A 56,621-nucleotide genomic window follows, 5' to 3' on the forward strand; every position below is an offset into this window, starting at 1 on the left:
CAAGAAGATGGCATCTGTTTTTAATAAACTTGGTTAATTGTTACTGGTAAAAAATAGAATTTACGGTAAGTGTGTTTGAGTTACCCAAAAAACTTAAAAAAGTATTTGACATTGTACGCTATACAATAAAAAGGAGTTTTCTGCCAAAAGAAAACTCTTTTTTTGATAGTGGGCTTAATGGTCATTTTTGGTGACATTTATACAAAAATGACCTCTTCGGTCGCACGATAGTCCCTTGGTGACAGGCCGACGTATTTTTTAAAAGTGCCGCTGAAGTAGTTTGGAGTATTGTATCCTAATTCTTCGGCAATGGCTTCGACGGTGTGGTCGGTGTGGCGCAGAAGCCAGACCGCACGCTGCATGCGGACAAAGGTGACATACTCGACGAAATTCCGCCCGGTTTCTTGTTTGAAAATCCGGCTGAAATAGGGAACGCTGAGATTGATTTGATTGGCAACCTGCTTGATGGATAGATCCTCCGTACAAAACCGGGAAATATACTCGGTGCACTTTTGAATTTGCATGTCCTTCGTGATTTCCTCGAAGTAGCGAAGCTTCAGCCTTTCATATGGAGACGTCCGCCGCGCCTTGCATGCTTCCTTGTAGGAATGGTGCAGAAGCAGCGGTTCGCGGTAAACGGAACCGACACCAATATAAAGCTGGATCCCGTACTGATTTCCGAGTGACTCAATGGTCTCAAGAATCCGGGCCTCTCCCTCTTTCCAATGCTTCATTGAGCCATATTCGGGCTGCACCTGGAGCAGCATGAGCAAATGTTTTCGGTAGGATAGGAACGTTAGCTGGTGCCCTTCCAATTGCTTTTTAAAAGATTCCTGGATGACAACCGGTGCCTGCCAGCCTTCCTCCCTCCGCTTAGCCGGACAGCGGACGAATCCCTGTATGAACAGGACAACATTTGGAACAGCCTCGCCCGGAAGGAAGAAACGCGATTGCAGCAGCTCCTCCTCCGTCTTCACATCCCCTGATAAAAGCCTGCGCAAAAAAGACTCCTTAAACGGCAGGGAATTGCCTCCCACACCCGAATCGACAACGATAGAATGGAATAATTCGTCGCTTTCTGTGAATCTGTTGATTTCTGTTTCAATTTCATCGATTGCCCGCTTCAATGTGCGTAAAAAGACGCGCTGCTTCACTGATTTTACAAGAAGGTATGTCAGCTTGAATTCGATTGCCAGCGGCGAGGTGTGCAGCAAGGACGCATCGAGCAGCGGAATGATCCGGCAGTCTTTATTCCGTTTGCGGAACCGGTGGATTTTTACCCAATCATGCCATTTGTTCACTTCAATAATGGCGATATGTATATCATTCTCGTTATCTACCAGCTTGCAACTCTCCTTGCATTCTTCATGGATCCAGCTCCCAAGCTTCTGGTATTCCCGCTCATCTTCAACGGAAAGCAAGATGCGATACAAAGCCTCCACCCCCTTTCAAACATTCATCTAAATGTATAAAAATAAAAATTATCTTAAATATTTGTATATTTCTGATAATTTATTGTAAGGCATTGGACAATTCTCTGTCGTAAAATCAATTTAATCATATCACGGCTTGCCTAAAGGAGGGAAATGATTACCAGCGGCAGGCAAAATATTTTCAAGGGGGAGTCATATTTGGCAGGGGAGTATCGGGAGTATAATTATGTAGCGGCTGATACAATTGATGTTAGCGAACTCGAGCCGCTTGATCCGGAAACAAAGAAAATCATGAAAAGTGAATTCAGTACTGGCATTAAACTTACGCTCTTTTATTATGTTTTCATCCTGTCCATTCCTATTTTGAACTGGTATGCCGGGGAGTTCATGTTCTCGCGCATGTGGGGCGGCATGACTTACAGCTGGTTCCTGACCTCGATCGTCGCAATGGCGATGGCGTTTATCATTGCATTTATCCATACAAATTTATATGAAAAGCGTCTGAAGCACCATCAAGCACAACAATCCGCCTCTCCAACTGACGGAAGGAGGATTGGCTGATGTCCGCTTTCCTTGAACCAAAATTCCTGTTGACCATGATTTTGATGTGTACCATTGTCTACATTACCTACTTGACCAAAAGAAATGCGACGGCTTCCGACTACTTCGTCGGCGGGCGCAGCTTCGGCTGGTTCACCAACGGCTCGGCGATTGGCGGCGACTATTTGAGCGCAGCCACCTTCCTTGGAATTGCAGGGCTCACCTATCAGTTGGGCTACGATGGCGCATATTATGCATTCTGCTTCTCCATCGGCCTGACATTGCTCGCGATTTTCGTCGCTGGACCGCTTCGCCGCTTCGGTGCCTATACCGTCGCTGATTTTCTTGCCTATCGCTTCCACAGCCGCAGGGCCCGTCTTGCAGCCGTGGCTGTCGTCCTGGCGATTTCTGGCTTTTATGCAGCGCCGCAGCTGCTTGGTGCCGCGCAGATCCTGAGCATGTTTTTCGGCACTAGCTATGAATTCGGAATCATTTTTACCTGCTCCGTGATGATTTTCTATGTTGGAATCGGCGGCATGAAGGGAACTACCCTCAACCAGGCGCTTGAATTATGGATCCGTCTTGGCGCATTCCTCCTTATGGTGGGCGCGGCCATCTGGGGCGGACTGCACTATCAGGATATCCTGGCATCAATCAATGAGTTCAAAGGAACCATCACAGGAACTGCAGGCTTCACGACTGATGGAAAGGATATTCCGTTCGACGGTTCTGTCTGGACAGGAACAGGCAACTACTTCCCGTCCTTCTGGCAAACCATCTCGATGACAATCGGACTTTCACTTGGAACGATCGGCCTTCCGCACATCCTGTTGCGCTTCTATACAAACCCAAGCGCGAAAGCAGCGCGCCGTTCCGCTCTAATGGCCATCGGGATCGCAAGCGTCTTCTTCCTGTTCGCTGTTTACCTTGGAGTAGTTGGACGCTCGATCTTCCTGGCTGGCGACGCTGACCCGGCTGTCATGAAAGATTTGATTGCCGGCGGAAACAATATGGTGGTTCCTTCGACTGCACAGGCCCTTGGCGGCGAATGGCTGCTCGGCCTTGTCATCGCCGGTGCATTCGCAGCTGTCTTCTCGAATCTTTCCGGACTGTTCATCGCCAGCTCCGGTGCCCTGGCCCATGATTTGTACGCAACCTTCTTCCGTAAAAACATTACTGAAAAAGAGCGCGTCATCGCTGGTAAGGTTTCAATCATTGTCCTTGGTGTATTGTACGGAGTTCTTGGCCTGATGGTAAAAGAAGCCTCCATCGGCCACCTGGTCGCTCTCGCCTTCACGGTAGCGGCAAGTACGTTCACACCAATCTTCATCCTTGGCATCTGGTGGAGGGGAATGACGGAAAAAGGAGCAATTGCCGGCCTTGTCATCGGCCTCGTCGCATCCATGTACATGATTTTCTTCAAGACCACCCTGCCGGAACTGCTTCAATTCAACGTACCGGGAATCATCACCGTCCCAATCGGATTCCTGTCCGTCTACATTGTCTCGAAGCTCGATCGCAAAGTACCATCAGATGTTAATGAATTTATGAAGCAAGTGCATTCTAAAGAATCTGAGGCAGCATAAATTATTTTGAGGACCCCGGGAAATTTCCCAGGGTCCTTTCTTTTTTTTATCCTAAGGTGAATATTTTTAAAAGGAATGATTTGCATCACTACTTCGTGTTTGGATAAATGTTATTTTTACGATATGAAACATGATTAACTGCATCCTATACACACTCTGGGAGGAGCTTGAACATGAGTGAAATGATAAATAACCGTGAGTTGAAAGCAATGGATCCTGAAAAACGCAAGGTGATGTTAAAGCAGCTTTTCAAAGATTTGCATGATGGTAAAAATGTGAATGAAGTCAAAGCCCATTTTGATGCTTTTATCGGAAAAATAACGATCGATGAAATTGCCGGACTCGAGCACGTTGATCTCGCTGAAGGTGATTTGTCAGTGGCAGAGATGCAGCGGATCTATTCCGCTCATTCCGAGATGTTTAAAGGGGCGATTGAACAGACCTACTCGATGAACGGGCCGGAGCATCAGCCAGGACATCCGGTTCATACCTTCGAGATGGAAAACCGTGAGATTGAGCAGCTTTTGCAAAATAGACTTCGAGTTCATCTTGAACAATTTGCCATAGAAGACAGCACCGAGAATATCCATCTCCTACTTGAGGATTGCAGCCTTCTCTACGACATCGACAAGCATTACAGCCGCAAGGAAAACCTGATCTTTCCCTACCTGGAAAAGTACGGGATCTACGGGCCGACGACGAATATGTGGAGGATCGACGACTTCATCCGTGACGGAATCAAGCTGGCAAAGCAAAAACTGGCAAGTTATGATGGCGATAAAAACGCCGTCATCGAAGAAGTCCAGTTTGTTTTCAAAGAAGTAAACGAAATGATTTACAGAGAAGAAAACATCCTCTTCCCAATGGCTTTGCAAAACTTTACGGAGGATGAATGGGTAAAAACCGCCCGCGAAAGCGATGAGATCGGCTATTGCCTGACCGCCCCCGAAGAAGAATGGAAACCTGCCAGGAAACACATCGACACAGACGCCATTTCTGAAGGCTATATTAAAATGGAAACGGGAATCCTTTCCCTGAAGCAGCTCGAATTGCTGCTGAACCATCTGCCAGTCGATATCACCTTCATCGACCAGGATGATGTTGTCCGTTATTTTTCACATGGAAAAGAACGAATCTTCGCACGCACCAAAGCAGTCATCGGCCGGACCGTCCAGAACTGCCACCCGCCAAGAAGCGTCCATGTCGTCGAAGACCTGTTGCGCGACTTCAAATCAGGCAAAAAGGACACCGAAGACTTCTGGATCAAGGTCCGCGACAAATTCGTCTACATCCGCTACTTCGCCGTGCGCGACGAGGACAACCAATACATCGGCACCCTCGAGTTCACGCAGAACATCGATCCGATCCAGGCGATTGTAGGAGAGAAACGGATTTTGTCTTAAGAACAAAAAGCGCAAGCGCCTCGTTCAGCCCCGACAAGCGCTGGAGGGCTGACCAGTGAACTCGTTCTTTGACTTCATTGGGCAGACCGAAGCGACTCGAGGGGCTAGGCGCTGGAGCTGGATTAAGATATCCACACTAGTCATCCACACCTAATAGATTTTATAATTTCCTATACCACAAGAAAAGGAGGCCCTTTTTAAAAGGACCTCCTTTCCCTTATACTCCCTCTTCCAGGCTTACCTTCGGATCCTTTTTCATCAAAGGAACCAGAACCATAATGCCAACAAAGAGCAGAATTGCTGCAGTTTCATAAATATACACAATAGAAAGATGCGTTTTCAGCCATCCTGCGGCTGACATGGTGATGACCATCGCCCCCATGAAGACTGGGTTTAGGATACCATTCACGCGCCCAATGAAGGATTCTTCCGTGTTCTGTAAAATCATCGTATTGATTCCGATGTGTATGCATGGCATAAATAATCCGGAGAAAAATTGCGCCGTCAAGGTCAGCCAGAATACGGTTGATAATCCCATTCCGATAAACCCGATTGCACTGGCAGCCATCCCGATCGCCAGCAGCACCTGCGGCTGGACCTTTCTCGAAATCGCAACTGTGATGCCTCCGCCCAGAATCATTCCTACTCCAAACGCGGCCATTAGCCACTGCAGCTCTTCCTTAGGCAATCCGAGCCTTTCTGTAATCAGGAATACGCCAAGCGGCTGCGTCAATCCGATGGCGAGACCTGCTGCCGCGAAACATCCGCCCAGCAATGACAGCGCCCTGCTGTTCAATACATACCGGAATCCTGCCTTCATCTCTTCCATCAGAGTCGTTTTTGGTTTTTCAGCGGTTGCTTCCTTGTCTGCAGGCAGCATCAGCAAGACCGCTGCGGAGCAAATGAAAGCAACTCCCATCACACCGACAGATGCGAGAATCCCGAAACGCTGATAGACAAAGGTCCCAAGAACAGGCCCAAGAATCATAAAGAGCGCAAAGACGGTCTGGTACATCGACATCCCCATCTGGACAAGCTCCATCGGTACATGCTGCTTGAACAGCTTCATTCCTGACGGCTGTGAAAATTGCGATAGGATGGAAGAAACCAATGTCGCGAAGAAAATCATTTTCCAACTGCCAAAAAACAACGTCAGCAGCACCGCAAAAACGGATACTGCACTTAACAGATCACACCAGATCATCGTCCTCTTCGGCCGCCAGCGATCCGCAAACGTTCCTCCTATGAACGAAAACAAGAAAATCGGCGCAAATTCAGCAACCGATATCAAAGAAACCGCAATCGGATTTTCGTTCGTCTTCTCAATTACATACAACAGGATCGAATAATTCCGGACCCAGATCCCGATCTGCAAAAACAGCACCGACAGCAAAATCGTCCGGATTACCTGATTTTTAAACAATGCACCCATGCCCACTTTTTGGTCATGCGTCATTTCCGACATAAAAAAGCCCCCTATTCCAAACTGGATAGAGAGGCACTTCAACCGCAAAAAGAACACAGAACATGCCACAGCATATCCATATTTACCATTGAGTTCTCAGAAGGGCAGGCCTAATCCTATCCAGAAAAATTGATGTATTCCAATTCATTCTCAAACAGGATTAGTTCATCATCGCCCCAAGTCACCCTTCCATAAAATAGTATTACCATACTACCCGAAAACAAAATCTAAATCAATACGGTAGGAAGCATGGGAGCGGATTTCAAGAGCGGGTTTTTATCATGAACGGCTTTTTATCATAAAAGAGAAGGTATTCCCATTAAAAGACAGAATAAAAGAAAGGAAGATACTTATTTCAGGAGGTTATCAAAATGGTCGCAACTCAAGCAATTTTAGCATGGACATTCATCTCTGAATGCCCGATCCCAAACGATGTCGATGGACTTTTAGTGGAAGGCGAAAAAGCAGTCGCCGCCTATAAAACCATCCGCGACAGCGCAATTTTCACCAACAAGCGATTAATCGTCAGGGACGCCCAGGGCCTTACCGGCAAAAAGGTCGAAATCTACTCCCTGCCATACTCTTCCATCAACATGTGGTCCACCGAAAACGCCGGCAGCCTGTTTGATGTGAACGCCGAAGTGGAACTATGGACAAGGGCAGGACATATCAAAGTCAACCTGAAAAAAGGCGTCGACATCCGCAAGTTCGATAAGCTGATTGCCGAGGCACTTCTATAACATGTGAAAGCATTCCTGGTTCGTGAACAGGGATGCTTTTATTTTTGCTGGAATGACCTTCCCCTGGTATTCCGCGGGACGTTTCGCTAGAGGGGTTCTATCGGACACTTTTTCCTTCTACTTCTCCAGGTTTGTCCGTTACAGCCCTTCTATCGGACACTTTTTCCTTCTTCTTCTCCCGATTTGTCCGATACAGCCCTTCTATCGGACACTGTCCAGTGATGCCCCTCCCGGTTTGTCCGATAGCAATCGATCATTCTGCTCAATTCTATAAAAATATCATCGCACCCTGTCCTTTTCCCTTCCCCGCCTGTATATAAAAGGTGAAAGGAGGTGAGGCAGATGGCAATGGCAATGTTGAAGGATTCGAATATGAGGCTTGTGTTCGAGGCTGGTCTTAATGAAAAGGGCGAACCGATCTTCAAGAGCAAAACGTACCGCTATGTGAAAAAGGATGCGACTCCTGATCAGGTTAAGCAAGCGGCTGTGGCTCTTGGCGCCCTGAGCGCAAACTTGTTAAGCTCTGTGGAGCGTAACGACAGCTTCGATATCATCTAATCTGGCATTCTATCAATCTAATAGGAGGTGAAACACATGGCTAAAACTCTTGAATTGCAATTCGCTACCGACCTTGGCAAAATCGCCAAGCTGACTGTTGATAACCCTACAGAGCCAGTCGATCCAGCGGCAGTAAAGCTGGCAATGGAGCAGATCATCGCTTCCAATGCGTTCGTGCCAACGAATGGCACCCTTGTCGCTGTTGACAGTGCACGTATCGTCGAACGCAACGTAACCGACTATGAACTGATCTAATAAAGCTTGAGCCGGTCTGCTAAATGAGACCAGCTCTTGGTATAACTACTCAAGAAAGGAGGAATCGCAAATGGAGCAGCTGATTCCGTTCATCAGCGATGTGGGTTTTCCGATCGTCGTGACACTGTACTTGCTTCACCGGATTGAAGCCAAGTTGGATACCGTCGTCCACTCGATCCAAAGCCTGCCCGCGAGAATGCAGGAAAGGCCAGACCCTGAAACGATTTATCCAGCCAAAGTCACTCAGGACCCAATACGCGAGATAAATTAGGGTGCATATCTTAATAATAAGGCTCTTTTCTCAAACTTTGTTGCTATTGTCTACAACATAGAATTGAATTACCTAAGATAATTCACACAATTAACCCTTATGCTGAGAAAAGAGCTTGCAAACTTAGTACCGACATACAAAATGGCTATTATCACGTTAAAATTGGCTTTAGGATTTTAACAACACTCTTTACGAAAACAGCCAATAATGAAAATGAAATGGCGTGCAAACTGACAACAGTTTTGGCACGCCATTTTTGTGCTTTTATTTTACTTGTTTTATTGATCAAAAGATAAAAACAGATAGCCTGCCGCCGTCCACATCACCAAGGCTGAAATCTTATTCAGAATCAGCAGGATTTTTCCGGACTTATCAATTTTTCCAGTGATCCTCCCAATATAGGAAATGGCAAAAAACCAAATCCATGATACCAAGATCGTTGTAAGCGCAAAGATTATCTTTTCTTCTCCCTGATATCTGATGGAGCTTGTGCCGATTACCCCAACAGTGTCCATGATTGCATGTGGGTTCAGGAGCGAAACAGAAGCTGCAAAGACTATTTGTTTCTTTATAGAAAATCCCTTTGACATCGAACCTTTTTCATTATTTGGCTCGCTGTTCCAGGTGGTCCATCCCATATAGACTAAAAATACAATCCCTCCACCGATTAAGATCACTTTAAACCAAAACGAACCCAGAATCAGCAAGGAGACTCCCAGGACAGATACCGAAATTAACAGGGTATCACATAAAGAAGCTGTGATGACAGCTGGCAGTACCCTCCGATACCTAGTCTGTAACGCCCCTTGATTAAAGATAAAAACATTTTGGACACCAAGCGGCAGGATCAATCCAAGTGCAAGTATAAATCCATGAATAAATGCTTCTAACATCAAAAGCTCTCCCATTTATTGCATTATTTTTACTAGTCTTATTTTAGTTTGAAATCGTTTCTATGTCTCCAACCAATGAAGTGGAATCCAGGCCAACCAAGTTCAATTCAATTAAGGAATCCCTTTTTATCGAACGACCTGAATACCAGCCTGTCATATATATGATGGTTAAAATCCTAATTATTCCCCTTTGAAAAACAAAAGCTGGCACAATAGGAAAATGGCGTGGACAATACCCACGCCATTTTCTATGTCCGCTCAAACCGAACGAATTCTTTTAGGATTTCTTTAATCAAACGTTTGATTAATAATCAGAAAAAGCTATTTTACCGGTATCCAGATCTCTGTATAGTAATCGGGATCAGCCGAATTACCTGCTGTATACACCTCCAGATCAGGGGTGCCTGCATGCTGGTAGCCGCTCGATGGAAACCATTCTGTGAAGATTTGCTTCCATACATTTTGGATAGCATCTGGCATCGGGCCGTGGACTTCGAAGATCGCCCACTTGGACGCAGGAATCTCCATTTTCAAATAGCCATCGGGTGTTTCACCTTGATAAGCAGCCCCAACCCAGTAATCCATCTGCTTCTCGTGAACCTTGCCCTGGTCCACGCAGACACCAAGAATACCTTTTACTGGCCCGTTGTTTTTACATAACAAGAAATCACTTGTTCCATCCTGGTTCGCTTTGTCCCACATCTTCGGAATCCCAGCGAGATTTTCCCCATTTTCATAAGAGAATCCCTCTTTGATCCCAATCACTTCAAAACCTTCTTGTTCCACCACTCTATATTGCATTGGTTCCGCTCCCTTCAAACTCACCTGGATTCCCAGGCGGCTATATGATTTCAGCTTTCCGGTATACTTTCGCGCTTCACTTGGCGAAATGCCATGCTGCCTGCGGAATGCCTTCGTAAAAGCTTCGGGAGTGTCGTAGCCATATTTCAGCGCAAGGTCGATAATTTTTGCATCGCTGCTGCATAGTTCACCAGCTGCCAGCGTCAAACGCCTGCGCCTGATATACTCTCCAACAGAAATATCCGTCAGAATGGCAAATGTCCTCTGAAAATGAAACGGAGATGAACTCGCCTGTTTCGCAATCTCATCCACCGTTAGATCATCGAGCAGATGCTCCTCCATATAATCAATCGCCCTCTGCAAAGCTTCAATCCACGCCATACCACTCACTCCCTTAAAAACATCCTATCAAGATTCCATTCTGGATTCCGGTCATTTTCTGCTCATATTTGTCAGTTCTATAAAAATTCTTCAATTCCCTTTTTTCAAAAAAAAAATGATCTTTATTCATCTTTACATCGTTAGCTTAGCAAACTGTAAAATTACATCTTTAAATAAATAGGTTATGATGTTACAAAATACATATAGAAGGAGAAAGAGATGAGCGAACATGATATCGAGCTTTATGCACGTTTGCAGGCAAAAGATAAACGGGCACTTGAACTCTTATATGACCGATATGAAAAGCTTCTGTTTTCGTTCGCATACAGGATGACAGGCAGGCGTGATCTGTCAGAGGAAATCGTGCAAGATGTTTTCCTCAAACTATGGACGAAACCCGGAATGTATGATGAAACGAAAGGGAAATTTTCTTCTTGGATTTTGACCGTTACCCGATATGCTTCGATTGATTGTCTTCGTAAAAAAGATGAGAACCATGTCGAGCTTGAGGACCGCGATGCATTGAAATCTACAGAACCTTCGGTAGAAGAGTTGGCAGAGTGGAAAGAAAAGCGCAGTGAAATCCGGGAGGCCATCAATCAATTGGCTGAAGAGCAGCAGCAAATCGTGGAGCTTTTTTATTTTAAAGGACTTTCACAGCAAAAAATTGCGGATACATTCCAAATCCCTCTTGGGACGGTAAAAGGACGAATACGATTGGCTCTTAAGCATCTCCATAAAACAATAGGCGGAATCAGGGAAGGGAGGGATCATAGCTATGACCGATCATAAGACATGTGAATGTTTACTGGATTATTTTAATAACACACTGAGTGATGAGGAAAAATCGTTATTCGTGAATCATTTAGCCACATGCAAAGATTGCCGTGAGGAGCTGGAGGAACTGACTATGCTGACAGCAGACCTTCCTTTTTCAGCAGAACTGATCGAGCCGAATTCAGGAATGAAGGACCGAATCCTTGCTTCCGTTTTTGAAGAAGATGGAGAAAGTGAAGTACCTGAGGGAATGGATAAACCAACAGAAATAAAGGAAACCAACCGCCGGAGTTACAGATGGCTTCAGCCTCTTCTGGCCGCGTCATTGCTTTTTTCCTTATCGGCTAACGCGTACTTTTATTTGAACCAATCCGACCAGGAGCTCAGCGAAAGTCCACGGGAAGGAACAGATGAAATCGTAAAGCAGGTTCAATTGGCGGTTTCAGAAGGTTACGAAGGAAACGCTGAAGCAGCCATGATCAAAAAAGAAGAAGGAATGGCCCTAGTTGTCCAGGCAAGCAACCTCAAGCCTTTAACCGGCAATGAAGCCTACCAGGTTTGGCTCATTGATGAAGCAGGCGAAAAGTTCAGGGCAGGAACTTTCCGCACCAACTCTGACGGAAAAGGTGCCGTCACTTACTCGGTTAATTACGAAGGTGAGCACAATTGGACGACCATCGCAGTTACACTCGAACCGACTCCTGATAGCCAGCAGCCAAAGGGTGATATTGTGTTAGCTTCACAGCTATAATAATTTTTTTGAAACCTGACTTGGACATTGCTCCGTGTCAGGTTTTTTCTTTTTTTTCAAAAAAAGTGATCCATCCTAAAATTTCTCCCGTTAGCATAGTGAAAACCAAAAACAAAGGAGAGATTTCATAATGAATATTAAAAAAGCAGCGATTGCCGTACCACTCAGCTTATCCCTCTTACTTCCTGTTGCAGCAAACTCGGCAGCAGCCCATGATCACGCAACTCCTACAGTATCCGATTCAGCAGTCGATTTAAGAGCTACCCTTGACCAGCTCCTTAGTGAACACGTGTACTTAGCCGTTGAAACGATGCGTAAAGGTGTCGATGGCTCGAAGGACTTTGAACAATCCGCCGCGGCCCTTCAAGGAAACACGGAAGATCTAAGCGCTGCGATTGCCTCTGTATACGGAGACGAAGCAGGTGCGAAATTCAAGGAAATGTGGTCCGCCCACATCGGTTTCTTTGTGGATTATGTAAAAGGAACTGCAGGGAACGATGAAGCAGCAAAGAAAGCAGCCCTTGATGAACTGGCGCAATACAAGGAAGACTTCTCGAACTTCCTCTCCACCGCAACTGAAAAACGCCTGGAAGCGGATGCCCTGGCTGAAGGACTGCAGATGCACGTGGACCAGCTGGTCGGCGCCTTCAATGCCTACGTTGCAGGGGATTATGAAAAGGCATATGAATATGAACGTGAAGCGATCCACCATATGTACATGGTGAGCAAAGGGCTTTCCAATGCGATTGTCATGCAATTCCCGGACAAATTTGAAAACCACAAGGCTGTCACGCCTGCCGCTGATTTACGCTCCGATCTAAATTACCTGCTTTCAGAACATGCTGGTCTGGCAGTCACAGCGATGCAGAACGGCATTGACGGCTCAAAGGATTTTGATGCGTCAGCCGCGGCTCTTTCTGCCAATACGGAAGATTTGAGTGCAGCGATTGCCTCTGTATATGGCGATGAAGCAGGCGAACAATTCAAACAGATGTGGGCCGAACACATCGGGCATTTTGTCAGTTATGTAAAAGCAAACGGAGCAAATGATGAAGAAGCGAAAAAAGCAGCCCTTACCGCCCTTGCCCAGTATAAGGATTCCTTTGCCAAGTTCCTCGAGACTGCAACTGATGGCAGACTGAAAGCAGATGACCTGGCAGAAGGATTGCAAATGCACGTAGACCAGTTGATCAAAGCTTTCGATACCTACACGTCTGAAGATTACGCCAGCACCTACCCTGCTGTAAGGGAAGCTTATGGCCACATGTTTGAAACATCAAAAGGACTTTCGGGAGCCATCGTTGACCAGTTTCCTGATAAGTTCAAAGCAGAAATGCCTTCTGAAATGCCTAAAACAGGGATGGGCGGCACCGCTGCTCAAGGACTACCTTTTGAGGCAATCCTGATTTCAGCCATTCTAGCTCTAGCAGCTGCAGGCTTCGTAACCATGAGACGTCTTGCTGCTGACAAAAAATAAAAAGCCAGATTGAGAGAAGGCACTTCCCCTTCTCTCTTCTGCCTTTTTACTGAGGTGATTCTCTTGAAAAAACTTTATACAATAGTTGTTGCACTGATTATGACAGGCTGCTCAAGCCAGCCGGGTGCTGAAACAACGGAAGTAACTCAGGCTCCGATCAAAGAGCAATCCATGTCCAGTGTTTCCTCAGAATCCAAGATTGAGATCATCAAAGATAACCGCAGTGGCATCGTTCCTGCCACAATTGAAATTCCTGCGATTAATGTTAAAACCAAGATTGAAGAAGTAGGCACCTTGAAAGATGGGCGCATGGATGTCCCGAAGAATCCTGACAATGTCGGCTGGTACGAACCCGGAACATTGCCAGGAGCTCCCGGAAACGCTGTCCTCGCTGGACATGTAGATGATCTGACAAGCCCTGCTGTTTTCTATGAACTTCACAAAGTGAAAAAAGGCGACAAGATCATCGTGACGGGTACTGATGGCCAGACACTGACCTTCGAAGTATACGACCAAAAAACATTCCCTCGTCTGGATGCACCAATTGAAGAGATCTTCGGCTTCTCGTTTGCTAGCACCCTCAACCTCATTACCTGCAGCGGGGACTATGACACCGAGACAACAGAACGGGCTGAACGGACTGTTATTTACACCAAATTGGTTGAGGAGAACAATGACAGCCTTTGAACATAGGAAAATCCTGACAGAAGCCTGACAAGTCCATTTTTCATTTGGAGAATTTGAAATAACCAGGTTAATTCAAACAGAATTAGTAATTCAAAGAATTTAAAAATGCTTGGAGTCCCAAGCATTTTTTACATACTTATTTAATTTTATAAATTAGATTGATATATTGTAAATCTCCGTAACCTATGGATTGGAACAGTTCAAACAACCTCTTGATTAATGCAGCTGTCGATGAATCTTTATTTTTATTAATATACTTAACCATCAAGTTCGTCCATTCTGCCAATTGCCAGCTGGCGCAAAGGCCAAGCCAATTGAGAGATTAATGCTGATGTCCAATAGACTACGATAACCAGGATGTTTTAACCGTATTTTTCTATTAAAAAGCCACCTTACGAATGTAAGATGACTTTATTTTTGCCGATAAAAGGCCTTTAACCGTTTCCTGTTTTCCCTTTTGATCAGCTGCCACATCGGGATATAGGAAAGGCTGAACACAATCAGCGCGGCCACTTCCAGGTTCAGGTAGTACATGAGGCCGCTTCCGAAGAAGGACAGGATGGTCTTCGATTCAGTTGGACTGGCCAGGTAGAAGAAGTTCGTGTCAAACAGGAAGTTGAAAGTGAAGATGGGAACGGCGACGATGTTCACAACAAGATATGAGAATAGAATGGCTTTTCGGGGGACTCTGTAGCCTTCATACACGATGAAATACAAGACGGCAATCGGGATGGCCGAGTGATTGAGGAAATACTCGATAAAATCAATATGAGGAAATGTATAGATCATTTCAGGCGTCACCATCGCCAGGATCGCAGGCAGGGAGCCGATAAAATAGAGCACATAAAATGCTTTTACATTCTTCCTCCAAAAGATATACATCGCCAAAAACGAACTCATCGAACACAGATGCAGAGGAAGATCACTGATTTGCCACTGGCCGGTAAGGATCAGCCAGGATTGGTGTGTTACCTGGCACGCCACCAGCGTCCAGAAAATGGTCCACTTCACAATATTCTTATGCGGCCTGATCTGCTTTCTGAACAGCACCAGCCCAAGACAGACAGCAAAGAACAGTCCGAGAGTAAGCAGATGCTCAGCAGAAAACAACTCAAACCCCTGCATTCCTGTAACGGAAAACATGATGTCATCACCTCGCTGTATATTAAAAGTCGGTTAACTATAAATATATGCGCGAAATGACTTTTTGAGCACAAGAGCAGATGAAAATGGGCGTTAATGGAAATTGCCTTGTGTAACGAAAAAGGTTCCCGTGAACTGTACGAGAACCTCCTTACTTCACATACATTGGCAGCGTAAAAACAAACTCGCTTCCTTTTCCCGGGTGGCTTTCGGCCCTGATTTCCCCTCCGTGCGCTTCGATGATGTATTTTACAATCGCAAGGCCTAGTCCGGTCCCACCTGATTCTCTGGAACGAGATTTCTCACCGCGGAAGAATGGTTTGAAAATGGAGCCAAGGTCCTCTCCATCAATTCCCTGTCCATTATCCTTAATGCTAGCTTGAACAAAACCAGGCAGCCTTTCCACTTTCATTACGATGTTCGTACCGCCGTACTTGACAGCATTATCGATCAAATTGGCCATCACTTGCTTCATCCTGCCGCCGTCAATGTTCAGGCTTACCGATGGCAATGGATCGGCAAGCACCAAATCCACATCCTGGTATTCCAGCTGTGCAACCTGAAAGACTTCGCGGAAAAACTCCCGGCTATTCACGAGTGATTTTTCTATTGAAAGCTGCTCAAGTTCGAATTTCGAGAACTCAAATAAATCTTCAATCAGCCTGTCCAGCTGATCCGTCTTGGATTTAATGACCCGATAATACTTCTTCTGCATCTCTTCATTCCTGGCTATCCCGTCTTCAAGGCCCTCCACATAGCCCTTTATTGAGGCAAGCGGAGTCCTTAGGTCATGGGAAATGCTCGCAATCAATTGTTTTCGCGCCAGCTCATACTGTTGCTGCTGCTCCGTTGATTTTTTTAAATGGTTACGCATAAGATCAAATCCATGGATGAACCGGCCGATTTCATCCTGTTTTCGGTACTCGATCTTATAGTCCAGGTTCCCTTCAATCACTTCTTCAGTCGCCACATAGATTTCTTTCAAAGGATTGAGGACTGTCCGGGAAAGATACCATGTCCATAGTAAAACCAGCGCACCCAGCACAGCCAGCCCGGTTACAATCGCTCCGATCACAGCATAAATGATTTCTTTAAACTGACTGAATGGCGGTACAGACAGGGAATTCGCCTGGATTTCAGCTGACAGCTTGCCTTGGCCCTGTGTCGTGACATCAACAGTGAACTTTCCCAGCCTTTCAAGCAATATAGAGGATTCCTGACTCGGTTGATAATCGGCAGAATTAAACAGACTCTCTCCGTTTGGGGAGAATATCTGAAGCCCAACATCATATTTCTTCAGGAGCGGCCTTACCTTTTCGTAAAATAAATCTGGTTCTGCAAGATATTCAGCATTCTGTTCAACCGTATCTTTTACCTGTGTTAACAGCAGGTCCAATTCATCCTCATTGCCTGATCGTGCTTCAATACCTGATGATACCACTGAAAGGAACAAAACAGACGCGACAATCGGAAGTATGATAATGGTGACAAAGGCCAGAATCAGACGCGGTTTTAGCCCCCATTTCATAGGCTGCCGCCTTCAAATTTATAGCCAATTCCCCATACTGTTCTTATATAAATTGGCTCCGAGGGATTTGGTTCGATTTTTTCGCGCAGCTTCCTTACATACACGGTAATCGTGTTGGCATCCCCTACATGCTGATAACCCCACACGTTTTCTAGCAGCTGTTCCTTGGAGAACACCTGGCCTTTATTACCTGCCAGGAACGCGAGCAGCTGGAACTCCTTTGCAGAAAGCTCAACCTGCTTTCCACCTGCAACCACCATATATTCCTTTAAGTGAATTTCAAGTCCTGGATACCTGATAGTCTGTTCCTGTTCCTTTTGCAGTGATAGATGCTTGAACCGTCTTAGCTGCGCCTTGATACGGGCAACAAGCTCCCCCGGACTGAACGGTTTTGTCACATAATCATCTGCTCCGATCCCAAGTCCGATAATTTTATCCGTTTCACTCTTCTTAGCACTCATAATGATAATCGGAATATTGGACTCCCCTCGGATTCTGCGGCAAAGCTCAATCCCGTCCATTTTTGGCAGCATCACATCAAGCACTGCCACCGTGGGGCGCAGTTGGAAAAATAGCTCCAACCCTTCCACCCCGTTAAAAGCAAGGACACATTTGTATCCCTCTGCCTCAAGATAATCCTGGACAAGCTCCGCGATTTCACGTTCATCTTCAACAATTAAAATCAGATCTTCTTCCATGCACATTACCGCCCTATACTTAAAAAATAAAGGAAACCACCTAATGCAGTTTCCTCTTTCATAACATAGTTAAGCTTACGCCGCAACGTCACGCCTGTTGAAAATATACAAAGACAGGAATGCGAAGAGTCCGAAATAGATGATCAGCATCACGATCGAAAAGGTCATCGTCATCCCTTCGACCAGCGGTGTTCCTGTTGTATATTGCATGAAATCTGTATTGGCAAAAAGGATATATTTTACCCAGTCATACTGGCTTAATAGCTGGACGAGCTGCGGACCAGTAAACATCAGGAACAAGGAAATACCGATCGCGAGCGAGCTGCTGCGGAATACGGTCGAGATCATGAAAGCCAGTGTCACCATCATGACAAGATCAATGCTCCTGAAACCGAAAAGCTGGATTATATGCGTGACCATATTCTGCTCGACTACCCTTCCATTGCTAAAGGATAGATAAGGTGTTTCCGCTCCGCTGAAGCCGAAAAAGAGGATGCCGAACAGGAAAGACGTACTGAACAATAAAGTAAGCATTAACAACGCGAACAATAGCGTCGATGCATATTTGGCCAGGAGAATTTTCGTCCTGCTTACTGGGCGGATCAAGAGAAGCTTAACGGTTCCCCAGGAAAACTCACTTGCAACCATGCCCGCTGCAATTACAATTGTAAACAAGGCGGCAATTCCCGTGAATGTAGTTGTATCGACCATATAACCCCAGAGCGAGTCCCGTTCAACAGGCGCTATATTGTTCTCGATCCGGTATTCATTCAAGGCAACCCTTTCCTTCACCATTTTCTTTTGCGCTTCAAGCATCGGTGCCGCTTCCACACTTTCTGTCAATTGCGCATTTTCAGCTGCTAGTTCCGCTTTCCAATCCGCACTGTTCCCTGAATCCAAGACAAACTTTGTAAAAGCACCCATAAGTGCGACCACAAGAACCAGGACCACAATCATCACCCATGTTCCTGCCCTTTTATAAATCTTTACATTTTCATTCTGATTCAGTCTGAAAAAATGGCTCATCAGTTTCCCTCCGTCATTTCCAGGAATTTTTCCTCCAGCGTACTGCTTCCTGAAGAAACCTGGTAGATTGCATATTCTTCACCTGCAAGCGCCTGAACAAGTGCAGGGACTTTTTCCCGGGCCGCTGATACAAAGAGCTGGTTCCCTTTCACAACTGGATTCATTTCAGGGAAAGTTCTTCCGATGAACTCCCTGGCTTTTTCGAGCGGTTCAATTTCAATGGCTGTACTGACCTTTGTTCCTACAAAATCCCCTACTGTTTCAACGCTGACCAGCCTGCCATCCTGGATAATGCCAATCCGGTCACACATTAGCTGCATCTCTGAGAGCATATGGCTCGATACAAAAACAGCAATGCCTTCTTCAAGGGCGATCTTTCTAATATAGGTGCGAATTTCCCTGATCCCGGCTGGGTCCAGGCCATTCGTCGGTTCATCGAGGATCAGCAGCTTCGGTGAATGCAATAATGCCTGGGCCAAGCCTAATCGCTGTCTCATGCCCAGTGAATATCCCTTTACCTTTTCATGTATTCGTTTCTCCAGACCGACCAGCTTCACGATTTCATCAATTCTATCCTTTTTCACTGGAACCGGAAGCATTCTTGCATATTGGAGCAAGTTATCATAGCCTGACAAGAACTTGTACATCTCAGGATTTTCAATGATCCCCCCAACATGTGAGATGGCTTCCTCAAAACTCTTTTGAATGCTGAATCCGTTGATCAACACCTCTCCTTCTGTAATGCCCATCAACCCGACCATCATCCGGATCGTTGTCGTTTTACCCGCCCCATTCGGCCCGAGGAAACCAAACACCTCACCAGGATACACATCCATGCTGATTCCATGGATGATGGTTTTATCTCCAATCACTTTTTTCAAATTCTTTATCTCAACAATCGGTTTTTTCATATGTCATTGCCTCCCTTTCACATTCTCTATTCTGCCAACAAAACCCTAAAATGCTCTTATGAAATTATTAATAAATTATTAAAATGGGTGGACGCAAAAAAAGAGAGTGACCACTTCGTCACTCCCCATTCTTTGAAATAGGAATATGATGTACCCTTACCTCATCCTCTTCCACAACACCAAATTAACAATCAGCAGCAAAACCGCATACCCCAATACCCCAAAAGGCACCTTCATTGCTAAATAGTGCAGTCCTGCAAAGACCGGGATGATGAGAAACAGCAGGAATACCTTAATATCACCGCTCTGGTTTACGGCGTCAAATGGCTGGGAAAAGGCGAGTTCCTTTTTTCCTGCCAGGAAACACATTGCTGTATAGATCAGCGCGGCCAATAATGCGGCAGCCAGGTCATCCAGAATCCTTGGTCCGAACAGGAGACTGAACATGACCGACACGAGCAGGAACAAGGGCAGGAACAGCTGGAACAAAAATGCTTTCAATGCCGCTTTGTTCATGATCGTGGGATTTTTGACAGGAGCGACTTGATAAACCCATCCTCCTTTATAGGACCCAGAATGCGCGAGCATCATGACGGAAGTCGGGATGACAAGCATGATGGAATAGACGGTCAAATAATAGCCGCTTGCCCTGAATTCCTCGAAGGTCATCATCGAGTAACTGTTGAACATGAACACGAACGGAATCACCACGGCAAATCCGAGTGAAGGATAGACCTTCAGCTTGAAATCACGCTCATTTTTCATCATGATCCTGGCGAATCGGAAAAATGGCAGCTCCTCTTTGGAGACGAGCAGCGGCATCGAACGGAACAGCTTCCACTTGCTGTCTGCTTTTTTCTTGCCTGTCTGGGCCGTGAGTTTTTGCAGATTGCGTTCGAAGTCTTGAATCAGCTTCACATACAAAAGGATGGATACGACAGGGCCAAGCACTGCGAAAATCGTCAGCACGATATTCCCGAAACTCCTGCTTGCTCCGAGCAGCACATCGAACAGGCCGCCAAACCACATCGGCGGAAGCAGCAGCTGCCACCAAGCAAAATCAAGCTGATAATTGAGGTTCACCAGTTCAAACGAACGTGCCACAACCTGGTAGCCAATCATGACGCCAACTGACAGGGCAATCTGGACATAATTGATGATATCCTTAAGTTTCTCACCGTCAAAATATTGCAAAATGAACAGGTACAACAAAGCCGTGAACGCGATGATGAAGACGTCTGCCAGCACGAATGATACAAGCAGCAATAAGCTGAACATCGGCCCGTTGACGAACACGCTGACAACTAAAGGTATCAGCGCGGTTGCCATCGTAATATACAGCATGTAAATCGTCACATGCAGCAATTTTGCCATGCTCACCGTCTTCGAATGCACCGGTTTCGTGCCGAGTACGTTTTTATCGCGCAGATCAAGCAGGACCGATGAAAAATCGGAAATCAGTGTCGTCATGATAATGAACATGAAAATGCTGAACAAGATGGACGCTTGAAACAGATAATTATCTTTTAAAAATAAAAATGGGATCAGCATCAGCCCAAACAAGCCATAAATCCATAATGACTTGAAGAATTCATTCTTCTCGGGCTTATCCTTCTTCTTCTTGGACTGGTTGAACACCGTTGGCTTCCGGCGCTGGTCCATCGTCAGCTTGACCTGGAGAATCCGCCGCATCGTCTTGTAGTCAACGCCCATTTTTAAAAAGAAAGGCTTGAACAAATCCAGCACTCTTAAAATGAAAAAGTTCTCCATCGTCACCCCTCCCTGACAATGGATACAAATTCAGAAGCGCGGTCCTCATGCTCATGGAACCCGGTCATCTGGTTGAAAATATTCTCAAGCGAGCCCTCTTTGCTCTGAGTCTTCAACTCTTCAAAACTGCCATTCGCCACAATATGCCCCCCGTGCAGCAGGACAATCCGGTTACTGATTTTCTCGACGACGTCCATGATATGAGACGAGTAGAAAATCGTCTTGCCCTCAGCCGCAAACCGGGCAAGAATCTCCTTGAACACCATCACACTGTTCGCATCAAGCCCCGTCAACGGCTCATCCAGGAACAGCAAATCAGGATTATGTAAAAAACTCGAAACAATCAGCGTCTTCTGCCGCATCCCTTTCGAAAAAGAAGAGATCCTCGAATGATAGACATCACCCAGCCCGAAAACATCAAACAGCTGCTCCGCTTTCCGGTCCGCATCGTCATAATCCATCCCGTACAGCTCGGCAACAAACGTCAAATATTCCTGGGCCGTAAGCGAATCATACATTTCTGACGTCTCGGGAATATAGCCGATCCTCCGTTTATAGCCAGCATCCTGCCCGGCGATATCCTCCCCAAAAATCTCAATCTTGCCCGAATACCCTTCCTCAAGGCCGAGCATCAGCTTCACCGTCGTACTTTTGCCCGCACCATTCGGCCCGATATACCCAATGATTTCCCCTCTATTTACCTTCAAATCTATCCCTTTAAGCACCTCTTTACTGCCATACGACTTCGTTAAGTTCGTTATCGATAACACCTCAGAAGACATACTTCTCCCCCTCTACACGAAATGGTTTAAAATACCATATCTACATCGTAACATAGAAAAAGGTACAGGAGGAGGCACACTTTTCCATTCCACTATCCTAAAAGTCTGGGAGCTGATTAAACAGAAAAGGTTGTAGCGAACGCTTCGCCACAACCCTTTTTTGCACTAATTCAAAATAATGACTTTCCCATTGTCCGGGTTTACCATGACTCTTAAGTCCGTATCATCCGACTTAACCATGAATGAATAGAAATGTGTGAAGGCGAATGGATAATATCCGGTTCCTTCAACAGGGACGATTGGTATCTTTTCATCGATGATCTCATACTTCTTCAGGACGATATCCTTTGCCTGTTGGTAGGTAAATTTCGGGAGTGAAAAATAAAGGATAGAAAAGAATAGCAAAATAAATAACCAGTATGGCAGCCTTCTTTTTTGCTTCGTGTCTTTTATAAGATAGAGAGCATGTGTCACCAAAAGGACAATCGGTAAAGTGGACGGCCAGACTCCTTTATATATTGTCTGGTCTATTATGGGGATCATCAAAAAGGAAACAACCAAAATGATCCACCCCAGCTGCGCTTTTCCCATACCAATTCCTCCTGCCAGACTCTTTATGAATACAGATTAATTCTACACATCCGATTAAAATTCCTTTAATTTGAAAGGTACGGTCCTCACACCACTTTTTCCAAAAAGATATGAACGACGAGCGCCACCGTCATCACTCGCAGTATTGGTTTTACATAGCGGGGATTGAGCTTGCTGGCGATCCGGACGCCAATCTGCGCTCCTGTCACTGAACCAAGCATCAAGGCGATGGTGACCGGCCAGATTACCGCTCCTGTTGAGATATAAGTAATGGCTGCACCAAAGCAGCTTGAAAACGTGGCAAGCCGGACATATCCGACCGCCCGGATATAGGCGATGTTCAAATAGCCGAACAAGTAAAGCATCAGCGTCCCCTGGCCCGGCCCGAAAAGCCCATCATAAATACCGATGGCATACAATCCTGGGATACTTTTACCAGAAGGCTTCAACGCCTGGTCCCCTGTCATGCTTCCTTTTCCTAAGAAAGAGGCAAAGAAGGCAAAAATCAGCAGGCCGAGCGCCACGATATACATGTTTTCACTGGAGATTTTCGAGGCAATGAACCCGCCGCTCACCCCGCCTCCCAAACTGACCGGAATGATCCAGAAGGACTCCTTGAAGGTGATTTTCTTTTCCCTGTAAAGATGGTAGAAGCTTGTGAAGGAGCTGATGGTATTCGAAACCTTGTTCGCGCCAATTGCCGAGTGTACCGGGATTCCCAAAACAAGCATCGAAGGCAAACTGATCAGACCTCCACCACCCGCCAAAGTTCCAATTGTAGTCGCTAAAATGCCAATAAAAAAGAGAATGATATAATCCATAATTTAACACCTCCTGACATTATTATATTTCTGTTTTCGTAATAAGGAAATTTGGCGTTTTTAATGATTAATGATAAGGAATAGTTATCGCGGTCTAACTAAGAGGGCACAGGAATTCCTGTGCCCTCTTAAAAAGTGTTGTTCTCGGATAATGGTGTCTTTATGGGGCTGGTTCCTCTGTTATAAGGGGGATCTTTTTCGGAAAATGGTGCCCTTATGAGGCTCTTCCTTCTCTTATAAGGGTATCTTTCTTGGTTAATGGTACCCTTATGGCGCTCTTTTTACCTCTGATAAGGGTATCTTTCTTGAATAATGGTACCCTTATGCTGCTCTTCCTTCTCTCATAAGGGTATCTTTCTCACATAATGATGCCCTTATGTTGCTCTTCCTTCTCTCATAAGGGTATCTTTCTTGGATAATGATGCCCTTATAGGGCTCTTCCTTCTCTCATAAGGGTATCTTTCCGGAAAATGATGCCCTTATGGGGCTCTTTCTTCCCTCATAAGGGTATCTTTCTTGGATAATGATACCCTTATGCTGCTCTTTCTTCTCTCATAAGGGTATCTTTCTTGGTTAATGGTACCCTTAAGGCGCTCTTTTTTCTCTCATAAGGGTATCTTTCTTGGTTAATGGTACCCTTATGCTGCTCTTTCTTCTCTCATAAGGGTATCTTTCTTGGTTAATGGTACCCTTATGCTGCTCTTTCTTCTCTCATAAGGGTATCTTTTGTGGCTAATGGTACCCTTATGTTGTTCTTTCCTCTCTTATAAGGGTATCTTTCTCACATAATGATGCCCTTATGGCGGTCTTTCCTCCCTCATAAGGGTGTCTTTCTTGGTTAATGGGTGTCTTTCCTCCACAAAAACAGGGACGGCATCAAGGCCGTCCCTGTGATTCTTTCTGTTATGGCAAGTTCACGCCGCGTGAGCTCACATACAATGAATACCATTCGTCACGGCTTAGGTTGATGTTGACTGCTTCTCCGCATGCTTTGATGCGCGCTGGATTCACGGTGCCGATGACTGGCTGGATGGCGGCGGGATGCCTCATCAGCCAGGCGAGCACGATTGCTTCTGGTGTGGTTTGCTTCTCTTCGGCCAGCTTCTTCACCATCGCAGCGGTCTGCTTGACGCTTTCGCTTTCACCATCGATATTTTTCCCAGTATAGAGCCCTTTTGCAAGGGAACCCCATGATTGGATCTGGATTCCTTCCATTTGCAGGTACTCTAGGGTCCCGTCCGGGAATGTGTTCTGGCGTGCAGCTTCCTGGTTCACATGGACGCCGGTATCAAGCCAGCCGATTTTATTGAGGCTCATTTCCAGCTGGTTAACGATGATTTTTTCATCGGTATGCTTTTGCAGCAAACGGATTTGTCCTGCATTCATATTGGAAACGCCGAATGAACGCACCTTGCCTGAAGCTGTTAGCTGATGAAAAGCTTCCCCTACCTCGGCCGGCTCCATCAATGCATCGGGACGGTGCAGCAACAGGATGTCCAGGTATTCGATGCCAAGCCTCGAAAGAATGCCATCGACACTGTCGAGTATGTAGGATTTTGAAAAATCGTATCTTGTCGGCAGGCCTGATTCCTGATCACCAAACCGTATGCCGCACTTCGATTGGATGATGATTTCCTCACGAAGGCCCGGCTTTTCTTTTAAAACTTGTCCGAAAACTGTCTCTGCTTTTCCCAACGTATAAATATCTGCATGGTCAAACATATTGATTCCTGACGCTAACGCAGCTTCCACCGCTTCATGTGCCTGTTTCACGTGCCCAAGCTCGATTGGACTTTGATCCCAGCCCCCTCCAAGACCCATGCAGCCAAAAACTAGCTGTGAAGCATTCAATCCATTTTCATTAATAGGCAGCTTTTTCATTTCTTTGTACCTCCTTAAAAACTCTTTGCAGAACATTTTACCACACTAAAGGGCAAGGCCGTAAATCACAGGTCTGAAGCACAAAAAAGAAGCACAGAATATTTCCGTGCTTCAGCTCTCGCCTATTTTCAAAAGTTTATACGCTGCTAAACTAGTCAACACTAGCCCGAGTCCAAGCATGATTCCCCCGCCGACCAAAAAGGAATTGATATAACTTTTTACAATGATATGGTAATACCCTGTATCGGCCCCGCCACGGTCAGCCAGCCAAGAGTCAGCACTCGATATGCCAAATGATACACTTTTAAAAGTCAAAATCCCTCCGGCCAAAATGAGTAAAGCACCAATGATTGTGAAGCGTTGCAAATTTTCCTTCATCCCCATCTCACTCCCTCGAAAAATTTATTTGATTATTCCATAACAGACAAGGTCTTCGAATCGATCGTCTTTCTTCACCTGTTCAAGTAAAATGCCCTCCTGCTTCATGCCCAACTTTTCCATGACTTTTCCCGAAGCCGGATTCGACCGGAAATAGCGGGCAAACACCTTGTGGTAGCCCTTTACCTCAAAGGCAAAATCGATCATGGCACGGGCAGCCTCCGTCGCATAGCCTTTTCCCCAGTATTCTTCTCCGATCCAGTAGGCGACTTCCCCATTGCTGTACTTCTCGATATTGGACAAGGCCACCGCTCCATATAATTCGCCACTTTCCCTGTCCGTTACAGCTAACTCATAAAATCGATCCGCGTCAAACTGCTCCTGATGGGCTGCCATCCAGCCCAAAGCATCCTCAATCGAGTAAGGATAAGGCAAGTGCAGCGTGCTTTTATAAAGATTATAATTATTGCACAGCCTCGCGACATCCGGTGCATCCGATTCCTGGAATAACCTCAGCTTTAGCCGGTCGGTAGTAATGGTCCAGTTTGTTGCATCAAAAATCACAAGAATTCCTCCATTCATGTTGTCCGAATAAAAAAGAATTCCACAGAAAACCTTCATTCTCCTTTTAAGATTATGATATTTTCCAGTTTATTGTTTATTCCGTGAAATATGAAGGGAAATCCGCAAAACCCCCAAATTCCGCTAGCTGAAATTAACAAGTGATTTAATAACCAGCCAATTCTTTATGCAAGTAAAACATTCGAGTTCTCCCAATAATTCAGAAATTTGCACATTATTAAAAAAACCCATCCCTTGGAAGGACAGGTTCTTCGTTGATCTATATTCCAATAATTACACCTCTTGATTTTCCGCTTTCCCCTTCGTCATAAACCACCCAGCCGCTGCGATCCCTACAAGAACGGTGTAGAAGAATAGCTTCCATTCAACAGAGTGTGCGAAATCGTAGGACAGGACGCCGATATCTGGATGTCCCAGCGTCAATACAGTCAGCTTGACGCCTACCCAGCCGACAATCGCAAACGCAGCGATTTCCAGGCCTGGCCTTGACTGGAGCAGTTTCACGAACAGGTTGGCTGCGAAACGCATGATAATCAAACCAATCAACCCGCCGGCAAAGATAACAAGAAACTTGCCTCCATCCATCCCGCCGATCTCCGGCAGTCTTGTGTTCGGCAGAGTCATAGCCAACGCTACAGCCGCAAGGATCGAGTCAACGGCAAAGGCAATATCCGCAAGCTCGACCTTGAAAACAGTTGCCCAGAAACCGGACTTTTTTTTCTCCTCAGCTTCGTGATCGTCTTCCACTTTTTTAAAATAAAGCTTCCTGACGATATGATTGATTGCGATGAATAGCAAGTAAAGCGCGCCGATCGCCTGTACCTGCCAGACATCGACGAGGAAAGAGATGATGAATAAAGACGCAAAACGGAAGACAAACGCTCCGGCAAGACCATAGAATAGTGCTTTTTTCCGCTCCTCTTCCGGCAGATGCTTGACCATGATCGCCAATACTAATGCATTATCAGCTGCCAGCAGCCCTTCCAAGGCTACTAAAAGCAGCAATACCCAGCCGTACTCCATTAAAATCGCGAAATCCAATTAGATTTCCCCCTTTAACATCAATTTATTTTGGCCCAATCGTCTTTCTTCAATCCGTTCTTCAATCTTTTCAATCTGCTTTTCATCCTCCAATAGCTCTCGTCTATTGGCCTTCAGCAATTCCTCAAAAGGTACTTTTTTCTTTTTCACCCTCAACAGCTCCTTTTCAATAGTTTCATATCATTGAAAGTCCCTGTCCGTCTGCGTCCGGCCAGTAAAATAGAAAAAGACCTTTACCAGACACGGTAAAGGTCTTATGAAAACAAAAAAGACCTCTACCAAAACGGTAAAGGTCTTGCTAACAACATCAACGTTGCCAACAAAGCCGGGAGATGCGAAACCTCCGAAATGACGACTCTGCTGTAAAAGCTACTCCCCTTTAGGAGAACTATTCAATTCAATTAATTAAATACAATATAAAGCATAGACAGGCTTTTCGTCAAGGCAGAGAATAATAGTTACAAATCATTCCATCCAATAAGCTCTTTAACTAGTAAAATCTCTGACCATCCTTGCCTATCCCTGATCCGCCCAGCGCCACCATCCTGCGGTCGCCACCAGACCTGCGGAACTGGTCAGCAGGACAATGGCATAGCTGACTGGTTCAACTGCGAGGCTTTCGCTTCCGTCCATTCCGCTGGCCAGTGCTGGAATGGACCATGGCACGTATTGTCCGTAACCAGTCGTGGCGATGATTTGCGCGATGATCATTGTGAAAATGACGTATCCCAATGGTGAGAGATAGCCCTTTCCGATCGTAGCGAAGAATCCAACTGGCGCTGAGAGGAGAAGGGTCATGATCGAGCAGACAAAGAACACGAGTATTCCATGTTTTAGCAGCTCTGGAGAATAGCCGGGTATATCCACCAGATGTCCAACTGCCAATGCTAAAAGGAAGACTACTAAAGAAAGCAGCAGGCACCAGAAAAATACGACAATGAATTTAGCTGCCACAATATACTCACGCAAGATCGGCAATGCCAGCAAGTCCTTGATCGTCCGGTCCGAATACTCCCGGCCGAAAATCCAGCTGGTCACAAAGCCGAACGCCATCAGTCCGCCAATCGAAACCGCCTGGGCGATCAAACCGAAAAACGACGGCCAGTCAGCAGAACCAGCGAGCTGTGCTTTAGCCGATATAATTCCCATATTCCTGGCGTTATCAGGATCCTTCAAGATATACATGAAAAGGCCGCCGACAAACGGAATCATCAACAGAGCAAGCATCGTTATGAAGGGCACCTTCGACCGGAAGAATTTTTTGCTCTCAACCGCAACAGCAATTCCCAATTCACGCATGATTTTTCTCTCCATTCTGTATCAGCCTTAAAAAGTAAGTTTCCAAATTCTCGCGGTCCACTTTTAACAGAGTGGGCGGACATCCTGCTGCAACGAGCATCTCTGCAATCCTGTCAGGATGCTGGATGGCCTCTTCTTCCTGCAGTTCCAGGCAGCCTCCATCGATTGCTGAAGCCTGATAGCCATTTTTCAACAGAACGTCTTTCATAAACTCCCGCTGTCTTCCGTCCACGACAAGCGTCTTCCTCAATTCTGTTTCCAGGTTAACGGTATCCATTCTCCTGACCAGCCTGCCATTATGGATGATGCCGAGATTGCTCGCCATCCTCGATACCTCGTCGAGATTGTGGCTTGAAACCAAAATCGTCACTCCCTCATTTTCCGCCAGGCTTTTCAGGAGTTCCCTCACTTCCACAATTCCTGCTGGATCCAAACCATTCGTCGGCTCATCAAGAATGAGGATTTCCGGTCTATGAATCAGCGCCTTTGCAATCCCGAGCCGCTGACCATTCCCTAAAGAAAGATGCTTTGCTTTTACCGAAGCATACTTTTCCAATTCCAACAGTCCCATAATCCATGAAACCCTGTTCCGATCCTTCATGCTGCGCAGTTTCCAGACAATCTCGAGATTCTCCTTTACCGTGAGTTCCGGGTAGGAATATGGAGTTTCCACCATGTACCCAACATGGTTCCAGAGTCCGACATTTCCCGCCTTCACCTTCTCGCCGAGGATGAAGGATTCTCCCCTGGTTGGGGCAACCATGCCAAGCAGCATGCGGATCGCCGTCGTTTTCCCAGCTCCATTCAAGCCAAGGAAACCAAAGACCTCGCTCTTTTTCACCTGCAGATTGACAGAATCGACCGCAATGGTTTTTCCATACACCTTCGTTAATTCAGACGTGATGATCACATCATTCATTCCCTGCATCCTCCCCGATCAGCTGCAAGGCAATCCCATGGATCAGCAGCTTCAAAGCCTCGTCAAAATGTTCCTCGCCGACCTCCTTCACATGGAGCATGCTCAGGAAAATTGCCCTTAAAGATGCTGCAGCGACATCAGCATCACCCTTGATGGAAAAATCCTCGAACAGCTTCTCAGCAAAACGCTCATCAAATGCATGATGCCGAGCAAGCTCCTCCTCTGGAATCTTTCTCATCAGCAATTCCAACTCGCCATTCTGGATCAGATTCATCATAAAAGAATGCCGCACCCGCTGATACAGCTGAAAAATATAGTCAGTAAAAGCTTTTGCATCCCTTGCACCTGCCTCAGCGCGCGCCCCCTCTTCAAGCAATGACCCCTGAAACTCCTCGAGAACATGAAAAAATAACACTTCCTTTGAAGGGAAAAACTGATAAAAAGCCCCTTTTGAAATCCCCGCCAGCTGCACAAGCTGGTCGACCGTCGTTTTCTTCACTCCAAACCTGCCAAGACAATCCGCCGCAGCCTCCATCAGTTTATTCCTGATTTGTTCCTTCTCACTCTCCGTAAAAGCAGTCGCCATAATACCACTCCTAAACTCTATGACTAATTTTGTTTTTATAGTCATATGTTAGCACAGACCTGTACGTTCTTCAATTAGGAAGGATGGATCCTTTAAATAAGCAAAAGCGCAGGATGAGCTCCTGCGCTTTTGTTAAAGAGATTCCCGAATGACTTTCTTAGAATGAATTACAGAAAGTACTGCGAAAATGGAATACAAGGCTGTGTAAAGCCCCATGACAATCAGCATTGGCCACCACAGTTCGGTTCCGAAGAAGAACCAGCCGGATTTGACGGCGAAGTAGCTGTGCAGCAAGCCGATCGCTAATGGGATGCCGAAATTGAATGCCTGTTTCGCCTGGATTCCTTTCAGTAAATCTCCCTGGGTGAAACCGAGCTTCCTTAAAATCGTATAATTCGGTTTTTCGTCTTCTGTCTGATCCATTTGTTTAAAATATAGGATGCAGCCTGAAGTGACGAGGAAGGTCAGCCCTAGGAAACCGACGATGAACATGACGAGGCCCATCTGTTTCTTTTGGATATTTTCATTGTCCAGGCGGGATTCGTTCATTGCAGCTTCATGGTACTTATTTTCATTGAACAGTTCATTCGCCTTTACTAAATCGTTCTCGTTTTCAATATTAATCCCAATATACAATGAAGGATCTCTTTGGATGGAAGGATCCAGATCACTCTTTAATTTCGCGAATACAGACTCATCGACAACAGCCACTGGAGATCCGCCGAAATACCGGGAAACTGGATATTGCTTTTCCATTCCGATGTACTGCAAAGGAATGGCATGTTCTTTTCCGATGATCTCGATTGGTCCTGAATCTTTCATGGAGATGAATTTCATCATAATATCACTGTAGCCTGTCAGATAGGCTTCATCCTTCTTCACTTCACTTTGACCCTCAGACTTTTCGCTAATGACCGAAACGCCCATTGATCTAGGGTCCTGGGTGTATTCATCCATCTTCAGTCCAATGATTTCTTCTGCGTTCATCACCGCCTGAAGCACCTCGATCCTTTTCTCCGTATAACCGATATCCTTCGACTCCAACTTCTCTATAAAATCAGCCGCAGAGTCACCATCGACAAAGGCAAAGTTTTCGGGAACATTATTTTTCGCCGTCTGCTCTGCGGAATAGTAGGAGATATAGCTTAGAGATAATAAGCCAATCGCAAGGGCCGATACCGTCGTGATGATAGTTAACACCAACGCATTCGACTTCATCCTGAACATGATGGAGGATAGCGAAAGCACTTCATTTATATTTAAATATCCATCCTTCTGTTTCCGGATGAGGTTGGCAATGAAGCTGACAGATCCTTTGTAAAACAGATAAGTCCCGATGATGACTGACGCTAAAATGAACACCATGGCGAAGAAGAGTTCGTTCATGGTAGTGAAGTCCCCTTCGAACAGCTTGGATGACACATAATAACCTATCCCAATCAGCGTAATGCCAAGAATGCCAATCAGCATCTCCCAGAAAGAGGTCTTTTTTGCCCGGCCTTCAGCATTTGAAATGACCCTGAACAGTGAGAGAATGCTTTGCCGTTTTATGAAAAGATAGTTCAACAGCAGCATCAATCCATAGATGACCGAAAAAACGATCAGTGTCTGCAGCAGGGCTTTTCCGGAAAAATGAAGCCTGGCAATCCCTTCAACCTGGGTGATTTTGAACAAAATCATGATGATTAGCTTGGATACTGAAAACCCAAGGAAAACGCCCGCCAGCAAGGAGCCATAGTAAAGGAGTAAGTTTTCCACACTCAGGATCCGGAAGATTTTGCCCTTTGTCATCCCGACCAGCTGGAATAAGCCGATCTCCTTGCTTCTTCTTTTGATAAAAATGTTATTGGCGTAGGTGAGAAAAATCGCCACAATGCCTACGAGCAGAACAGATGCCGATTTAATGGCCGCCCCGCCTTTAATCGAACCCTTCGTTTCATGCATGGCCGGATCATATTGAAGGGTGACAAAGGCGAAATACAGGGCGACACTGAACATCAAGGCAAAAACATACAGATAGTAATTTTTAAGGTTCTTCTTCAAATTACGAAGAATCAGCTGATTAACGCTCATGATGCACACCGCCCAATACGCTCTGGGTCTTCATGATATCCTTGAAAAATTCCTGTCTCGTCTGGTCACCTTTATTCAGTTCCGTATAAATAAGACCATCCTTTATAAAAATAACCCGGCCACAGTAGCTTGCCGCCACTGGATCATGCGTGACCATCAAAATTGTCGCCTGGCGTCTCTGGTTCAAGTCACTCAGCTTGTTCAAGAGATCCGAAGCTGATTTTGAATCGAGTGCGCCAGTCGGTTCATCAGCAAAAATGATGCTCGGATCATGGATGAAAGCCCGGGCAGCGGACGTGCGCTGCTTTTGCCCACCAGAAATTTCATTTGGGTATTTATTTTTCAACTCCAGGATTCCGAGTTCAGTGGCAATCGATTCAAACATTTGATCCGCTTCCTTCTTGGGCGTCTTGCTGACGGAAAGCGGCAAAAGGATATTCTCCTTCACTGTCAGCGTATCGAGCAGATTGTAATCCTGGAACAAAAAGCCCAGGTGCTGCTTGCGGAATTCTGCCAGCTGCTTCTCCTTCATCCCTGTAATCTCGTTCCCTTCGATTTTGATCGAACCATTGGTGACTTTATCGATCGAAGAGAGGACATTCAAGAGCGTCGTTTTGCCTGATCCGGAGGCACCCATGATGCTCACAAATTCCCCTTTGAAAATTTTCAGGTCGAGCCCTTTCAGCACTTCCTGTTTATTGAACTTGTTTCCATATGTTTTATGAAGTTTGGCCGCTTCTAATAAAATCATGTTCACACATCCTTTCTATGATAGATTCATTATAAAATCCTGCCTGTTTTCCTTCCTTCGATTCAGGTAACAAATCAACAAAGGCATGTGACATTTTTGTCACATGCCTGTTATCCTGACAAAATCATTGCTTTTAGGGAAGGTCAGCTTGAACGTGCTTCCTTTGCCTGGTGCCGATTCCACTTCAATCTTGATTTTCAGTGTGTGCGCCGCTTTCCTGGCCAGATACAGTCCCATTCCCGTTGCTGCATGGTCCTGGTGATGGACTGTTGAGGTAAAACCCTTTTCAAAGATGCGCGGGAGGTCCCTGGAATCGATTCCCCGGCCGGTGTCGGCAATTTCGAGGGTGGTCCGCCCGTTCCTCTGGTAGCTGATGATCAGAATATCAGATGCTTCGCTATATTTAACAGCATTCGTCAGCAGCTGCCGGATGATAAACGCAAGCCATTTTGCATCCGTCATCACTTCCGTCGATTGCAGATCGATATCAAAACCGATCCCCTTCTGGATGCACCAGGACTGCAGAGTCTTTACCTCGCCAAAAATCACACTCTCCAAATCGGCCTGCTCTATGTATAAGTCATTTTCCATGAAAGGAATCCGCCTTTGATGCAGCTGCTGATCCAACAGAAGGTGAATCCGCAGCCACTCATAGGTCATTTCTTTTTTCAGCGTCTGATCCTCGAGCCGGTCGATCATCAAACTCAAAGCAGTCAGCGGCGTTTTCACCTCATGGATCCAGGAGAGCAATTCATCCTTTTCCTCGTCCAGTATCCGCTCATTCTCGGTAACTGTTTTTTTCAGCCCCTCGAAATGGCGCGCAATGCTATCTCCAGTTATTTTTTCAAAAGGACTGAGGAATTCTCTGTTTGAAAAATCCAGGATATCCTCCGCTTCTTCAAGCTCCTGATAAAATTTCGTTTCCTTTTGATAGCGAATCACTAAAAAAATCACAAAAATGATCAGGGATAGAAAAACATAATAAAGAATCGACGTGAGTGGTATTTCCGGGTCTATATAAGCGATGAAAACAGCAAGAAACTGAAGCAGCAAGAATAACAGGATCCAGCTCAGCCGCTCCTTCAGGTATGTCATAAACATCATCCATTGTCCTCTTCTACAGCCATATATCCCTGTCCGACCTTCGTTTCAATTTTATGGCCAAGCCCGATTTCATCCAGCTTTTTCCGCAGCCGATTGACGTTGACCGTCAGTGTGTTGTCGCTAATGAACTTCTTATCATCCCACAAGCTGTTCATCACCTCATCGCGGCTGACGATCCTGTTTTTCTGCTCAATCAGCAGCTTAAGGATGAAAATTTCATTCTTCGTCAGTTCAATCCGCCCCATCTCATTTTCAACCGTATTTTTATCATAATCTATCGTCGCCCGGCACCACGTTTTCAGCTGGTTCTGCGTCGAATTATAATTATAGGCACGGCGCAGCATAGCCTGGATTTTGGCGATCAGCACATCAAAATGGAACGGCTTCTGGACAAAATCATCCGCCCCAAGCTGCATCGACATCACCATGTCCGTTGGATGGTCCCGTGAAGAAAGAAAAATAATCGGCACATTCGAATGCGACCGAATCATCCGGCACCAATGAAAACCATCAAACCTCGGCAGCTGGATATCAATGATCACCAGATCCGGCTTGATTTTGCTAAAATCACTCATCACATCGCCAAAATCCGTAACCCCATACACCTCATAAGACCATTGCGTCAGACGCTCCCGGATCTCATTGAACAACGTCGCATCATCTTCAATTAGTAACAGTTTCAACAACCCCACCACACTTCTACAGCTATTCTCTCTAATTATTTATCACTTATTTCACTTTTCTACTTACTAGTGTAATTGTAGCATGATTTTCCAACTGCACACCAAAGAAACCAGTGACAGCCTAATTCCTTTGATTCCACAACAAAGTTCTATATGATGAAATTAGAAAATATTTCATTAGGAGGGTGTTACGATGGAATTAACCGTTTACTTAGCTGGACAGATTCACGATGACTGGCGCGACCAGGTGGCCCAGAAAGCCAAGGAGCGAAACCTGCCCCTCACCTTCGCCGGACCGCAGACAAACCATGACCGCTCCGACCAGATCGGCGAGAAAATCCTCGGCACACAGCCAGGCAACGTCTACAAAGATGACGCCGCATCAGATATCAACAACTTCAGGACCCAGGTCCTCATGGCAAAATCCGATATCGTCATCGCCCTGTTCGGCGAAAAATACAAACAATGGAACACCGCGATGGACGCCAGCACCGCCATCGCCCTGAACAAACCAACCATCCTCATCAGGCCTGAATCCCTGATCCACCCGTTAAAAGAGCTATCAAATAAGGCGAATGTAACCGTAGAGACGGTGGAACAGGCACTGGATGTCATCAGCTATATTTATGAGTAGATGCGAAAAGGACGATTCCGTTGGGAACGTCCTTTTTTTATTGATGACCTCTTTTTCAGTTTCGGGAGGTTTCGGGTACCAATACGCTTTATTGGTGACATCATTATCCAGTTACTGGATTTTGACTGCTCCAATACGCCTTATTGGTGATGCGATTGTCCATTTATTGGATTTCTATTGCTCCAATACGCCTTATTGGTGATACAATTATCCATTTACTGGATTTNNANNNCTCCAATACNNNTTATTGGTGATACNATTATCCATTTACTGGATTTCCAGTGCTCCAATACGCCTTATTGGTGACTCCATTATCCATATACTGGATTCCCACTACTCCTATCCACCTCTTTGCTAATCTTTTCCCAGGTTAGCGTGCCACCTCCCAAACAAAAAACCAGACCCCGCAAAAAATGCGATGGGTCTGGTATCAATATGCTTATTCCAATCCTCGTATCGTCAATTCCTTCACTGGCAGGAAGGTTTCGCCGGTGTCCATGTATCTGAGGTCGACTTGGTCGCCTTCTTTCAGATAGATTGCCAGTGGATTGGTTTCGGATGAGATGATGTAGTTCTTTTTGTTGTCGAGCAGGATGGAGACGACGGTGTAGTCGCCTGTTTTTTCTTTGTAGACACGGACCACGGTCCCGTTTTCCTGTTTTTCCTCGGCTTTTGAGCTGCCATCTACTGTTCCGCCGCCATGCTGGAGGGCGGTTTTGTATTTTCGCAGCGCTTCATTTGGACTGTCGCCGAAAGCCGAAATCTCTGGGTTGGCGGCTGACACGATGAAGTAGTTTTGCAGGAAGCCGTTTGAATCAAGCACGGCCGTTAACCAGCTTGCTTCTCCATAGAAATTGTAAATGATCGGCATTTCGCCGTACCATTTTTTCTCGATAAATTTCTTTTCGATGATCTGCAGCGCGCCTTCGGAATCCATATAGGACTCTTCGAGGTCACCGGTATAGAAGGTCGCTTCTCCCGTCCTCGAGTTTGTCAGCGCGTAGCCGAGCATGGAGTCGACTCCTTCTTTCGGGCTGGTGAAATCGGTGAAATAATACATATCGCCATTTTCATTGAAGATCGGGCTGACCTGGGCTTCGGTTCCTTCATCGGAAGGCAGCTTTACATCCGTTTTGCCGAACACGCTGTTCCAGAAGCCATGAATATAATTGCCGTAATAACTGTTTTGCAGGCTGACGGCTTCCGGAGAAACAGCACCGTCGATGAATTCAGGTGCATCTGCTAACGCATAGGCCTTCGTCTTGCCTGATTCTGGATCCACGACGACAACGCCTGTCACTTCAAAACCGTTCCGTGCTGAAATGAACTCGCCGAATGTCCTGCTATAATAAGGCTTCCCTTCCTCATCGATCTCAAGCTGGGTATCTCCGTAAAAAATGGCCTCAGGATACTGCATCCGGATATGGCGTTCGAGGTTTTTATTGAAGTAGGAAGACGGTGTATACACCATCTGCGACTTCTTAAATTTCGGATTTGCTGTTGAGTCGGTGGCACTGACGGTAAAATAACCAGGTGTCGAGTCGCCGTTCCACCATTTGAAAAAGCCTGAGAACTCAACAGGTGCGATATAGACATACTCCCCGTTGACCTTCTGGATCTGCAAATTGCCAAGCTCATAATAACTCGTATTCGGAACCTGGCCAAACGCCTTCTTCATTTTATTGCGGGCGAATTGCGGAGGGACACTCGCCGGTGTTTCTTTTTCATCGAAGGTCGAGATTTCCGTCTTTTCCGTCATTTTCGCAGATTCATATTTTTCCCCTGCGTTAAAAAGAAAAGCGATCATAAAATATCCGCCGGCGAACAACGCCAGCAAAAACAAGATTCCCTTGATGATCCTTTCCTTCCCAACTGCAAGGGCCGTTCCGCCAAGCGTGACCAGAATCGCAAACGGCCACAGCGAAGATAGGTTCCGGTCCAGATTGAATAGATAATAGAATGTAAAAGTTCCAATTGTAATCAGCACAACCGCTGCGATCAGCAGCAATGGCTTCATTTTTTTGCCCTTGGCTTCACCATTTGAAAAAGGTACAAGAATCAAAGCGGAAGCCAATCCAACCAAAAGTGCAAATAGAAATATATTTCCCATAATATAATCCCCTTTTTATTTGTCCCTTACATATACGATTCAAAAGGGGGAAAGTTTCACAATAGGAAGTGAAGCAAACTATTCCCTAGCTTCGGCATTTAACTGCTTAATCGTGTCACCCCAACGAATCTCTCGCCATCGAGGGCGATAAATACCCAGTCCTTGCGAGAATTATCTTCAGGCAGGAACTCTTTTCGCCATTGTTCAAAAGGAGGAGGGCTTTCGTATTGGCCTGGATTATCCCTGGATGTCTCCACACACAAATCATACAGTTTTAATTCTGGGTCCTCCCCAGGCACGTAATCTTGTCTTTGTATGTAAAATCATTTCTTACCTCCTATTTCAAATAATCGTATATCCAATTCTACAAAATAAAGAAAAATACCTTTTTCCTCTTTGACCATTAAAAGGAATTTAGCCATAAATGAGGAATATCATGAACTGAAACAATATTTATACCGAGGGAGATGGTTCCATGTTTCAATCAATCAACCGCTTTGTTCAATCATGGGAGTACGAGGCGAATAATACACAAAGGCTCCTTTTACAATTGACGGATGAGTCGCTATGCCAGGAAAGTTCCCCTGACCATTGGACGCTGGGACGTGTCGCCTGGCATATCGTAACCGCAGTGAATGTTATTGCCTCACAGGCTGGCCTGGAGTTCGAATCACCCAACAAAGATTTCCCTGTTCCGGAATCAGCAACATACATCGCAGATACATATCAGCAAGCCTGCAGTGCCTTAGTGGAGTCGATTCGGACACAATGGACTGACGATGACCTAAGTGAAAAACTCGATTTCTTCGGTCAAAAAATGTCCAGGGGAACTTTATTGCTGTTCTTGATCCAGCATCAGATTCACCACCGCGGACAAATGACCGTGCTCATGCGCCAGGCTGGCTTGAAAGTACCGGGTGTCTTTGGTCCGTCGAAGGAAGAATGGTCACATCTCGGGATGGAAGCTCCCAGAATGTAGAGGAGGAACGAAATGAAGTTAGCGGTCGGATTGATCCTCATTTTCATGAGCATCGTTCATGTCTTTTACGGGGAGAAAATGCAGGTGAATGTTTTGGAAAAGTTAGGAGCTAATCGTATTTTAATCGGTTCCTTCCGGGCGATGTCCTTGCAGGGAGGCCTTCTCCTGTTTGGCATCGGCTTGCTGGAGATCATGGTTTATACGGGATTAATCGAACTGATCGGATTTGCCGTCTACATTCCGTTAATCCTCCTGTGTATGAATGTCATCGGGGTTTTAATTGTCGCTGCCCTGAAACACCGCGAATTAATCAGAGCAACCATCCCGCAATTCATCATTTTTTCATTCATCATCCTCTTGGAGGTGCAGAGTGTCATTTAGGAGAGAAGGACGGTTATGGAAAAAAATCGTCCTCCTCTCGATTTTTTTATAGCCCGCCGCAGTTCGGAGATTGATTTTGATCGCCTTCTGCAAAATCGGTACCTTTCGCAACGGATTCCAGACCGTAACCTGTTTCGCTGATTTCCAATACCTCACTTGTTTTTGCATTGTTTACGTTTTCGTTGGATGTGGTTCTTTCTTTATTTTTTCTCATCGTGATCCTCCAGTTTTTTTGAGGAGAAATTGGCAATCCCTCACCCCATCATTGAAAAATGCTGTCCCCCCGAATGTAACTTACCGTCATTAGAATTCTCGACATGAATCCTAAATATGCGTCAGGCCATCAGCTGTCTCCTCAAAACCTCAGATTATTTACTGTTAGGAATTATACATTTGTCCCCTCTATTTCTGGTGACTTCTTTTACTGGACAGGGTATAATAAGGGCAAAGAAAAGGAGGTGAAATGATATGGAAAAAGTATTGAACAAGATATTAAATCGGTTGGATTCCATTGATAAGCGTTTTGATTCTGTTGATAAACGTTTTGATTCTGTTGATAAGCGTTTTGATTCAATTGATAACCGCTTTGAATCTGTGGAAGTTCGTTTGGGTACACTGGAAGAAGGACAGCAGTCNATGAATCTTCGCCTGGACACACTGGAAGAAGGACAGCAGTCTATGCAGATTGAGCAGAGAGAGATGCGCAAGGAAGTTGCTTTCTATTACGGTAGTCTCATGAAGAAGCTTGATGAAACAAAATTGGAGTTATCAAGTGAAATCAAGCATGTCTCGAATGTGCAGAAGCAGCACCAGGATGTGTTGGAGATTTTGAATGAGAAACAGCAGTGATGACTTTGCCACTTGGATCTCCTCAGAACCACTGGTTCCAAATCAATTAGGAGAATCGAAAAGCGCTTATAATCTGTTAATCGATAATGATTACTTCTGATTGCCACTAAATGTTTTTCAAGTCCCTTTTCTTATATAAAATAAATGCCACCTTACAAAACAGAAAGCGGCAATATAGTAAGGGATAGAATACCAGGCTTTCCAACCAGTATAATTGATGAATTTCACATGGACCATAAAGGATTCGAAAGCCAAAGTGATCCCCATCCAGATTGCCAAATAGAAAAGAAATGAACTGAATTTTTCAGGCATAAAATTCAGGAAAATGATACCAAAGGATGCACCAAGCGTTAATTCAATTACATGTACTGGAAGTTGCACTCCCGGCCCACCCAATTCATATAACTTAAAATACAAATCCAACGTGATATCAGTACTTAAGTTTATTAACGCGATGACAAACCAACTGATATAAATTTCTCTTCTTGTAAGCCGCTTGGGCATAAACCAGATAATAAATAGGTTAATGGCCAACGTGCAAAATGGCGCCAAGTACATCATCGCTTACCTCCTAACGATAGGGTGTATCCTATATTCCCGGTTTACTCATGTTCTTTTATTCCCACCAACAAATCCAAGCACACTGATAACAATCGACAAACGATATTTTCCCCTTCCATATTTATACTATCCCCATACTCCAATAACACGCGACAAATTCTTTCGTCTCTCCTTCCTTTCCTACTGAGAGGAGCGGCTGGTTTCATTGGAAAAGGACCTCCTGCCTGGTTATATTTGCATTTAGACCAAATCTGTAGTTCCTCCCAAAAATGCTATTTTAATATTACTTATTGATTTCTAAAAAGATATGCTTAAAGGAATCCGGATTTTTTCGAGGAGTTTTATTTGCATAGATCGCCTACATCCAAGTGCCGTTTCTACTTTCTTTATGAGGCGTTGTTTAACCAGGAAGGATAAACACTCTTTGTGTTGAATTATTAGTTAAATATCAGAAACGACAGGAGAGATTAAATTGGGGATGTTTCTACCGCCGCTCATTCTTTTGATTATTGTAGGCTTTGTCCTTTACTTTGCAATCTCATATATAAAAAGGGCGAAGGACAATAAAAACCGACGTACCTTAACTGTTATTTTATTAAGCGGATTTTTGATTATTATTTTCTTTGTCATTATGGGTGTTATCAGTTTTTATTCAAATCCTGCTTGATTCGCCTGCTTCGTTTATAGTGAATGGAATTCATCAAAAAATCAAATCCGAAAAATCTATAAAGAGTTCCCAAATTTAAGGTTTTATACAATATTTAACAAGGAGTTTATCAATGGATGTTTTCCTTATCATTTCCTTTGTTTTCTTAATTTCATTGGTTTTTTATGCCATTAACTTATTCTTACCGGATAAAAGCAGGCTGAAGTATTACGTTTCTTTATGTTTAGGAATTATTGGTTTAATGGGCTGGGTATATGTTTGGTTTGGTAATGGATGGCTATTAAGTGCAGTAATTAGTACTGCATTCATTTTGCTTTCAGCTATATCATTCCTTACCGCATTTATATTAGATTTATTCTTTAAAATGAATAACGATGAGAAAAGACGACTGTGAATTCAGAGCAAAAGGATCAGATTGCAATCTAATCCTTTTTTGTACTTTTTGTATGGCTGATTTGTTTGCTGAAATCTGTTAATCAACATGTGTATTTACGGTTTCTCCTTCTCAACCGAACGGGTCGGTAAAAAAGCAGAGTGCGTTACGTTACAACCGGCCTGGCCTTCCGTTTTTTGCTAACTTTTTTCAATATGAGAAAAATGGTTGCCATGCTTACAATCAATACTGAGCCTCCGTATAAAGTCACGGCCCATAATGATTCGGTATCTGTGCCAAGAAATGTGCCGTGGATCGCGGACATGAACCAGAGCGGAAATACAAGATAATGTGCTTTTTTCCAGGCTGAGCGGCCGACTTTTTTCATGAAATCAGAGGTCAGGATGACAATGATCAATAAATAAGCCGCAAGCGTTCCCAACCCTGACAGGACTGGTTCGTAGGATGCTGAAAAAGGGATAAGCAGTTCCGTTACGGAAAAAGGCTCATAGTTATCAAAGATCAGCAGGTACGCATGGATCCCGATAAACAAGAGCGCTACCTGGCCAATGATTTGATGAAAAGCGAGGACTGAACCTCTTTTCTTCGGGATATGGCTGTAAATGCCCATCAATAGGGATAATGTCAGCAAAAAATAGCCGGTCAGTCCTGTCGCGCGGATTGCAATCCAAATCCAGTTCATTTCGCTACCTCCATTCGTTTATAAAGTCGTGAATCCCCGCCAATGGCAATCTGGTCATTCTCAAAGTAAACAAAATAAGCAATGCGCGGGAAGTTCCTGTAAAGCAATGCTTTTGCCTCCTCAAATGGAAGGATGCACAAAAGCTTCGCGGCCGTTTCAGCTTCCATCGCGGAATGGGCGATGACGCTTGCCTGCAGCACTCCGTTGAAAGCTGGTTCACCTGTCCGGCCATCTAGGATGTGGTGGTAATGCTGATGATCCCTGGTCCAGCGTCGATAATTCTTCCCCGAGGTGACAAGTGCTTGATCGGTGATCGACAGCCTGATCATGTCCTCTCCCATCAAAACCGGATGTTCAATCCCGACTTCATGGGTCCCGAGCAACTTCACATCTCCCCCGGCATTGATCAGAAAATGATTCACATCCTTCTGTTTGAGATGTCTGATCCCTTTGTCAATGATGTATCCTTTTCCAAAGCCTCCGAAGTCAAAAAGAAAGTCCCTCTTTTTAATGATCCACCTTTTCGATAGCCTCTCGATCGGTTCACCGGCAAAATGCGTTGATGTACGCCCTGAAAAAACCGGCTGATATTGTTCATGAAAAGACTCGGTATAGCCATTCGCCATCATTTCTTTTCCGAGGAACGGATGGACATGGTGATCTGATTTCCTGGCGAGTTTAAGTGATTGATCGAGGAGGTCTGCCAGTACAGGATCCAAATATATCGGAACATCAAGCGGACTATGATTGACGAATGCCAGCTGATTATCGGGAATGAACCGGCTTGCCTTTTGCTCAAAATCCATAATCATCCTCTTGATCTCTAAGTGATTATCTAAATCCATTCCTGAAAGCAGGATTCCGCTATTCATCCCTCTGAACCTTGTCTCGATCATCGGGATGTCCTCGAGCTGCTTTTCTTCTGGCGGAAGCCTCTTTCCGGCGCATTCACGATTTGGTCTTGTCCCCATGAAGTCCCTCGCTCCTGATATTCACCTCTATAGTGGTCGTCATAATCATCATCGTCATAACCCTCATCATCATCATCATCATGGTCTTCATAGTACTCATCATCGTACTCATCATCATCGTGTTCCCTGTAATAACGATCGCCTTCATCATCATAGCCTTCTTCCGAAAATGCAGATAAATTTTCACGAAGCCAATCATTTTCCGGACCTGAGTTTTCATTACCGGCAGACTTTTCGTTATTCATCACCAGGCTGCCAAACGTCAGGGCGGTGATTGTACTGACAGAGATCACGGACCATTTCACCTTTTTATTCATGCAGGAAGTCTCCTCCTTCTACCTTTTTATGAGTATCACTATATCCACGGATGGTGAAAATACGGTGAAAAGGAAGAGTTCAAAGAAAAAAAAAAGTATAAACCAGAGTTCGGTTCATACTTTTTCTTTGTGCTGTACATAAAATTTAATTTTTTTAAAGACTGCAATTTGCTGGATTCCATTTGTATAGTTAAAAATATAACTACCTTAAAGGAGTGCTTTCCATGTTCATAAAACTATCAAAAGAACAGCAGCAGGCCATGATTGATGACATCCAGGTTTTCTTTTCACAAGAAAGAGGGGAAGATTTAACCGAATTCGCGGCTGAAAGAGTTCTGGACTTTGTCAAAACGTCGCTTGCTCCTCATTTTTACAATGCTGCGATTTCAGACGCCAAGATTGTGTTGGAGCAGCAGTTTTCATCGTTGGAAGATGAGTTGCTGACACTGGAACGGCCTATCCAACGATAAGTCAGCTTCTATTGGTGAAAGGCAGCTTCACCACGAACGTACTGCCTTTCCCATATTCACTTTTCACCTCAATCGTGCCCTGATGGATGTCAACAATCCATTTGGCGATTGACAGCCCCAATCCATAGCTTCCCTCCTGCCTCGACCTCGCTTTGTCTCCACGATAAAAGCGGTCGAAGATATAAGACTGCTCTTCCGGACGAATTCCGATTCCCGTATCACGGACGGTGATCGTCAGCTCATCTTGTTTTCTGGAGAGATCCAGTTCAACCTGCCCGCCATCAGGTGTGTATTTTAGCGCATTATCCAACAGGATATAAAGAAGCTGTGTCAATCGATGCTGGTCACCCTTGCCAGGAAGAGCGTCAGGCGCATGGAATTGGAGCTGAATCTGCTTCTCTTGTGCGATTGGCTTCATACCGTCCACTGCCTTTTGGGCCATTTCTGTAAAATTAAAAACTTCATCGTTCCGCTCGATTTTACCTGAATCGGACCGGGCAAGCGTCAGCAAATCGCTCACCAGCCCTGTCATCCTTTTCACTTCATCCTTCATATTAAACAGCATTTTACGGACCATAGGCTCCTGCTTTTCATCGATTGTCATCTCGATCGCATCAATCGAAGAAAGTATGACACTTAAAGGCGTCCTTAGTTCATGCGAGGCATCAGCGACAAATTCACGCTGTCTGTCAAACGCTGTACTGATCGGGACCATCGCCTTTTTTGACATCCTGTTGCTCAGGAACCAGGCGACCAGTAAAAAGACAAGCAACAAACCGATCAGGATGCCGAACAGCCAGGTAAACATCTGATAGACAAATGAAATGTCGGTTCCGACATAAAGGCTCCCGATTTCCCGGCCGTCAACCGAAACCTCTTCCCGGGCAATCAAGAGGGTGATATCCTTCCGAAGATACTCATCATGTCCCTCGCCGCCGTCATGGTCTTCGTCTTCTTCGTGTTCATCGTAGGAAAAATCGACTTTCACTTTTCGCTGGAATAGTTCCTGATCTTCAAGTGCAGACAATAAATCCGGCCGAACTTGGGGAAAGGCTTCATTTCCTATCAGCAATTCGCCTTCCGGACTGATGAGATAGACAAATACCTGGCCTGCCCCTCTTAATTCCAGTTCATGCTCCTTGAACTCCCCCACTCTTTCGGAGTTCCTCTCAAGGTATCTTTCCAGTCTTGCTGCTTCATCTTTTGCCAGGGTTTTCACTTCCTCCTCGTGGTCCTGCATGATTACCAAATAGAGGACCCCGAACATGACGACAGAAAACAGCAGCAGGAAGCTCATCAATTGGCCGAGGAACCCTTTCGTCAGCCGGCGCTGGGTCCGTTTGAACATATTCTGCTCCCTGTCACGGCGTGAGGACTTAGTTTTCAATTTTATATCCTACCCCTCTGATGCTCTGGAGCAAGTCGTACTTGCCAAAGCTGTCCAGCTTTTTGCGCAGCAATTTTACCGTCGCGTCAATTGTTTTCGTCGACACATCTGCATCAGAACCCCAAATCCGCTCCAATATCAGCTCCCTGGGCAGAACCTGGCCCCTGTTTTGCAGCAGCAAATCGAGCAGCTGGAATTCGCGCGGACTTAGCTGGATCTCTTTCTTCCCGTCACTTAACACCTGGCTGATCCGGCTTAATACAAGATCACGATAACGCACTTCATCTTCCACAATCGGGGCAAAATTCCTTCTCGTCAGTGCCCTGATCCGGGCAAGGAGTTCATCAATCTCGAACGGTTTGATCAGATAATCATCCGCACCGGCATCAAGGCCATTGATCCTGTCCTCGACCGAATCCTTCGCCGTCAGCATCAAAATCGCCCCGGCATAACCCTCTTTCCGCAATCGGCGGCAAACCTCCACACCTGTCCCATTCGGCATCATCCAGTCCAAAATCAGCACATCATAATGGGAAGAAGTACTGTAAAAATAAGCATCCTCCCCTTCCTTCACCCATTCAACCTGATAACCAGCCTTCTTTTTTAACATATAACCGACCAGCTCGCCCAGCTTCAAATCATCTTCCGCCAGTAAAATGTTCATCGCACAACCCGCCATTCCGAAAGCTATATTTACTTTTATTTTACCTCTTTTCAAGCAAAGGGACGTATCCTTTGCTTCCGGAAATGGATGCAAAGAGTACGTCCCCGTTTTTCAAACGAGAGCCAAAGGAAAAGACAACGGGAATCCCGTTGCCCCCGTAATGCTTTCTATTTACGCTTTTTTTCAATTGACATACTCCATATGGTCAAAAGGATTGCTCCCATCACCATCACGCCGCCGATCCACGAGGTGTGGATCAATCCGATGGAGTCAACAATCAGGCCTCCAACAAATGCTCCGATGGCGATTCCGAGGTTGAAGGCGGCGATATTCAAAGCGGATGCGACATTCACAGCTGCCGGGACATAGCGTTCTGCCAATCGTACAACCAGTACCTGCAAGCCCGGTACATTCATGAACGCGAACATGCCCATCAAGAAGATCGTGATGACCCCAGCTACCTTGAATGGCGCTGTAAACGTCAGAATTACGAGGATGATCGCCTGGGCAATGAACATCCATAATAATGCCTTCAGCGGATTCTTATTCGCCGCTTTCCCTCCGATTGAATTGCCGATGGCAACTGCTACTCCATAGACGAGCAGGATGATGCTCACCACTTTCGGAGAGAACCCGGATATATCCTGAAGGATTGGAGTCAGATATGTGAAGGCAACAAAAGTGCCTCCATATCCAAGGGCGGTAATCGCAAAAGCCAGCAGCAACGGCCCATTGCCCAATATTTTTAATTGATCACTGAATTTTGCTGGTGGCGCATGCTTAATATTTTTTGGTATCAGGATTGCACTCGCGATAATTCCGATCACTCCTAATAAGGCCACTCCTCCAAATGTCGCTCTCCAGCCGAACAGCTGGCCGATGAAGGTCCCAAGCGGCACGCCAGTAACAGTGGCGACGGTCAATCCTGTGAACATAAATGCGATCGCACTTGCTCTTTTATCCTCAGGGACAAGATCAGCGGCAATTGTCGAGCCAATCGAAAAGAAGACTCCATGTGAAAATGCCGTGATAATCCTAGCCACCAGCAGCAGACCGAAGCTGGTCGAAATGGCTGCGATGGAATTCCCGATGATGAAAATGACCATTAAAGCCATAAGCAAGGTTTTGCGGCTCATTTTATTGGTCAAAGCTGTTAAGATTGGTGCCCCAAAAGCAACACCCATCGCATAACCGGATATTAACAACCCGGCTAAAGTGATCGAGATGTTCAGATCCTCTGAAATCGTCGATAATAGTCCAACAGGGACAAACTCAGTCGTACCGATGCCAAAAGCACTGATGGCCAAAGCCAAAAGGGATAATGTTCCCTTGTTATTATTTCGTGTATGTGAACTCATAATAGGTATCCTCCATGTTAGATGATGAAGTTGACCAGTGAAGGCGCCTTTCACGTTTGACCAACATGAATGCAATTATGAAGGATACCTGATTGCTTGAGAAGTACGCACTTTAAAGTTCCGTAGGCACCCACAGGTGATATAGGCACCAAAAAGTGCCCTATACTACTTATCGAAATGTAGGGGTATAATGACACTACAATCGCTCGGAAAGACAAGGAGGGTGTATTTTGAAGAAATACAATATACCAGTCGAAGCAGCCCTCGAGGTAATCGGCGGGAAATGGAAAGTCGTCATTCTTTGCCATTTGATCGAAGGCAAAAAGCGGACAAGCGAGTTGAAAAAATTGATGCCCGGTATCACGCAAAAAATGCTCACACAGCAATTGCGTGAGCTGGAAGAAGATAATGTCATTTTACGGGAGGTCTATAACCAGGTCCCTCCAAAAGTCGAATATTCATTGACGGACTATGGCTGGTCCTTGAAAGGAATCCTGGATTCACTATGCGCCTGGGGAGAACAGCATATTGAGAAAAATCATCTGGCTGAACCTGAAACAAGGTGATGTTAATAGCAGAGAGACAGCAGAAAGGGTCTGCTGTCTCTCTTTATTTTGCCTTGAAATAAATGATTTCCGGATCGCCTTCATCCAGGTTCTCGACGATTCCGCTCTCGACAAATCCATTCGCTATGAATACTTTCTGCATGCTCTCATTTGAACGATTGGTAGATGAAAACACTTTTTTAGTAGGAGAAATTCGAACCAGTTCATTCAGCATTTGGCTGGCGTACCCCTTACGCCTTTTGGCAGGTGACACAATCAGCAAGGATATGAACGTACACTCGAAAAAGCTTGTATCATAAATCGAGAACGCGGCAACCTCATTCTTTTCTTTTACAAGAATACAACGCTCCTGCTTGATCGCATTCTCAATCAAATCGAGTCTGCTGCTGTTACCGATCACTTCACAGTCAATTTGTACAATCGACTGTATATCTGTGATTTGTGCTGTCATGATTTTCATAAGTCCAACTCCCAATCTAGCTTTTTTACCTAGAGCCGGCATTTCATCTCCAAGCGCTCTATAGTAAAGCCACTTTATTCCTTCCTGTCCGTTTTGCTTTATATAAGGTATCGTCTGCTTGTTTAACGAATTCATCTAAACAATGAGTGGTTTCTAGATATGTTGAAGCACCAATGGAAATCGTGATCCTTACTTCATTGCCATTTGGCAGGGAGAAGCAGTGGTTTTCGACGATTCCCCGGAGACGTTCTGCGATTTCCTGCGCTTTGGAATAGGAACAGTTCTTCAATAAAAGAGAAAATTCTTCACCGCCATTCCTTGAAACAATATCGCTTGGGTGGGTGCAGGTGATCAACAATCCTCCCAGCTGCCTTAAAACTTCATCTCCAGCCTGATGGCCATACGTATCATTGACCTTTTTGAAGTGGTCTATATCAATCATAAGCAAAGATAATTTTTCATTAAGGTCCCGGGCACTTGCCAAACTTTCATTTAATGATGAATCGAACTGTCTCACATTATTTAAACCCGTAAGGAAGTCTGTGACCGACTGGGTTTTCATCTGCATGAACATTAGATTCGACCGAACGATATATCCTGCTAAAAAATAAACCAAAACTCCCGATATGGTCGTAATAAGCCAATAGTTTACCAGTATCTGATACACTTGTTTGGTTAAACCTACTAAATACAAAAGTCCTGAGGAAATCGTAATTAAACTGACCACCCCCATAAGCGTCCACTTAAAAAAGTCCGTACCCCTCACGTTTTTTCTGATCAGTGCAGCAAACACCGCAATAAGAAACATGATGAGTACAGTGACAAGAAATGTTTCCAGACTTCCATTAAAAAATACTAATCTGCTGATATTAACGATGGCCGCAGCCATGAATGCAGCCGTGAACCCTCCATAAAAAGCCGAAAGCAGAATGGCGACATGACGCAAATCCATGATGATTACAGGAGTGATCTGGATACTGAATGCCATTAAAACAGAGCCAAGTATTCCTGCGAGGGTCCCAAGTTTTAACTTTTGAAGCGTCGTATCCATCTGTGGATTGTTTTTGAATAGACTTCCTCCGATAAATAAAAATGTAATCACAAAACTAGCATGAATTAAAAAATCTTTAAACAAGGTTATACCACCTAAAACTGAGAATATGTAAACAGAATTTGAGTTACTTATATAGAATACGAAATAATGGACCTTTTTACTATAATTACTGGAAATTATCTGGCTCATCTGTATGAAGTTTCACAAATTTATAATATAAAGGTAAAGATTTTGGCACCATTCTCACTCAGGAAGCATAAAACGAACAGGCTACCTTTCTATTATTCTTGTTTTAGCAGCCGGTAATAAATGTTTTCCCTGCTGCTAAACTGAGTGCGAAGCAGGCTGTTCAAAGGTGTCCATTGTTTGGATATTATAAAAATATTCCAAAAATATATAAAAGATCTGTTTGCAAATGAAACTGGTTATGCATCTCCCAAGGTAGATATTAGGGCTGTTGTCTTTAAAGATAATAAAATTGATAGCCGGAATCGATAAGAAATGCCATCCGCATCCACCTTCCCCATATCATGTTTATAAAATTATTATTCAATGTGAAATCATTGGCGGACAACCGCAAGAAGGTATTGAAACAAATGCAGTTGAATTTATTGCGGAAAATGAACTGCCAACATTATCAATAGCCAGAAATACAGAATCTCAAATTCAATTAGCATTTAATTATTTGCGCAATCCTCAAGAACCCGTCTATTTAGATTGATATTCGTAAAAGGATCAGATTGCAACCTGATCCTTTTTCTTGAGGTTTTTATTTGCTTATAACCATCTGAATTGCAGTTCGCGCGGCTCCCGTCAAGAAGATCTTGTGGTCCTTTCTGACACCCGGGGCTTGCACTCTCACCCTTTCCCAGCCTGAAATCCAGGATACTGAGTCATGCCGCCATCGGCAAAGAGGGTCAGACCCGTAACGTAGCTAGCTTCATTCGAAGCAAGCCATACGGCACATGCGGCGATTTCTTCCGGCTTGCCGATATAACCCATTGGGATCAACTCGATGACCCCTTTTTTCAATTCAGGGTCTTCGAACTTCTCGGCATTGATCGGTGTGTCGATCGCCCCTGGTGCGATGCAGTTCACCCGGATTCCGTGAGGAGCAAATTCGAGTGCGAGTGTTTCGGTCATAAGTTTGACTCCACCTTTACTGGCTGCATAATGGACGAAATGAGGCCATGGAATTTCCTGATGGACGGATGACATATTGATAATCGAGCCTTTGATGTCATTTTTCAGCATATAGTCAAGAGCTTCCCGGCACCCCAGGAATTGCCCTGTCAGGTTCGTGGAAATCACCTTATTCCAGTCCTCGAGGGAGAGGTCCTCCGATGGCACTTCATTTTCAATGCCCGCGTTATTGACCATAACATCCAAAGAGCCAAATGTCTTCACCGCATGATCGATCATTCTTTTCACATCTGCTTCCTTCGTGACATCGCCCTGGATTGCCGTCGCACTGCCGCCTGCTTGTTCAACTTCTTCTATAATCGCTTGCACTTCCTGCTCTTCGTTAAAATAGTTAATGACCACTTTTGCTTTCTCCGCGCCGAATCTCACTGCCATTGCCCTTCCGAGACCAGTGGCAGCACCTGTAATCACGACAACTTTTCCTTCAAGACTTGGATACATCCTGTCAGCTCCCTTTATCGTTTCGTTACACCCAATAACACGCCGCCTGCAATAATGAGCACACAGCCCAGCAGCACTCGCCAAACTTGCTTCTTGCTTTTACGCTCATTTAAAAAGAAAAGCCCGCCTATTGTTGAAATGACAATGCCCGTTTGGGAGAGGGAAAAGCTTGTGGCAACCCCGATCCTCGGCAGCGCCAGTAATAGTCCCAGATTCCCTGTACTCCAGATGATTCCCGTTAAAATATTCCGGACTGCGTACTTGTTAAATGGCTTATCGCGGAACGTCAAAAGGAACGCCCCCGTCGCCATCCCGATTGCCTGCGGAAGGATAGCGGCCCATCCATCAATATTGAACCAGCGGATCAAGACTACATATCCAACAAAACCGACAGTTGAAATGAGCAAGACTAGCAGCCCCTTTTTCAGGCTCTTCGCCTCCCCCTTTTCACCTCCTTGTTTAAGCGAAGTGAGAAGGGCCCCCGCAATGATCAGGACAAGCGCCGAAATTCCGACGATGTAATTCATTTTTGTCTGCCATTCTTTAAAAATAAACACTCCGAAAAAAGTGGTCCCAATCAGCTGAAGCCCGGTTGACATCGGTGCCGTTTTCGCCACCCCCAGGTAACGGACAGCGCCAAACTGATTCTTCTGGCCAAGTGACCAAAACAAACCCGAAATGAAGCCAACCACCCAAACAATCGTCGGCATATCCGGACTTTTGTAAAAAAAGACCGCTAAAGCAAAGATCAAAGCACCGCCCGTCGTCCCTATCGTTTGGCTGTCTTCATCACCGCCCAACTTATTGCTGACAAACACAATACTGCCCCACGAAACCGCCGCAAGCAAAGCTAACAAAATTCCTGTCATAAGCCGCATACCCCAATCTCATTCAGACTGACTTTTACTATTAGACTGAGATAGAACGTCAAATCTTATACCGCAGGAATGCAACAATTCCTTTTTTCTCCGGCTTTCAGGCTGTGCCACTAAAAAAAGCCCAGTACCCCTGTGCCTTTTAATAACTCCTAACACGATTCCCTCCCATTCATTGTGTTACAATGCTGGAAAAGGATGGTCCATTGAGGAGGACGGGTGAAATGGCGTTTTTTATTTCGCTTATATTCATTGTGATTTCAGTATCCATTTCCCTTATTTTTAAAAATGAGCTCGAGCGGATGTTCCTGAAAGGAAAAGAGTTTTTCCCTTTTCACATCTGCAATGTCCTGATCACCTTAATGGTCGCATTCGCCTCCCAGGCCGTGATGACGAAGTATGTTTTCGAGCAATCCTTTCATATCCTGCGCGATACACTGATCCTGGTCGCCATCATCTTGCCTGTTTATATCTCCGAACACTTAGCCTTTGAAAAATACAAATCCGTCTATCGCAAATTTTCAGCCGCAGAAAACGGAAAAGTACTGGTACTGAACGAAAAGTACTTAAAAAAGAAGAAAAGGTTCAAGAACCTTAAACACTATAATGCCATTTCCAAGGAAGAGTAAATAATCAGCTGCCAAAGACGAAAATGCCCGCAACAACAGCGGGCATTTTCTCTTTTTCGACCACTTTTTGAATTAATTTGGCGGATTTTCAATTAATTCGACCACATTTTGGATTTATTCGACCACATTTTCGAATAATTCGACCAGGTGGGGATATCCTCCATATTGGGCAGCTTCGATTTCGTTATTTTTCAAAATACACTTTCAATGTGTCTTCCATCGCCGCCTTAATTTCAGCAAACTGGCGATGGTGGTGGCCATTTCCTCCTTATGGATGCGGAAAATCATAGCTATTTTCCTCCATATCATCCGGGAACACAATCTGATCAATTTCCTCACCGGTGGCCTGGTCCTTTACCTTAATCGTCACTATTTTTGTGTCAAAAATCTCATAGCCAAGCTTTGCTTCACTAAGTGGAAGTACATGACTTACGACATCTCCTGGATTAATTTTTCCGGTCGAAACTACAAAATTTTTAAAAAAATTTACCACATTTTTTAATACCAGCTCAACGTGGATCCAGAAATATTCTTGCTACCTGCTAATTGAATTTTTCATCATCCAAGTTACAGGTGTTTACGGTGGCAGATACAATGGATTCCCAATGGGAGATAATATGAACAGAAACGTGAATATTCGTTCTGGTCAAGCATCTGTGATTCATTATATGTCGTATATGTTTGGAGTTTTCGATACGAAAAGACAATTGAATTGATTGTTTTCGATTGTTTCGGAAATTTAATATAAAGGTCTCCAGAAGAAATGTACTTAAGCTAAACTGCACCTTTACTTGAGTAAGGAAAAAGCGTTCCTGTTATTTCAGAAACGCGCCGGATTGCGGATCGGTAATCGCAAACAAAGTAACTATTTTACTCCATTTGAAATATGTTCAGTTAATAATTTCTCCCTTGTTTTTGGCTAAATTTTCGCGCCATTCACTTCGCTCCGTAGTCGTCAGTTTCGCCCACTCAGTTTCTTCACCAATAATTCTTAAAGGTTCTTGAGAACGATATGATCGTGTTAAGTTACCCGGGAACTTTTTGTCCGTAACATTTGGGTCGTTTTCAAATTCACCTGTTGGTTCTATTTTATAAACGCGTTCTCTTCCTTCTCCTTTTGCTAATGCTGCTGCAAGTCCTGCACCATTGGCATTAGCAGTAAAATAAATGTGGTTCATTTTAAGCCCAGGTTTGTAATTTGAATTTCCACCCGCTGTCAGCAAATCACCAACCTGTAAATCTGCCTTTGTCCCATGATAAAATGGTCCTTCATCAGTAGGTGCACCGCGATGTGAGTTTGACAATTCATAATTTCTTGTTGCATGATCAGAATCACCCAACTCCTCATAGCATTTGGCAATGTTTGAATATAACGTTGAGTAAGCACTCTTAACATTATCATCATTTATATTTAGTGCACACTGTAAAGAGGTTTCCATCCATTTCAATTTGTCTGTAATACTCTTTTGTTTACGAGCCAAATGATAAGCTGAAATAAACCTTTCATAATCGTCTTTTGCTTCGTTCCATGCTTGACGAAACATCGTGGTTGCACCTTCACCATTTCCGCCATCTTCCATGTTCATTCCACTCATACAGAGTTTAATAACGACGTTGTTTGGATCAAATTTTATATTCACCTTATCTTACCTCCTAATTAATGAAATCCTTCTTGGATAAATGCCCCAATAGTTGATTATGATTCACAAAGTGAGAATATTGACATTGTGTTATATTTAAGATATTACTTTTAAAACGAAAAAAATAACAGCGATTGCAAAAACATCGCTGTTATAGTCCTATTTTTTACACTTATGCATTCTTTAATTCTGAAATCGTTTTAATAACGTTGATTAAAGTTCTTTTCCCTATTTTTACGAAAATGGTTAAAACAAAAATGAAGCCTCCAAAACTCTGGTTTGAAGAGAAACTGTTCCTCGGTTTTCATTGAGATTCCCAACTCGACTTTATGGTTTCCACAATGGTCCTTTTCCTTTCACTATGCAGATATTGTGGGGTTGATGATGACATATTTAGAGTGCCTAACTACAGTTTTTGTTGTTTCATACTCTAGTTTTTCGTTAGCATGATCAGATATTCTTACAATGACGCTATTGTCCCTTACAATTTCAACTTCCCCTTCAATTGTCAGGTCTTTTCTTTGAAAGGAAATGCGGTCGCCAATTTTAGCTCTGTTTTTTTGCATGCCTTTTCTCTCCTTAACTAAATGTTGATTTATGGTTGGTCAATCCCAAAGTATCGTTCACTTTTGGGTAAATCCTTGGTTTTATCCTGTCGGGTTCCCCTTCATATTCTGTACTAAAACCTAAAAAAACATGTAAAAAAAGGATGCTCTAGCATCCCTTTCCTCTATGAATAGTTAATGCTCCCACTAAATATTCCCTTTATATATTTCTCACCAGTGCACTTGAAGTTTATTGCCATTTAAATCAAAAAAGTGAAAAAAGGCATGTCCATTATAAACACCTGGCATTATTTTTCTTTCAACATAGAATACTTTCGATAAGCTTTATAGTAACTGATACAAAGCTCCTTAGTTTGTCATTAAATCAAAAACTACTATCCATTTTAAGTCTTGTTGCCGCTTATCGAGTAAAGAACGAACCCTGCAATAAAAAGGATTGGAAACATTATGATAAGAATCCCTAACATCGCAAACTAACCTTCCTAGCTATCCCAATAAGAAATTCAACCAAAAAAGGCCGTTAATCCTACAGAGATTAACAGGCCCGCAAGTTCATGCAAGAGAACTTTGAACAATAGCTTACTTTGTATTATTTATCCCTAAAAAGGACAAGGCATCCTTAACATTGGAAAAAGTACTTATGTTTTTTAAGTTAAGGCCAATGTTAACTGCTTCTTCAGCTAATTTGGGTCTTATCCCTGTTAAAAAACACTTAACTCCTATTAAATTCAGTAGATTATTCATTTTAAATAGTGAGTCAATCACTAAAGTATCAATTTTATAAATCCCTGAACAATCTAAAATTAAACTGTGTACCTCTTTTTCCTGAACATTGACCGGTACTAATTCTAAGAGTTGTTGTGCCCTATCCTGATTAATTGCGCCTAATAAAGGAAGTACAGCAATTCCTTCTAATAGGGGTACAATATTGGACGCTAGCTCATTTATTTGTTTATTCATTTCATTTTGGACTTTTTCTTGTTGTTTTCTCTCGGTGATGTCTTTTACATAAGTTTGAATGGCTTTTGTTTCCCCAATCTTGATTGGGTGACAATATAATTCTACTTCAACGGACGTTCCATCCATTCTATATATTGTTTCCTCAATAAGCTCCGCGGGTTCACTATAAGCCCCCGATATTCTTTTTGTAATTGCAGGTTTAGATGTATCTTTAAAGATATCCAGCGGACTTGCCCCGATTAACTCTTTCCTTGAAGCTCTGAAAAATTTTTCAGCTGCTTCATTTACATATATGATCTTGAGTTGCGAATGAACAATTAGCGGATCCAGTGCATATTCGATTACTTCCTTGTAATTTATACATTCAATATTCTCACTCATTATACTTTCACTCCCTAAATAAAGGGTAATTCATTCTATCTTTATATACAAGGAGAAGCACTTTCTATATCAGTATTTTTATTAATTTTCTTCAATAAACATGCCCCGTTAATTGAATAAGAAATTCAACAAAGGGGGCATAAATCCTCTCGGTAATAATGGTTTATAAATGCCCTACCAAACAAAAGACCAAATCGCTGTATAGCAATTTGGTCGCTTTCTTATTGGCTTTTTTCGATTATCCCTGAGGTTAGCCTACAGAAATCGGAAGTATTCCGAATTTGTCTACACATTAATGTTCACAGAGATATGTTATGAAATCAGCATCGCGTAGTAGTCCCCCGCTAAATCTCTGCCAATGTTCCAGATGACAATCGGAAAATAAGGAAAAAAATACATCCGCAATCAATGTTTTTATTAATCCACGATCACTCCAAAATCAATCCTATTAATGCAGCGTTATCGTTCATTAAAGTGGATCAAGAAATTAAACTGAAATAAAAAATAAGGGATGCGTTTCCTGATCCAAATCAAAATTGGACCTGGGAACCGCCCCCTTTCCCTATTCTTCTAACCCGTTCGGTTGATATGGAGAAAATACAATTCCACATGGAAAATAGCATAGGTTTCAATAAACCAATGCCATAACAAATAGCAAAACAAAAGGATCAGATGCAAATCTTCTGATCCTTTTGTTGTTTGGAAGTGCAGGGTTATTCAAGTAAAGCACCCGTTAGTTTAATTACATTCTTTCACAATCTTACTAGCCTGTTCAAAATGGAAAAGCCCATTTGAAAGGGCTTTTAATGGGCTCATAATTAAAAATTGGGATACACC

59 protein-coding genes and 4 pseudogenes are annotated in these 56,621 nt (G+C 44.4%); 20 read left to right on the plus strand and 43 right to left on the minus strand.

Features of this window, described 5'->3' with window-relative positions; all coding sequences use genetic code 11:
• Positions 1-197: 197 nt before the first annotated feature.
• Positions 198-1,433, minus strand: a complete 1,236-nt coding sequence (locus tag ACNAZ4_RS08545; RefSeq protein ID WP_415813838.1) for a helix-turn-helix domain-containing protein — start codon at positions 1,431-1,433, stop codon at positions 198-200.
• 198 nt (positions 1,434-1,631) lie between these two features.
• Between ACNAZ4_RS08545 and ACNAZ4_RS08550 the strand changes: the two genes are divergently transcribed.
• From ACNAZ4_RS08550 to ACNAZ4_RS08560, 3 genes are all read left to right on the plus strand, one after another.
• The gene (locus ACNAZ4_RS08550) at positions 1,632-1,994 is read left to right on the plus strand and encodes a hypothetical protein (protein WP_415813839.1); all 363 of its coding nucleotides are present in this window, start codon (positions 1,632-1,634) and stop codon (positions 1,992-1,994) included.
• Positions 1,991-3,559 (plus strand): sodium/solute symporter, encoded by a 1,569-nt coding sequence (locus ACNAZ4_RS08555; protein WP_415814181.1) that lies wholly within the window; start codon positions 1,991-1,993, stop codon positions 3,557-3,559. The genes ACNAZ4_RS08550 and ACNAZ4_RS08555 overlap by 4 nt, the downstream gene beginning before the upstream one ends.
• A 173-nt stretch (positions 3,560-3,732) precedes the next feature.
• Positions 3,733-4,962: a DUF438 domain-containing protein gene (locus ACNAZ4_RS08560; RefSeq protein ID WP_415813840.1), complete on the plus strand. Its 1,230-nt coding sequence runs from the start codon at positions 3,733-3,735 to the stop codon at positions 4,960-4,962.
• A 217-nt stretch (positions 4,963-5,179) separates the two neighbouring features.
• On the opposite strand, the gene ACNAZ4_RS08565 is transcribed toward ACNAZ4_RS08560, so the two are convergent.
• Positions 5,180-6,427, minus strand: coding sequence for an MFS transporter (locus tag ACNAZ4_RS08565; protein ID WP_415813841.1), 1,248 nt, complete (start codon positions 6,425-6,427; stop codon positions 5,180-5,182).
• Between the two features lie 371 nt (positions 6,428-6,798).
• Here ACNAZ4_RS08565 and ACNAZ4_RS08570 point away from each other — a divergent pair, with 371 nt between their 5' ends.
• From ACNAZ4_RS08570 to ACNAZ4_RS08585, 4 genes are all read left to right on the plus strand, one after another.
• Positions 6,799-7,167, plus strand: coding sequence for a PH domain-containing protein (locus tag ACNAZ4_RS08570; protein WP_415813842.1), 369 nt, complete (start codon positions 6,799-6,801; stop codon positions 7,165-7,167).
• Between the two features lie 342 nt (positions 7,168-7,509).
• Complete coding sequence (locus ACNAZ4_RS08575; protein ID WP_415813844.1) at positions 7,510-7,725, plus strand: DUF1659 domain-containing protein; 216 nt, start codon at positions 7,510-7,512, stop codon at positions 7,723-7,725.
• A 36-nt stretch (positions 7,726-7,761) separates the two neighbouring features.
• Positions 7,762-7,980 (plus strand): DUF2922 domain-containing protein, encoded by a 219-nt coding sequence (locus ACNAZ4_RS08580; protein ID WP_415813845.1) that lies wholly within the window; start codon positions 7,762-7,764, stop codon positions 7,978-7,980.
• Between the two features lie 70 nt (positions 7,981-8,050).
• On the plus strand, positions 8,051-8,251 hold the full coding sequence (locus ACNAZ4_RS08585; protein WP_415813846.1) for a YvrJ family protein: 201 nt from the start codon (positions 8,051-8,053) through the stop codon (positions 8,249-8,251).
• Positions 8,252-8,529: 278 nt separating this feature from the next.
• On the opposite strand, the gene ACNAZ4_RS08590 is transcribed toward ACNAZ4_RS08585, so the two are convergent.
• Together ACNAZ4_RS08590 and ACNAZ4_RS08595 are read right to left on the minus strand one after the other, a co-directional pair.
• Entirely contained in the window at positions 8,530-9,144 is a 615-nt protein-coding gene (locus ACNAZ4_RS08590) for a LysE/ArgO family amino acid transporter (protein WP_415813847.1), read from the minus strand.
• Positions 9,145-9,465: 321 nt separating this feature from the next.
• Positions 9,466-10,326 (minus strand): AraC family transcriptional regulator, encoded by an 861-nt coding sequence (locus ACNAZ4_RS08595; protein ID WP_415813849.1) that lies wholly within the window; start codon positions 10,324-10,326, stop codon positions 9,466-9,468.
• 219 nt (positions 10,327-10,545) lie between these two features.
• Here ACNAZ4_RS08595 and ACNAZ4_RS08600 point away from each other — a divergent pair, with 219 nt between their 5' ends.
• The 4 genes from ACNAZ4_RS08600 to ACNAZ4_RS08615 all read left to right on the plus strand — a co-directional run bounded on the left by ACNAZ4_RS08600 (position 10,546) and on the right by ACNAZ4_RS08615 (position 14,018).
• Complete coding sequence (locus ACNAZ4_RS08600; protein WP_415813850.1) at positions 10,546-11,118, plus strand: RNA polymerase sigma factor; 573 nt, start codon at positions 10,546-10,548, stop codon at positions 11,116-11,118.
• Positions 11,105-11,854 (plus strand): anti-sigma factor, encoded by a 750-nt coding sequence (locus ACNAZ4_RS08605; protein WP_415813852.1) that lies wholly within the window; start codon positions 11,105-11,107, stop codon positions 11,852-11,854. Before ACNAZ4_RS08600 ends, ACNAZ4_RS08605 begins: the two co-directional genes overlap by 14 nt.
• Before the next feature lie 130 nt (positions 11,855-11,984).
• Entirely contained in the window at positions 11,985-13,331 is a 1,347-nt protein-coding gene (locus ACNAZ4_RS08610) for a copper amine oxidase (protein WP_415813854.1), read from the plus strand.
• A 63-nt stretch (positions 13,332-13,394) separates the two neighbouring features.
• Positions 13,395-14,018, plus strand: a complete 624-nt coding sequence (locus ACNAZ4_RS08615; RefSeq protein WP_415813855.1) for a class F sortase — start codon at positions 13,395-13,397, stop codon at positions 14,016-14,018.
• Positions 14,019-14,154: 136 nt separating this feature from the next.
• Here the strand turns inward: ACNAZ4_RS08615 and ACNAZ4_RS08620 are convergent.
• From ACNAZ4_RS08620 to ACNAZ4_RS08725, 22 genes and pseudogenes are all read right to left on the minus strand, one after another.
• Positions 14,155-14,289, minus strand: a pseudogene (locus ACNAZ4_RS08620) (AraC family transcriptional regulator); the annotation flags it as partial.
• Positions 14,290-14,429: 140 nt separating this feature from the next.
• Positions 14,430-15,161 carry a YwaF family protein gene (locus tag ACNAZ4_RS08625; protein ID WP_415813856.1) on the minus strand — a complete coding sequence of 244 codons (732 nt, stop codon included), beginning with the start codon at positions 15,159-15,161 and terminating at the stop codon, positions 14,430-14,432.
• Positions 15,162-15,312: 151 nt separating this feature from the next.
• Positions 15,313-16,689, minus strand: coding sequence for a sensor histidine kinase (locus ACNAZ4_RS08630; protein WP_415813857.1), 1,377 nt, complete (start codon positions 16,687-16,689; stop codon positions 15,313-15,315).
• Positions 16,686-17,387, minus strand: coding sequence for a response regulator transcription factor (locus ACNAZ4_RS08635; protein ID WP_415813858.1), 702 nt, complete (start codon positions 17,385-17,387; stop codon positions 16,686-16,688). The genes ACNAZ4_RS08630 and ACNAZ4_RS08635 overlap by 4 nt, the downstream gene beginning before the upstream one ends.
• A 75-nt stretch (positions 17,388-17,462) precedes the next feature.
• Positions 17,463-18,413 (minus strand): ABC transporter permease, encoded by a 951-nt coding sequence (locus ACNAZ4_RS08640; RefSeq protein ID WP_415813859.1) that lies wholly within the window; start codon positions 18,411-18,413, stop codon positions 17,463-17,465.
• Entirely contained in the window at positions 18,413-19,324 is a 912-nt protein-coding gene (locus ACNAZ4_RS08645; RefSeq protein ID WP_415813860.1) for an ABC transporter ATP-binding protein, read from the minus strand. Before ACNAZ4_RS08645 ends, ACNAZ4_RS08640 begins: the two co-directional genes overlap by 1 nt.
• A gap of 156 nt (positions 19,325-19,480) precedes the next feature.
• Positions 19,481-21,094: a hypothetical protein gene (locus tag ACNAZ4_RS08650; RefSeq protein WP_415813862.1), complete on the minus strand. Its 1,614-nt coding sequence runs from the start codon at positions 21,092-21,094 to the stop codon at positions 19,481-19,483.
• Between the two features lie 2 nt (positions 21,095-21,096).
• A complete protein-coding gene (locus ACNAZ4_RS08655) occupies positions 21,097-21,876 on the minus strand; it encodes an ABC transporter ATP-binding protein (RefSeq protein WP_415813863.1) in 780 nt (259 codons plus the stop codon).
• Positions 21,877-22,041: 165 nt separating this feature from the next.
• Positions 22,042-22,467, minus strand: a complete 426-nt coding sequence (locus ACNAZ4_RS08660; RefSeq protein ID WP_415813864.1) for a PepSY domain-containing protein — start codon at positions 22,465-22,467, stop codon at positions 22,042-22,044.
• An 86-nt stretch (positions 22,468-22,553) separates the two neighbouring features.
• Positions 22,554-23,288 (minus strand): sulfite exporter TauE/SafE family protein, encoded by a 735-nt coding sequence (locus tag ACNAZ4_RS08665; RefSeq protein ID WP_415813865.1) that lies wholly within the window; start codon positions 23,286-23,288, stop codon positions 22,554-22,556.
• A gap of 903 nt (positions 23,289-24,191) precedes the next feature.
• Positions 24,192-25,169 carry an aldo/keto reductase gene (locus ACNAZ4_RS08670; RefSeq protein WP_415813866.1) on the minus strand — a complete coding sequence of 326 codons (978 nt, stop codon included), beginning with the start codon at positions 25,167-25,169 and terminating at the stop codon, positions 24,192-24,194.
• Positions 25,170-25,280: 111 nt separating this feature from the next.
• Positions 25,281-25,547 (minus strand): hypothetical protein, encoded by a 267-nt coding sequence (locus ACNAZ4_RS08675; RefSeq protein WP_415813868.1) that lies wholly within the window; start codon positions 25,545-25,547, stop codon positions 25,281-25,283.
• A gap of 24 nt (positions 25,548-25,571) precedes the next feature.
• Entirely contained in the window at positions 25,572-26,111 is a 540-nt protein-coding gene (locus tag ACNAZ4_RS08680) for a GNAT family N-acetyltransferase (protein WP_415813869.1), read from the minus strand.
• A 291-nt stretch (positions 26,112-26,402) separates the two neighbouring features.
• Positions 26,403-27,170, minus strand: coding sequence for a TerC family protein (locus ACNAZ4_RS08685; RefSeq protein WP_415813870.1), 768 nt, complete (start codon positions 27,168-27,170; stop codon positions 26,403-26,405).
• Positions 27,171-27,320, minus strand: a complete 150-nt coding sequence (locus tag ACNAZ4_RS08690; protein ID WP_415813871.1) for an FbpB family small basic protein — start codon at positions 27,318-27,320, stop codon at positions 27,171-27,173.
• A gap of 366 nt (positions 27,321-27,686) precedes the next feature.
• Positions 27,687-28,469 (minus strand): ABC transporter permease, encoded by a 783-nt coding sequence (locus ACNAZ4_RS08695; RefSeq protein ID WP_415813872.1) that lies wholly within the window; start codon positions 28,467-28,469, stop codon positions 27,687-27,689.
• Entirely contained in the window at positions 28,462-29,388 is a 927-nt protein-coding gene (locus ACNAZ4_RS08700; RefSeq protein WP_415813874.1) for an ABC transporter ATP-binding protein, read from the minus strand. Before ACNAZ4_RS08700 ends, ACNAZ4_RS08695 begins: the two co-directional genes overlap by 8 nt.
• On the minus strand, positions 29,381-29,974 hold the full coding sequence (locus tag ACNAZ4_RS08705; RefSeq protein ID WP_415813875.1) for a TetR/AcrR family transcriptional regulator: 594 nt from the start codon (positions 29,972-29,974) through the stop codon (positions 29,381-29,383). The genes ACNAZ4_RS08700 and ACNAZ4_RS08705 overlap by 8 nt, the downstream gene beginning before the upstream one ends.
• 132 nt (positions 29,975-30,106) lie before the next feature.
• Positions 30,107-32,047: an FtsX-like permease family protein gene (locus tag ACNAZ4_RS08710; RefSeq protein WP_415813876.1), complete on the minus strand. Its 1,941-nt coding sequence runs from the start codon at positions 32,045-32,047 to the stop codon at positions 30,107-30,109.
• Complete coding sequence (locus ACNAZ4_RS08715) at positions 32,037-32,798, minus strand: ABC transporter ATP-binding protein (RefSeq protein WP_415813878.1); 762 nt, start codon at positions 32,796-32,798, stop codon at positions 32,037-32,039. The genes ACNAZ4_RS08710 and ACNAZ4_RS08715 overlap by 11 nt, the downstream gene beginning before the upstream one ends.
• 99 nt (positions 32,799-32,897) lie before the next feature.
• On the minus strand, positions 32,898-33,899 hold the full coding sequence (locus tag ACNAZ4_RS08720) for a sensor histidine kinase (protein ID WP_415814182.1): 1,002 nt from the start codon (positions 33,897-33,899) through the stop codon (positions 32,898-32,900).
• Complete coding sequence (locus ACNAZ4_RS08725) at positions 33,899-34,588, minus strand: response regulator (protein WP_415813879.1); 690 nt, start codon at positions 34,586-34,588, stop codon at positions 33,899-33,901. Before ACNAZ4_RS08725 ends, ACNAZ4_RS08720 begins: the two co-directional genes overlap by 1 nt.
• A 190-nt stretch (positions 34,589-34,778) precedes the next feature.
• Here ACNAZ4_RS08725 and ACNAZ4_RS08730 point away from each other — a divergent pair, with 190 nt between their 5' ends.
• Entirely contained in the window at positions 34,779-35,219 is a 441-nt protein-coding gene (locus ACNAZ4_RS08730; RefSeq protein ID WP_415813881.1) for a YtoQ family protein, read from the plus strand.
• A 439-nt stretch (positions 35,220-35,658) separates the two neighbouring features.
• Here ACNAZ4_RS08730 and ACNAZ4_RS08735 read toward each other — a convergent pair whose 3' ends face one another.
• Positions 35,659-37,329, minus strand: coding sequence for a hypothetical protein (locus ACNAZ4_RS08735; protein WP_415813882.1), 1,671 nt, complete (start codon positions 37,327-37,329; stop codon positions 35,659-35,661).
• A gap of 475 nt (positions 37,330-37,804) precedes the next feature.
• On the opposite strand from ACNAZ4_RS08735, the gene ACNAZ4_RS08740 reads away from it, so the two are divergent.
• Entirely contained in the window at positions 37,805-38,308 is a 504-nt protein-coding gene (locus tag ACNAZ4_RS08740; protein WP_415813884.1) for a DinB family protein, read from the plus strand.
• 12 nt (positions 38,309-38,320) lie between these two features.
• Positions 38,321-38,689: a hypothetical protein gene (locus tag ACNAZ4_RS08745; protein WP_415813885.1), complete on the plus strand. Its 369-nt coding sequence runs from the start codon at positions 38,321-38,323 to the stop codon at positions 38,687-38,689.
• Between the two features lie 46 nt (positions 38,690-38,735).
• Here the strand turns inward: ACNAZ4_RS08745 and ACNAZ4_RS08750 are convergent, their stop codons facing one another.
• Entirely contained in the window at positions 38,736-38,903 is a 168-nt protein-coding gene (locus ACNAZ4_RS08750) for a hypothetical protein (protein WP_415813886.1), read from the minus strand.
• Between the two features lie 752 nt (positions 38,904-39,655).
• Complete coding sequence (locus tag ACNAZ4_RS08755) at positions 39,656-40,099, minus strand: hypothetical protein (RefSeq protein ID WP_415813887.1); 444 nt, start codon at positions 40,097-40,099, stop codon at positions 39,656-39,658.
• Positions 40,100-40,878: 779 nt separating this feature from the next.
• Here ACNAZ4_RS08755 and ACNAZ4_RS08760 point away from each other — a divergent pair.
• Entirely contained in the window at positions 40,879-41,160 is a 282-nt protein-coding gene (locus tag ACNAZ4_RS08760) for a hypothetical protein (protein ID WP_415813888.1), read from the plus strand.
• 145 nt (positions 41,161-41,305) lie between these two features.
• On the opposite strand, the gene ACNAZ4_RS08765 is transcribed toward ACNAZ4_RS08760, so the two are convergent.
• The 3 genes from ACNAZ4_RS08765 to ACNAZ4_RS08775 are packed head-to-tail and all read right to left on the minus strand — an operon-like array spanning position 41,306 to position 43,130.
• On the minus strand, positions 41,306-41,842 hold the full coding sequence (locus tag ACNAZ4_RS08765) for a ferric reductase-like transmembrane domain-containing protein (RefSeq protein ID WP_415813889.1): 537 nt from the start codon (positions 41,840-41,842) through the stop codon (positions 41,306-41,308).
• Positions 41,839-42,813 carry an FAD:protein FMN transferase gene (locus tag ACNAZ4_RS08770; protein WP_415813890.1) on the minus strand — a complete coding sequence of 325 codons (975 nt, stop codon included), beginning with the start codon at positions 42,811-42,813 and terminating at the stop codon, positions 41,839-41,841. Before ACNAZ4_RS08770 ends, ACNAZ4_RS08765 begins: the two co-directional genes overlap by 4 nt.
• On the minus strand, positions 42,735-43,130 hold the full coding sequence (locus ACNAZ4_RS08775) for a hypothetical protein (protein WP_415813892.1): 396 nt from the start codon (positions 43,128-43,130) through the stop codon (positions 42,735-42,737). The genes ACNAZ4_RS08770 and ACNAZ4_RS08775 overlap by 79 nt, the downstream gene beginning before the upstream one ends.
• Positions 43,131-43,354: 224 nt before the next feature.
• Between ACNAZ4_RS08775 and ACNAZ4_RS08780 the strand changes: the two genes are divergently transcribed.
• The gene (locus ACNAZ4_RS08780) at positions 43,355-43,600 is read left to right on the plus strand and encodes a DUF2164 domain-containing protein (RefSeq protein WP_415813893.1); all 246 of its coding nucleotides are present in this window, start codon (positions 43,355-43,357) and stop codon (positions 43,598-43,600) included.
• A gap of 1 nt (position 43,601) precedes the next feature.
• On the opposite strand, the gene ACNAZ4_RS08785 is transcribed toward ACNAZ4_RS08780, so the two are convergent.
• From ACNAZ4_RS08785 to ACNAZ4_RS08795, 3 genes are all read right to left on the minus strand, one after another.
• Positions 43,602-44,987 carry a sensor histidine kinase gene (locus ACNAZ4_RS08785; protein ID WP_415813894.1) on the minus strand — a complete coding sequence of 462 codons (1,386 nt, stop codon included), beginning with the start codon at positions 44,985-44,987 and terminating at the stop codon, positions 43,602-43,604.
• A complete protein-coding gene (locus tag ACNAZ4_RS08790) occupies positions 44,977-45,651 on the minus strand; it encodes a response regulator transcription factor (protein ID WP_415813896.1) in 675 nt (224 codons plus the stop codon). The genes ACNAZ4_RS08785 and ACNAZ4_RS08790 overlap by 11 nt, the downstream gene beginning before the upstream one ends.
• 167 nt (positions 45,652-45,818) lie before the next feature.
• Complete coding sequence (locus ACNAZ4_RS08795) at positions 45,819-47,009, minus strand: MFS transporter (protein WP_415813897.1); 1,191 nt, start codon at positions 47,007-47,009, stop codon at positions 45,819-45,821.
• 230 nt (positions 47,010-47,239) lie between these two features.
• Here ACNAZ4_RS08795 and ACNAZ4_RS08800 point away from each other — a divergent pair, with 230 nt between their 5' ends.
• Positions 47,240-47,575: a winged helix-turn-helix transcriptional regulator gene (locus ACNAZ4_RS08800; protein WP_415813898.1), complete on the plus strand. Its 336-nt coding sequence runs from the start codon at positions 47,240-47,242 to the stop codon at positions 47,573-47,575.
• 43 nt (positions 47,576-47,618) lie between these two features.
• Here the strand turns inward: ACNAZ4_RS08800 and ACNAZ4_RS08805 are convergent, their stop codons facing one another.
• On the minus strand, positions 47,619-48,035 hold the full coding sequence (locus ACNAZ4_RS08805; protein ID WP_415813899.1) for a GNAT family N-acetyltransferase: 417 nt from the start codon (positions 48,033-48,035) through the stop codon (positions 47,619-47,621).
• A gap of 58 nt (positions 48,036-48,093) precedes the next feature.
• The gene (locus tag ACNAZ4_RS08810) at positions 48,094-49,170 is read right to left on the minus strand and encodes a GGDEF domain-containing protein (protein ID WP_415813901.1); all 1,077 of its coding nucleotides are present in this window, start codon (positions 49,168-49,170) and stop codon (positions 48,094-48,096) included.
• A gap of 300 nt (positions 49,171-49,470) precedes the next feature.
• Between ACNAZ4_RS08810 and ACNAZ4_RS08815 the strand changes: the two are divergent.
• Positions 49,471-49,810 (plus strand): annotated as a pseudogene (locus ACNAZ4_RS08815) (NUDIX hydrolase); the annotation flags it as partial.
• 137 nt (positions 49,811-49,947) lie between these two features.
• On the opposite strand, the gene ACNAZ4_RS08820 reads toward ACNAZ4_RS08815, so the two are convergent.
• Both ACNAZ4_RS08820 and ACNAZ4_RS08825 read right to left on the minus strand, forming a co-directional pair.
• A complete protein-coding gene (locus tag ACNAZ4_RS08820) occupies positions 49,948-50,733 on the minus strand; it encodes an SDR family oxidoreductase (protein ID WP_415813902.1) in 786 nt (261 codons plus the stop codon).
• 14 nt (positions 50,734-50,747) lie between these two features.
• The gene (locus tag ACNAZ4_RS08825; protein ID WP_415813904.1) at positions 50,748-51,602 is read right to left on the minus strand and encodes a GRP family sugar transporter; all 855 of its coding nucleotides are present in this window, start codon (positions 51,600-51,602) and stop codon (positions 50,748-50,750) included.
• A gap of 230 nt (positions 51,603-51,832) precedes the next feature.
• Here ACNAZ4_RS08825 and ACNAZ4_RS08830 point away from each other — a divergent pair, with 230 nt between their 5' ends.
• On the plus strand, positions 51,833-52,237 hold the full coding sequence (locus ACNAZ4_RS08830) for a hypothetical protein (RefSeq protein ID WP_415813905.1): 405 nt from the start codon (positions 51,833-51,835) through the stop codon (positions 52,235-52,237).
• A gap of 370 nt (positions 52,238-52,607) precedes the next feature.
• Here the strand turns inward: ACNAZ4_RS08830 and ACNAZ4_RS08835 are convergent.
• Positions 52,608-52,706: pseudogene (locus ACNAZ4_RS08835) on the minus strand (hypothetical protein); the annotation flags it as partial.
• A gap of 91 nt (positions 52,707-52,797) precedes the next feature.
• Here ACNAZ4_RS08835 and ACNAZ4_RS08840 point away from each other — a divergent pair.
• Positions 52,798-52,935: pseudogene (locus ACNAZ4_RS08840) on the plus strand (glutathione-dependent formaldehyde dehydrogenase); the annotation flags it as partial.
• Positions 52,936-53,127: 192 nt separating this feature from the next.
• On the opposite strand, the gene arr reads toward ACNAZ4_RS08840, so the two are convergent.
• From arr to ACNAZ4_RS08855, 3 genes are all read right to left on the minus strand, one after another.
• A complete protein-coding gene (arr, locus tag ACNAZ4_RS08845) occupies positions 53,128-53,877 on the minus strand; it encodes an NAD(+)--rifampin ADP-ribosyltransferase (RefSeq protein ID WP_415813906.1) in 750 nt (249 codons plus the stop codon).
• 359 nt (positions 53,878-54,236) lie between these two features.
• Positions 54,237-54,443: a DUF2187 family protein gene (locus ACNAZ4_RS08850; protein ID WP_415813907.1), complete on the minus strand. Its 207-nt coding sequence runs from the start codon at positions 54,441-54,443 to the stop codon at positions 54,237-54,239.
• A gap of 579 nt (positions 54,444-55,022) precedes the next feature.
• A complete protein-coding gene (locus ACNAZ4_RS08855) occupies positions 55,023-55,784 on the minus strand; it encodes a PAS domain S-box protein (RefSeq protein WP_415813909.1) in 762 nt (253 codons plus the stop codon).
• Positions 55,785-56,621: the final 837 nt, after the last annotated feature.

Source organism: Mesobacillus thioparans (assembly GCF_965138835.1).
Classification (GTDB): Bacteria; Bacillota; Bacilli; order Bacillales; family Cytobacillaceae; genus Mesobacillus; species Mesobacillus thioparans.

Bases quoted from the DNA above. Each gene is read 5' to 3' on its own strand.
- ACNAZ4_RS08605 (WP_415813852.1), top strand. From the start codon at position 11,105: ATGACCGATCATAAGACATGTGAATGTTTACTGGATTATTTTAATAAC.
- ACNAZ4_RS08715 (WP_415813878.1), bottom strand. From the start codon at position 32,798: ATGATTTTATTAGAAGCGGCCAAACTTCATAAAACATATGGAAACAAG.
- ACNAZ4_RS08805 (WP_415813899.1), bottom strand. From the start codon at position 48,035: ATGAAAATCATGACAGCACAAATCACAGATATACAGTCGATTGTACAA.
- ACNAZ4_RS08570 (WP_415813842.1), top strand. From the start codon at position 6,799: ATGGTCGCAACTCAAGCAATTTTAGCATGGACATTCATCTCTGAATGC.
- ACNAZ4_RS08640 (WP_415813859.1), bottom strand. From the start codon at position 18,413: ATGAGCCATTTTTTCAGACTGAATCAGAATGAAAATGTAAAGATTTAT.
- ACNAZ4_RS08750 (WP_415813886.1), bottom strand. From the start codon at position 38,903: ATGAGAAAAAATAAAGAAAGAACCACATCCAACGAAAACGTAAACAAT.
- ACNAZ4_RS08745 (WP_415813885.1), top strand. From the start codon at position 38,321: ATGAAGTTAGCGGTCGGATTGATCCTCATTTTCATGAGCATCGTTCAT.
- ACNAZ4_RS08755 (WP_415813887.1), bottom strand. From the start codon at position 40,099: ATGATGTACTTGGCGCCATTTTGCACGTTGGCCATTAACCTATTTATT.
- ACNAZ4_RS08735 (WP_415813882.1), bottom strand. From the start codon at position 37,329: ATGGGAAATATATTTCTATTTGCACTTTTGGTTGGATTGGCTTCCGCT.
- ACNAZ4_RS08625 (WP_415813856.1), bottom strand. From the start codon at position 15,161: ATGTTTTCCGTTACAGGAATGCAGGGGTTTGAGTTGTTTTCTGCTGAG.
- ACNAZ4_RS08665 (WP_415813865.1), bottom strand. From the start codon at position 23,288: ATGGATTATATCATTCTCTTTTTTATTGGCATTTTAGCGACTACAATT.
- ACNAZ4_RS08560 (WP_415813840.1), top strand. From the start codon at position 3,733: ATGAGTGAAATGATAAATAACCGTGAGTTGAAAGCAATGGATCCTGAA.
- ACNAZ4_RS08775 (WP_415813892.1), bottom strand. From the start codon at position 43,130: ATGAATAAAAAGGTGAAATGGTCCGTGATCTCTGTCAGTACAATCACC.
- ACNAZ4_RS08645 (WP_415813860.1), bottom strand. From the start codon at position 19,324: ATGAAAAAACCGATTGTTGAGATAAAGAATTTGAAAAAAGTGATTGGA.
- ACNAZ4_RS08855 (WP_415813909.1), bottom strand. From the start codon at position 55,784: ATGAGTGAGAATATTGAATGTATAAATTACAAGGAAGTAATCGAATAT.
- ACNAZ4_RS08825 (WP_415813904.1), bottom strand. From the start codon at position 51,602: ATGACAGGAATTTTGTTAGCTTTGCTTGCGGCGGTTTCGTGGGGCAGT.
- ACNAZ4_RS08670 (WP_415813866.1), bottom strand. From the start codon at position 25,169: ATGAAAAAGCTGCCTATTAATGAAAATGGATTGAATGCTTCACAGCTA.
- ACNAZ4_RS08820 (WP_415813902.1), bottom strand. From the start codon at position 50,733: ATGTATCCAAGTCTTGAAGGAAAAGTTGTCGTGATTACAGGTGCTGCC.
- ACNAZ4_RS08655 (WP_415813863.1), bottom strand. From the start codon at position 21,876: ATGTCTTCTGAGGTGTTATCGATAACGAACTTAACGAAGTCGTATGGC.
- ACNAZ4_RS08850 (WP_415813907.1), bottom strand. From the start codon at position 54,443: ATGCAAAAAAACAGAGCTAAAATTGGCGACCGCATTTCCTTTCAAAGA.
- ACNAZ4_RS08795 (WP_415813897.1), bottom strand. From the start codon at position 47,009: ATGAGTTCACATACACGAAATAATAACAAGGGAACATTATCCCTTTTG.
- ACNAZ4_RS08695 (WP_415813872.1), bottom strand. From the start codon at position 28,469: ATGCGTGAATTGGGAATTGCTGTTGCGGTTGAGAGCAAAAAATTCTTC.
- ACNAZ4_RS08595 (WP_415813849.1), bottom strand. From the start codon at position 10,326: ATGGCGTGGATTGAAGCTTTGCAGAGGGCGATTGATTATATGGAGGAG.
- ACNAZ4_RS08575 (WP_415813844.1), top strand. From the start codon at position 7,510: ATGGCAATGGCAATGTTGAAGGATTCGAATATGAGGCTTGTGTTCGAG.
- ACNAZ4_RS08660 (WP_415813864.1), bottom strand. From the start codon at position 22,467: ATGGGAAAAGCGCAGCTGGGGTGGATCATTTTGGTTGTTTCCTTTTTG.
- ACNAZ4_RS08790 (WP_415813896.1), bottom strand. From the start codon at position 45,651: ATGAACATTTTACTGGCGGAAGATGATTTGAAGCTGGGCGAGCTGGTC.
- ACNAZ4_RS08590 (WP_415813847.1), bottom strand. From the start codon at position 9,144: ATGTTAGAAGCATTTATTCATGGATTTATACTTGCACTTGGATTGATC.
- ACNAZ4_RS08740 (WP_415813884.1), top strand. From the start codon at position 37,805: ATGTTTCAATCAATCAACCGCTTTGTTCAATCATGGGAGTACGAGGCG.
- ACNAZ4_RS08765 (WP_415813889.1), bottom strand. From the start codon at position 41,842: ATGAACTGGATTTGGATTGCAATCCGCGCGACAGGACTGACCGGCTAT.
- ACNAZ4_RS08710 (WP_415813876.1), bottom strand. From the start codon at position 32,047: ATGAGCGTTAATCAGCTGATTCTTCGTAATTTGAAGAAGAACCTTAAA.
- ACNAZ4_RS08730 (WP_415813881.1), top strand. From the start codon at position 34,779: ATGGAATTAACCGTTTACTTAGCTGGACAGATTCACGATGACTGGCGC.
- ACNAZ4_RS08675 (WP_415813868.1), bottom strand. From the start codon at position 25,547: ATGAAGGAAAATTTGCAACGCTTCACAATCATTGGTGCTTTACTCATT.
- ACNAZ4_RS08635 (WP_415813858.1), bottom strand. From the start codon at position 17,387: ATGGAAGAAGATCTGATTTTAATTGTTGAAGATGAACGTGAAATCGCG.
- ACNAZ4_RS08610 (WP_415813854.1), top strand. From the start codon at position 11,985: ATGAATATTAAAAAAGCAGCGATTGCCGTACCACTCAGCTTATCCCTC.
- ACNAZ4_RS08720 (WP_415814182.1), bottom strand. From the start codon at position 33,899: ATGTTTATGACATACCTGAAGGAGCGGCTGAGCTGGATCCTGTTATTC.
- ACNAZ4_RS08705 (WP_415813875.1), bottom strand. From the start codon at position 29,974: ATGGCGACTGCTTTTACGGAGAGTGAGAAGGAACAAATCAGGAATAAA.
- ACNAZ4_RS08600 (WP_415813850.1), top strand. From the start codon at position 10,546: ATGAGCGAACATGATATCGAGCTTTATGCACGTTTGCAGGCAAAAGAT.
- ACNAZ4_RS08630 (WP_415813857.1), bottom strand. From the start codon at position 16,689: ATGAAATGGGGGCTAAAACCGCGTCTGATTCTGGCCTTTGTCACCATT.
- ACNAZ4_RS08580 (WP_415813845.1), top strand. From the start codon at position 7,762: ATGGCTAAAACTCTTGAATTGCAATTCGCTACCGACCTTGGCAAAATC.
- ACNAZ4_RS08760 (WP_415813888.1), top strand. From the start codon at position 40,879: ATGGATGTTTTCCTTATCATTTCCTTTGTTTTCTTAATTTCATTGGTT.
- ACNAZ4_RS08700 (WP_415813874.1), bottom strand. From the start codon at position 29,388: ATGAATGATGTGATCATCACGTCTGAATTAACGAAGGTGTATGGAAAA.
- ACNAZ4_RS08565 (WP_415813841.1), bottom strand. From the start codon at position 6,427: ATGTCGGAAATGACGCATGACCAAAAAGTGGGCATGGGTGCATTGTTT.
- ACNAZ4_RS08830 (WP_415813905.1), top strand. From the start codon at position 51,833: ATGGCGTTTTTTATTTCGCTTATATTCATTGTGATTTCAGTATCCATT.
- ACNAZ4_RS08585 (WP_415813846.1), top strand. From the start codon at position 8,051: ATGGAGCAGCTGATTCCGTTCATCAGCGATGTGGGTTTTCCGATCGTC.
- ACNAZ4_RS08770 (WP_415813890.1), bottom strand. From the start codon at position 42,813: ATGGGGACAAGACCAAATCGTGAATGCGCCGGAAAGAGGCTTCCGCCA.
- ACNAZ4_RS08650 (WP_415813862.1), bottom strand. From the start codon at position 21,094: ATGGAGAACTTTTTCATTTTAAGAGTGCTGGATTTGTTCAAGCCTTTC.
- ACNAZ4_RS08780 (WP_415813893.1), top strand. From the start codon at position 43,355: ATGTTCATAAAACTATCAAAAGAACAGCAGCAGGCCATGATTGATGAC.